The organism is Stenotrophomonas sp. YJH_SMC_16 (assembly GCF_059367875.1).
In genome coordinates this window covers 1-54,791 of record NZ_JCAFRH010000004.1, presented here as the reverse complement: position 1 = coordinate 54,791, position 54,791 = coordinate 1, and the positions used below count along the sequence as shown (strand labels likewise).

Sequence of the window (54,791 nt, the reverse complement as noted above, 5' to 3'; positions counted from 1 at the left end):
TCGGCGCGATATCGCAGCGCGTCGGGCTGCTGCTGCGGATCGTTGCCGTGATCGCGCAGCCAGGTTTCCAGCTCGCGGCGATAGTCCGCGCGGAAACCGGCATTGCCCGGGCTGAAGTGCAGCTTGCGTGCCGCCACCTCCACGCGCTCGCGCGCACTGGCACGGGCCTGGGCGATGCCGTGCGGGGATTCGTTGGTGAGGATGACGAAGTTGCGCGGGAAACCCGGCGTGTACTTCACCACGAATGGCTGGTCGGGCGCCGGGATGCGGATCGCGTTCTCCAGCGGCCACAGCGAGGCGGTGTTGGTGTGGAACACCACTTCCACATCGCGGCCTTCGGCAGTGCGCAGTACCGCTTCGTAGCGCCAGATGTACTGCTCGTTCATCGTCGAGCTGGTCCGCTCGGACTTCACGATCACCGCTTCACCGCGCTCGCCCACCACGTTGAGGAAGGCGGCGTTGAGAAAGTGGCCGAGGAAGATGTTGAGCATCGCCAGCGGGAACACCACGATGGCGTAGCCCGGAAAGCGCCGCCACCACGAGACCAGCCCGGCCAGCACCATCGCCGAAAAGAACGTCAGCAGCGGATGCTGCGAGATGAACCAGAGCAGGGCGGAAAGGGCGGTGATCATCGTAGGGTTCGTGCGGGCGCCTTCCCGGCGCCCGCGCAGGTCCTCAGGCCGACCAGGTGTCGCGCAGGGTCACGCTGCGGTTGAACACCGGCTTGGCCTCGGTGTGGTCGCGGCGGTCGGCCACGAAGTAGCCGGTACGCTCGAACTGGAACGACTGCTCCGGCGCGGCGCTGGCCGCGGCCGGCTCGACATAGCCGGTGACGGTGCGGCGCGATTCCGGGTTGAGGTAGTCGCGGTAGGTCTTGCCTTCCGATTCGTCGTCCGGATTGGCCACCGAGAACAGGCGGTCATACAGGCGGATCTCGGCCGGCACACCGTGCACGGCGCTGACCCAATGGATGGTGCCCTTGACCTTGCGGTTGGCGCCTTCCATGCCCGGACGCGATTCCGGATCCAGCCAGCCGCGCAGCTCGGTGATGGTGCCGTCGGCATCCTTGATCACTTCATCGCAGCGGATGATGCCGGCGCCGCGCAGGCGCACTTCGCCACCCGGGACCAGGCGCTTCCAGCCCTTCGGCGGTACTTCGGCGAAGTCCTCGCGGTCGATCCACACTTCGCGTGCGAACGGTACTTCGCGGCTGCCGAAGCTCTCGTCCTTCGGGTGGTTGCTGAAGGTCAGCTGTTCTTCGTGGCCTTCCGGCAGGTTGGTCAGCACCAGCTTGACCGGATCGATCACCGCCATGCGGCGCGGCGCGGCACTGTCCAGGTCTTCGCGCAGCGCGCCTTCCAGCACGCTGAAGTCGATCAGCGAGTTCTGCTTGCTGATGCCCACGCGTTCGGCGAACAGGCGCATCGCCGCCGGGGTATAGCCACGGCGACGCAGGCCCTGCAGGGTCGGCATGCGCGGGTCTTCCCAGCCGTCCACCAGCTGTTCGGTGACCAGCGCCATCAGCTTGCGCTTGCTCATCACCGTGTAGTTGATGTTCAGGCGCGAGAACTCGATCTGGCGCGGCTTGGCTGCTTCGCGCGGCAGGCCGGCGTCGACCAGCGGTTGGGTCAGTGCATCGTCATGGGCGAAATCGACGTTGTCCACGCACCAGTCGTACAGCGGGCGGTGGTCTTCGAATTCCAGCGTGCACAGCGAGTGGGTGATGCCCTCGATCGAATCACCCAGCGCATGGGCGAAGTCGTACATCGGGTAGATCGGCCAAGCGTTGCCGGTGTTCTGGTGCTCGACGTGCTTGATGCGGTACAGCGCCGGATCGCGCAGGTTGATGTTGCCGCTGGCCATGTCGATCTTGGCGCGCAGGGTACGCGCGCCATCCGGGAATTCACCGGCCCGCATGCGGCGGAACAGGTCGAGGTTTTCCTCGACGCTGCGGTCGCGCCACGGCGACGGGCGGCCCGGCTCAGTCAGGGTGCCGCGGTAAGCGCGCACTTCCTCGGCCGACAGGTCGCAGACATAGGCCTTGCCCTGTTCGATCAGCTTCTCGGCGGCCAGGTAATAAGTCTGGAAGTAGTCCGAGGCGTGGCGCAGCTCGTTCCAGCTGAAGCCCAGCCAGCGCACGTCGTCCTGGATCGCGGCCACGTATTCCGGATCTTCCTTGGCCGGGTTGGTGTCGTCGAAACGCAGGTTGCAGACGCCGCTGAATTCACCGGCGATGCCGAAGTTCAGGCAGATCGACTTGGCGTGGCCGATGTGCAGGTAGCCGTTCGGCTCCGGCGGGAAGCGGGTCTTGATCGCCTGGTGCTTTCCGCTGGCCAGGTCCTCGCGCACGATCTGGCGGATGAAATCGCGCTTTTCGTGGCTGTCGGCGGGGGTCTCGGGGCTGGCGGGGGTGTGCTCGGACATGAGTCGGCGAAAAGAAAGGCAGAAAGACCAACAGTCTAGCGCGTACGGGGCAGGGCTGCCCGGTAGGGCTGGCCGGCGGAATGGTCACGCGCCGTCACCACCACCATTCAGCCCCCGGGCGTATGCTGGACCCATGTCCCATGGAGCCGCCGCATGCACATCGTGTACAAGGCCGACAACCTGTTCGACGCCCACCTGGTCAAGCACGCGCTGGAAGATGCCGGCATCCCGGCCTTCGTGTTCGGCGAGTCGCTGCTGGGTGGCATGGGCGAGCTGCCGCTGTTCGGCGTGCTGCGGGTGGGCATCCCCGACGCGGCGCGGCCGCAGGCCGAGGACATCGTGGCGGCGCTGGACTTGGGCCACGCACCGGACGCCCCCATCTCAGATGCAGACGACATAGCCGGACTTCCGGCGTAGGAGCGCATCATGTTGGGAATTGGCCAGGGCATCCTCGGCATCGGCGCCTTCAAGCAGCGCCTGCCGCGCCCGGAAGAAGCACTACCGGGGCGTGACCAACCGCTGCCGCTGCACAGCAACCAGCACTTCGTGAACAGCCATCCGCTGAAGGACCGTTTCGCCGGCCTGCAGCAGATCCGTTTCGCGCTGGGCTGCTTCTGGGGCGCCGAGCGCAAGTTCTGGACCGAACCGGGCGTGTACAGCACCTCGGTCGGCTATGCCGGCGGCATTACCCCGAACCCGACCTATGAAGAGGTCTGCTCGGGCCTGACCGGCCACACCGAAGTGGTGCAGGTGGTGTTCGACCCGGCGGTGGTGAGCCTGGAGCGGCTGCTGCAGCTGTTCTGGGAGAGCCACGACCCGACCCAGGGCATGCGCCAGGGCAACGACACCGGCACCCAGTACCGCTCGGCGATCCACGCCACCGACGAGGCGCAGTACAAGGCAGCGCTGGCCAGCCGCGAGGCCTACCAGGCGCAGCTGGACGCCGCCGGTTATGGCCCGATCACCACCGAGATCGTGTATCCGGCGCCTGAGTATTACTACGCCGAGGATTACCACCAGCAGTACCTGGCGAAGAACCCGAACGGTTACTGCGGGATTGGTGGCACTGGCGTGAGCTGCCCGATCGGGTTGGATGTGGAGGCGCCGCGCTGACGCGCGGTGGTCCGCCTGCGGCGGGCAGAAGCTGAAAGCAACGGCCAAAGCCAAAGCCAAAGCCAAAGCCAAAGCCAAAGCCAAAGCCAAAGCCAAAGCCAAAGCCAAAGCCAAAGCCAAAGCCAAAGCGGCTCTGGGTTACTGTGGGTTTGGCGGGACGGGTACAGATGGCGGGACACGCCGTGAACCCATCCCTGGGGGCTCGGCCACGGCATCCATGCCGTGGACGGTCCCGCCATCTGCACCCGTCCCGCCTTCGACAGTTTCCCGGTGACGGTGGGCAACAGCATTGGGTTACTGACGAACTAATGGAAAACAAAAAGGACGCGGCCTTCGCCGCGTCCTTTTTGTTTGTGAGCACGCGTAGCGCGCGACCCGCTTTTGCTCTTCTTTTCTTTCTTCCGTGGCGGACCGCCGCAGGAAACTGTCGAAGGCAGGGCGGGTGGGTCGTGCAGGGGCGTGAGCCGCATGGATGCGGCGACCGAGCTTACATGGACGTACCTGCAGCGTCCCCTGCATGGCCCACCCGCCCTGCCAATCCCACGATCTGCCTTGCGCGACCCGCCACGAGGGGCTCAGCCGTTGGCCGGAACCCTCACAGTGCCTCGCGGATCCGCTGACGCAGCGCTTCCAGATCCTTGGCAAATGCCTCGATACCCGTCGCCAGCTTCTCGGTCGCCATCGGATCGGCCGCCAGATCCGCCGCGAACTTCGCCGCATCGATCGGGGTCACCGCCACGCCGTCGGCGGCACCGGCCACCAGCTTGCGCGGCAGCTCGCCGTGGTCGGCGTCCAGCTTCTCCAGCAGGTCCGGCGAAATCGTCAGGCGGTCGCAGCCGGCCAGTGCTTCGATCTGCGCGGTCGAACGGAACGAGGCACCCATCACCACCGTCGACGAACCGCGACGCTTGAATTCGGCATACACGCCACGCACGAACTTCACGCCCGGGTCTTCGTCGATGCTGGCCGGGGTCTGGCCGTTGGCCACGTACCAATCGAGGATGCGGCCGACGAACGGCGAGATCAGGAACGCGCCGGCTTCGCTGCAGGCCAGCGCCTGGGTCGGGTTGAAGATCAGGGTCAGGTTGCAGTCGATACCCTCGGCCTGCAGGATGCGCGCGGCTTCCACGCCTTCCCAGGTCGCGGCGATCTTGATCAGGATCTTCTCGCGCGGCACGCCTGCATCCGCGTACATCTGGATGAACTGGCGGGCCTTGGCCACGGTGGCGGCGGTGTCGTAAGCCTGGTCGGCATCCACTTCGGTGGACACGCGGCCCGGCACCAGCGTGCTCAGCAGCGCGCCGACGCCGATGGTCAGGCGGTCGGCCACGGCATGCACCACGGCTTCGCGGTCGCCACTCTGCTGGCGGCCCCAGGCCAGTTCGCGTTCGATCAGCTCGGCATAGACCGGCAGGTCCAGCGCCTTCTTCACCAGGGTCGGGTTGGTGGTGCAGTCCACCGGCTGCAGGCGCTTGATGGCCTCGTAGTCACCGGTATCGGCAACGACCACGGACAGTTCGCGCAGCTGGGACAGTTTGGACGGGGTACTCATTACGGCTCCTGGTGCAGGGGGATCGAATCGCGCGCGGTGCGCAGCGGTAATCAGGGGCGGTCGTTGTGGACCGCGGTCACGCGCAGGCGCAGCTTGCGGCCGCCGGGCGCGTTCCAGTCGATGCTCTGGCCGATCGAAAGGCCGAGCAGGGCACTGCCGACCGGGGCCAGCACGGAAACCTTGCCTTCATCGACGTTGGCTTCGCGGGGGAAGACCAGGGTCAGGACGTGCTTCTCGCCCGACACTTCATCTTCGCACTCCACGCGCGAATGCATCATGACGATGCCTTCGGGAATCTGGTCCGGTGCCAGCACGGTGGCACGGTTGAGTTCTTCAGCAAGCGCGAGCGCGGCAGGCGTCTGGCTCAGCGCAGGGGATTCGAGCATGGCGTCCAGGCGGTCCATGTCGAAGGTGGAAACGGTGATCGACGGCGGCAGGCCGCTGGCGGTACTCATGGTGAAGCTCCTTGGTTGAAAGCCATGCAAAAGGCGGCACCTGCTGGCGCCGCCTGTCTGTATTGTGGGGACAAATGCGGCCGGAATCGACTCCTGCCGATTCCAGGCCGGTACTGCGGGGGCTCAGCCGTTCAGCGCGGGGCCGGGCAGGGCGGCAGCGTCGCCGGCGGTGTTGACCGCCTCCAGGGTGAACAGCGCCTGCGGCAGGCGCTTGAACTGGTCGGCCAGCTCCATCAGGAAGTCGTTCATGGCCGAGCTGCGGCGCCAGATCATGGCGATGCGGCGGCTGGGACGGCCCTCGCCGGTGAAATCGAGCAGGCGGATGTTGTTCGAGCGCGGGACCGGCGGTTGCACCGACAGGCTCGGCAGCAGGGTGATGCCGACGTCGGCGGCGACCATCTGCCGCAGCGTCTCCAGGCTGGTGGCGCGGAACTCGGACTTCTCGTTGGCGCCGAACAGGCGGCAGACTTCCAGCGCCTGGTCGCGCAGGCAATGCCCGTCTTCCAGCAGCAGCAGCTTCTGCGTGGCCAGTTCCTGCACGTCCAGGTGTTCGCGACGGGCCAGCGGGTGGCGCCCGGAAACAGCCAGCAGGAACGGTTCTTCGAACAGGAACTCGGCGTGCAGCTGGTCGTCGATCACCGGCAGGGCCAGCAGCGCAGCATCGAGCTTGCCTTCGCGCAGGCGGTCCAGCAGCACATCGCTCTTTTCCTCGACCAGCAGCAGTTCCAGCTCCGGGAAGCGATCGCGGATGCGCGGGATCACATGCGGCAGCAGGTAGGGGCCCAGGGTCGGGAAGATCCCCAGGCGCACCGTACCGGCTTCCGGATCGCGGCTGCGCCGTGCCGCTTCCTTCAGCTGTTCCACTTCGGACACGATCACCCGTGCCCGCGCGGCTGCTTCCTGCCCGGCCGGGGTCAGCATCACCTTGCGCGGCGCGCGTTCCACCAGCGGCAGGCCCAGCTCTTCTTCCAGCTTGCGGATCTGCGTGGACAGCGTGGGCTGGCTGACGAAGCAGGAGGCGGCAGCCCGACCGAAATGCTTGTGGTCGGCCAGGGCTACCAGGTACTTCAGATCACGTAGGTTCATCCTTACACCCCAGGAGTAACGGACCGGCTGACGGCGTGGTTACCCGACAGGCAGACAAGGTTCCCGGTGATCTGGGAACGGTGGATCAGGCCGCTTCAGCAACGGCACCGCTGCTGTTGCTTACCGACGAGCGGATCAGGTGGTCGAACGCGCTCAGTGCGGCGGTCGAGCCGGCGCCCATGGCGATGATGATCTGCTTGTAGGGCACCGTCGTGCAATCGCCGGCGGCAAAAACGCCCGGCAGGCTGGTCTGGCCGCGGTCGTCGATGACGACCTCGCCACGCGGCGACAGCGCCACGGTGTCCTTCAGCCACTCGGTGTTGGGCAGCAGGCCGATCTGCACGAAGATGCCTTCCAGCTCGACGCGGTGGGCGTCGCCGCCGACGCGGTCCTTGTAGACCAGGCCGGTGACACGGCTGCCGTCGCCCAGCACCTCGGTGGTCTGCGCGCTGGTCAGCACGGTGACGTTGGCCAGGCTGCGCAGCTTCTTCTGCAGTACTTCATCGGCGCGCAGGCTGGAATCGAATTCCAGCAGGGTCACATGCGACACGATGCCGGCCAGGTCGATGGCCGCTTCCACACCGGAGTTGCCGCCGCCGATCACCGCCACGCGCTTGCCCTTGAACAGCGGACCATCGCAGTGCGGGCAGTAGGCCACGCCCTTGTTGCGGTACTGGTCCTCGCCCGGCACGTTCATCTGCCGCCAGCGTGCGCCGGTGGACAGGATCACCGAACGCGACTTCAGCACCGCGCCGTTCTCCAGCTGCACCTGCACCAGGCCGTCATCACCGGCCGGCACCAGCGCGCTGGCGCGCTGCAGGTTCATGATGTCCACCTCGTACTCGCGCACGTGCTGTTCCAGCGCCGTGGCCAGCTTCGGGCCTTCGGTCTCCTTCACCGAAATGAAGTTCTCGATCGCCATGGTGTCCAGCACCTGGCCACCGAAACGCTCGGCGGCGATGCCGGTGCGGATGCCCTTGCGTGCGGCGTAGATCGCTGCTGCCGCACCAGCCGGGCCACCGCCCACCACCAGCACGTCGAAGGCGTCCTTGGCGGCGATCTTCTCGGCATCGCGCTTGCTGGCGTTGGTGTCCAGCTTGGCCACGATCTGCTCGAGGGTCATGCGGCCCTGGTCGAACACTTCACCGTTGAGGTAAACGGTCGGCACCGACATGATCTCGCGCTTCTCGACTTCGTCCTGGAACAGGGCACCGTCGATGGCCACGTGCTGGATGCGCGGGTTGAGCACCGCCGCCAGGTTCAGCGCCTGCACCACGTCCGGGCAGTTCTGGCAGGACAGCGAGAAGTAGGTTTCGAACTTGTACTCGCCTTCCAGGTTCTGCACCTGCTCGATCAGCTCGGCAGTGGCCTTGGACGGGTGGCCGCCCACCTGCAGCAGCGCCAGCACCAGCGAGGTGAACTCGTGGCCCATCGGCAGGCCGGCGAAGGTCAGGTGGATGTCCTGGCCCGGGGTGCCCAGGTCGAAGGACGGCACGCGGCCCTGGCCGTCACGCAGCACCTGCAGCGAGATCTTGTCCGACAGGCTTTCCAGGGTCTGCAGCAGTTCCAGCATTTCCTGCGACTTGGCGCCGTCGTCGGCGTGCGCGGTGATCTGGATCGGGCGGGTCACGCGCTCCAGATAGGTCTTCAGCTGCGACTGCAGGTTGGCGTCCAACATCGGGTCATCTCCTGGCTTCAGGCAAACAGGGGGCGTGGCACCGCTGTAGAAGGTAGCGGACCAGCAGGGGGTAGGGGTGAACCCAAGACAGCGACCGTGGAAGGGGCTGGCTGGCCAAGGCTGGCGCGCGTTGGCTGTCTTGGGTTCACCCCCACGCCGGCGGGGGGACCGGCACGGGGATGAAAGGCGCGCCGTGGCGTGGGGCCACGGCAGGCCGGTACTGCGTTAGATCTTGCCGACCAGGTCCAGCGACGGGGTCAGGGTCTTCTCGCCTTCCTTCCACTTGGCCGGGCAGACCTGGTTCGGGTTGGCGGCGGTGAACTGAGCAGCCTTCAGCTTGCGCAGGGTCTCGGCGACGTCACGGGCGATCTCGTTGGAGTGGATCTCCAGGGTCTTGATCACGCCTTCCGGGTTGATGATGAAGGTGCCGCGCAGGGCCAGGCCTTCTTCTTCAATGTGCACACCGAAGGCACGGGTCAGCTTGTGGGTCGGGTCGCCGACCAGCGGGAACTGGGCCTTGCCGACGGCCGGCGAGGTTTCGTGCCACACCTTGTGCGAGAAGTGGGTGTCGGTGGTGACGATGTAGACCTCGGCGCCGGCCTTCTTGAACTCGGCGTAATGGTCAGCCGCGTCCTCGATCTCGGTCGGGCAGTTGAAGGTGAAGGCGGCCGGCATGAAGATCAGGACGGACCACTGGCCCTTCAGGCTGGCGTCGGAAACCTTGATGAACTCGCCATTGTGGTAAGCGTTGGCTTCGAACGGCTGGATCTGGGTGTTGATCAGGGACATCGTTTTTCCTCTGGTGAAGGGGAGTGGGTGAATCGACAGGAGCTAGGTTACCGACTCGCTGGCGATAAGAACAATCCATTGATTGCATCTATTTGATAGATGGAGTCTATCAAAAGGCCATGAGCCAGCACTGAACCATGCCGCTCCCATCCTGCAACTGCTTGTGTGACAAGGAAAATCGCCCGGGATGTGTGAAGAGGGCTGATAGCCCCTCCTTATACCCTCTGGCGAAACCTGAACGGATTCCAGCTTTTTGTAGCGTCGAGCCATGCTCGACGGTGGACCTGTAGAGCCGAGCCTACGCTCGACTGTTCCAGAAGTAGCCGAGCATCGGCTCGGCTCTACAATTAAGGCATGTCTTCCCAAACCGAACCCACCCTGCGCCAGATCGTGGCCGAGGCCAGCGCCCGCCTGGGCGGCATCGACGCCCGCCACGAGGCCGAACTGCTGCTGCTGCACGTACTGGAGCGCCCGCGCAGCTGGTTGTTCGCGCACGCCACCGACCCGCTGCCGTCCACCGATCAGGCCACCTTCGAAGCACTGCTGGCCCGCCGCGTGGCCGGTGAGCCGGTGGCCTACCTGACCGGCCGCCGCGGTTTCTGGACGCTGGACCTGGAGGTCGACCCGGCCACGCTGATTCCGCGCCCGGAAACCGAGCTGCTGGTGGAACTGGCGCTCGAGCGCCTGCCGGCCAATCGCGACCTGCAGGTGGCCGACCTCGGCACCGGCAGCGGTGCGATCGCCTTGGCGCTGGCCAGCGAGCGGCCGCAGGCGCAGGTGCTGGCCACCGATGCCAGCCCGGGCGCGTTGGCCGTGGCCAAGCGCAACGCCGCGCGCCATGAACTGCGCAACGTGCGCTTCGCCGAGGGCGGGCACGACTGGTATGCGCCGCTGCAGGGCGCGCGTTTCGACCTGATTGCCAGCAACCCACCGTACATCGCCAGCGACGACCCGCACCTGGAACAGGGTGACCTGCGCTTCGAACCGGCCACCGCGCTGGCCTCGGGTCCGGATGGCCTGGATGACATCCGCCGCATCGTCGACGGTGGCCAGGCCCACCTGCTGCCTGATGGTTGGCTGCTGATCGAGCACGGTTGGGACCAGGGCGAGGCGATCCGCGCGTTGTTCGACGCGGAGGGTTTTACCGAGGTGCAGACCGTGCAGGACCTGGAGCAGCGCGACCGCATCACCCTGGGCCGGCGTCCGGCCTAGAATGGAGGTTCTCCTGCCCCGGCAGGGCATCACCCTGGAGCTGCACGCATGCGTACGCTGTACCCCGCCATCACCCCCTACGACGTCGGCACCCTGAAGGTCGACGATCGCCACACCCTGTACTTCGAACAGTGCGGCAACCCGGACGGCAAGCCGGTGGTGATGCTGCACGGTGGCCCGGGCGGCGGCTGCAGCGACAAGATGCGCCAGTTCCACGACCCGTCCAAGTACCGCATCATCCTGTTTGACCAGCGCGGTGCCGGCCGTTCCACCCCGCACGCGGACCTGGTGGACAACACCACCTGGGACCTCGTTGCCGATATCGAGAAGCTGCGCGAACACCTCAAGGTCGATCGCTGGCAGGTGTTCGGTGGCAGCTGGGGTTCGACCCTGGCCCTGGCCTATGCCGAAACCCACCCGCAGCGCGTGACCGAACTGGTCCTGCGTGGCATCTTCATGCTGCGTCGCTGGGAGCTGGAATGGTTCTACCAGGAAGGCGCCAACCGCCTGTTCCCGGATGCGTGGGAGCACTACCTCAAGCCGATCCCGTCGGTGGAGCGTCATGACCTGATCTCGGCCTTCCACCGCCGCCTGACCAGCGACGACGAAACCACCCGCCTGGAAGCGGCCAAGGCGTGGGCGGTGTGGGAAGGCGCGACCAGCTTCCTGCATGTCGATGATGACTTCATCAACAGCCACGAAGACCCGCATTTCGCCCTGGCGTTTGCCCGCATCGAGAACCACTACTTCGTCAACGGCGGCTTCTTCGAAGTGGAAGACCAGCTGCTGCGCGACGCGCACCGCATCGCCGATATTCCGGGCGTGATCGTGCACGGCCGCTACGACGTGGTCTGCCCGCTGGCCAACGCCTGGGACCTGACCAAGGTGTGGCCGAAGGCGAAGCTGGAAATCACCCCGGCCTCGGGCCACTCGGCGTTCGAAGCCGAGAACGTGGACGCGCTGGTGCGCGCCACCGATAGCTTCGCGTAATGCCCCGGGGTCAGAGCCCTTTCCCACGGAAAGGGCTCTGACCCCAGTCAGGAACCCATCCACGCATGGCGTGGATCTACCAGTCGCCCGCCAACAACGCGTCGGCCAGTACCTGCAGCTTCGGCGAATGCTGGCGCGACGGCGGGTAGATCAACGACAGTTCGCGGCTGCGGCCCTCGAAGGGCTGCAGCACGCGCTGCAGGCGGCCGTCGGCCAACGCATCGGCCACCGCGAAATCCATCACCTGCACGATGCCGATACCGGCGATGGCCGCTTCCACCAGCGGATCGCCGCTGTCGAACACCATCCGCGTCGGTGGCGTGACCTCACGCAGTTGCCCGTCCTGCAGGAACTGCCAGTCCACCAGCCGGCCACTGCGCAGGTTGCGCACCGCCAGGCAGGCGTGATCCTGCAGCGAGGCTACATCGCCCGGTGCGCCACAGCGGGCCAGATAGGCGGGGCTGGCCACCGTCACCCAGCGCAGCGGCCGCAAGGGCCGCGCGACGATGCGCTGGTCGGCGATGACGCCGGTGCGCAGCGCGGCATCGAAACCTTCTTCAACCAGATCGACCAGGCGGTCGCTGAGCACGGCTTCCACCTGCAGCTGCGGATGCTGTTGCAGCAACGGCGCCAGCATCGGCACCAGCACCTTGCGCCCGAACATCGACGGCGCACTGATCTTCAACGTGCCCGAGGGCGTGCACGGGCGGTCGGCCAGTTGCCGCTCGGCATCGTCCAGGCCGGCCAGCAGGGGGGCCACCTGTTCCACGAACTGGCGGCCATCCGGGGTCAGCGCCACGTTGCGGGTATTCCGCTGCAGCAGCTTCACCCCCAGCGTGGCCTCCAGCCGGCCGATCGCGCGGGACAGGCCGGACTGGCTCAGGCCGAGCTGGCCGGCGGCCACCGTGAAGCTGCGTGCTTCGGCGACCTGCACCAGCATGCGCACCGCATTGAGGTCCATCGAGGCTCCATTCATGCTGAAAATCATGACAGATATGGGTGGCAGGGGGTTTATTGAGTTGTCCGCATCAATGAGACTGCGCTCCCCCCACCGCTCCAACCCGCCGATGCCTCCCCTCAAATACCCGCGCTGGGCGCTGACCCTGTTGGCCACCGCGCAGCTGATCATCGCCCTGGACGCCACCATCATCTTCGTCGCCCTGCACGACATGGGCCGCGCGTTGCAGATCAACGCGCAGCAGTTGCAATGGGTGGTCAGTGCCTACACCGTCGCCTTCGGCGGCAGCCTGCTGCTGGGTGGCCGCGCCGCCGACCTGATCGGCCGCCGCCGTTTCTACCGGCTGGGCATGCTGCTGTTCGCACTGGCGTCGTTGCTCGGTGCGCTGGCGCCGAATGCCACCCTGCTGATCATTGCGCGTGCCGCACAGGGCGTCGGTGCGGCGCTGCTGTTCCCGGCCACGCTGGCATTGATCAACACGCTGTACGCCGAAGGCCCGGTGCGCAACCGCGCGCTGGCGATCTGGAGCATGGCCAGCGCGGTGGGCCTGGCGTTGGGCACGCTGCTCGGTGGCGTGCTGACCCAGGCGTTCGGCTGGCCGGCGGTGCTGGCGGTAATCGTGCCGCTGGCCACCGCATGTGCGGTCGCTGCCGGTGCGTGGTTGCCGGCCGATGGCCCATGGGTGCAGGGGCGCTCCTTCGACTTGGCCGGCTGCCTCACCGTCACCGCTGGCGGCAGCCTGCTGGTCACCACCCTGGTGCAAGGGCCGGAGTGGGGCTGGACGGCGCCGGCCACGCTCATCTGCCTGCTGCTTTCAGCGGTACTGCTGACCGTGTTCGTGCGGATCGAGAAGCGCAGCCGTGATCCGCTGATGCAGTTTTCGCTGCTGCGCCTGCCCGGCCTGCGCGCGGCACTGGGCCTGACCTTTGCCTTCATGAGCAGCTACGGCGTGCAGTACTACTTCCTGGCGCTGTACTTCCAGGATGGCTATGGCTGGAGCCCGCTGCAGGCTGGCATGGCGTTCCTGCTGCCGACGCTGGTGTGCACCTTCGGCATCCGTATTGCCGAACGCATGCTGCGGCGCCGTTCGCCACGGCAGGTGCTGGCCCGGGGCTTCGCCGCCGGTGCCATCGGCATCGCCACGGTGGCGCTGGCAATGCCGCATGGCGCCGGCTACTGGCCGCTGCTGCCGGGCATCGTGGTGCTCAGCATCGGCCAGGGCATGAGCTGGACGGCGATGTGGATCGTGGCCGGGCAGGGTGTGCCGGGACCGCAGCAAGGTGTCGCGTCCGGCATGGCGGCCACCGCCCAGCAGATCGGCGGCGCCTTGGGATTGGCGGTACTGGTGATGATCGCCAACGCCGCGCGCGGCACGCAGGCAGCAACCAGTCCCGATGCCCTGCAGGGCATGGTCAATGCACAGTACGGCGCCGCGCTGTTCGCCGCGCTCGGCGTGGTGATCGCGCTGGGCCTGCGCCCGGCGCCGGTAGACTCGGCAGCGACCGCCTGCCTGAGCACCGACGCATGATCGAACTGCTGGACCTGCGACAGACCCTGCATGCCTTCGCCGCCTGCAACGATGATGATGAGGTGTACGGTTCCTTCGGTTGGGTGCACGCCACCGAGGGCGATCTGCTGCAGGCGCGCTTCTGGTTGCCACCCGATGAGGATGCCGCCTTCGATGAGGACAGCGAGGTCCCGGCTGAAGCGCGCGCGCTGGGCCTGGGCACGTTTCTGGAACCTGCGACGTTTGCGGATGTGCTCGACGTGCAGAAGCGGCAACGCCCGCTGTCGTCGCTGCGGGACTACGCACAGGCGCTGGCATACTACGCCGAGTACGACGCGTTCCAGCAGGTCGAGGGTATCGACGAGGCCCTGGGCGAAGCGGAAGCTGCGGAACAGGTGGCTGCGCGCGTGGCGGGTGTGGGCACAGGCATCTTCGCGTCCTTCGATATGGCATTGAACGCGTGCCCGGAGGCGCAGATCAAAGCGGCGGCGCAGCGCGTGGCGCGCCTTCTGGAGATTCCGGTGGGCGATGCATTGGCGCGTTGCCGCGCGTTGCCGCTACTGCTGGGTGAAGCGCTGGATCGGCGTCGTGCGCAGGCGATCAAGGATGACTTCGCCGACATCGGCGCGACGCTGCAGGTGCGTGGCTACAAGCCGTTCCCGTGGATGGACGCGCCTACGCTGCGGTAGCGCCGGGCCATGCCCGGCGGCATTCCGTTGCGCCGCCGCGATGCGGCTCGCCGGGCGTGGCCCGGCGCTACCGAGCTTCGGTCGGGTGGATGACGTTCAATCGAACGCCAGCAACTGCGGCTGCAACGCGTTGAAGATCCGCGCCAGCCGCTCCGCCCACGCCTGCTGCCCGGCCACATCGGCAATCAGGTCCTGGCGGATTTCCAGTTCCACGTGTACCAGCCCACGGCCTTCGCCATGCACCGGCACCGCGTAGTCGCTGGTACTGCTGACCGAATACGGTTCGTTGTCACCCACCACCAGGTCGCCTTCGTCGCGTAGTGCCTGCAGCAGGGAATGGGCAAAGCGCGTGTCCTGGTGGTACAGCACGCCAGCATGCCACGGCCGCTGCGCGCCGTTCATCGCCGGGGTGAAGCTGTGCATCATCACCAGCAGCGTGGGGCGGCCGGCATCACGGCGTGCATCAAGCTCGGCGTCGATGCGCGCATGGTAGGGCGCATGGATCGCATCGATGCGTTGTTGCCGCTGCGCCGCCGACAACCCGGCATTGCCCGGCACCACGGTGTGGTCGCTCACTTCCGGAATCAGCGTCGGCGAGGCCAGCGGACGGTTGCAGTCGATCAGCAGGCGCGAATAGGTCTGTTCGATCGCCCAGGCGTCCAGCCGTTCGGCCAGTGCGCGGGTGGTGCCGGCAATGCCGATGTCCCAGCCGATATGGCGGTCCAGCTCGGCCTGCGCCAGGCCAAGGCCTTCCAATGCTCGCGGCACCTGCTGGCCGGCGTGGTCGGCCAGCAGCAGGTACGGTGAGGCGCCCTGCGGCCGGTGGAGGGTGTAGATCGCCGGGTCGTCGGCGCCCAGCAGCGCCGGCAGCGCATGCAGGTCGGCGTCAGCCACGCGGGCGTCCGTCCAGGTGGTGCTCGATCATCCACAGCCCGGCCCAGAGCTTGGCATCCAGCTCGTAGCCTTCGCCCATCTTCTGTACCAGCCAGGCCGCAGCCTCACTGCGCGGAATCTCGTGCACGGTGATGTCCTCGCTGTCATCGCCGCCGCCTTCGCCGATCCGGCGCAGGCCGGTAGCGCGCACGAAGGCGATCTTCTCGCTGCTGGCGCCGGAAGATGTCGGGCCGATCATCAGCACTTCGGCGTGGTCGGCGGTCCAGCCGGTTTCTTCTTCCAGCTCGCGAACGGCCGAAACTTCGATTGATTCGCCCGCGTGGATGTCGCCGACCAGGCCGGCCGGCATCTCGATGGTGGGGGCCTGCAGCGGCACGCGGAACTGCTCGACGAACAGCACTTTGTCCTCGGGGGTGACGGCGATGATGATCGCGGCCAGGCCACCGGCGTGGGTGCGTTCGCTGTACTCCCAGGTGCCGCGCACCAGCATGCGCTGGTACTTGCCTTCATAGACGACACGCGGGGCTTCGGTGTTGCGCTGGCTCATGCGGGCTCGCTGTGGGTGGGAAGAATGTCGGGTACGCCGGCGGCATCGAACAGCCGACGGCGGGTCATCGGGCCGAAGCGCAGGGCCTGGCACAGGCCACCGAGCAGCTCCGGGTCGGCCGCCTGGCGCAGCAGGCCGGGCTGGCTGCCTTCCAGAGGTGCGTCCAGCGCGATGGTGGTCAGCTGGCGCCAGAGCAGGGCGTGCTCGCGCTGTTCGCGCAGGCGCACGGCCATCTGCGCGGCACCGCGCAGGCGCAGGAACGGCACTTCGTCCAGGCGTTCGTACAGCGCATCCATGCTGCCGAAATGGGCCAGCAGCACGGCGGCGGACTTGCTGCCGACACCACTGACGCCGGGAATGTTGTCCACCGCATCGCCGCACAGTGCCAGGTAGTCGGCAATCTGGTGGGCGTGCACGCCGTGCCGCGCCTTCACTCCGGCCACGTCCCAGCGCTGGTTGCGTGCGTAGTCCCACTGCTCGTCGTGATCCAGCAGCAGCTGCGAGAGGTCCTTGTCGGCGGAAATGATCACCCCGCGGTGGCTGCCACGGTGGACGTGCAGCGCGCTGCCGATCAGGTCATCGGCCTCGTATTCGTGGTGGGCCAGCACTGCAAGGCCCAACGCCGCGCACAGCGCCTTGCAGTGCACGAACTGGCGCTTGAGCGCCTCCGGCGCCGGGTCGCGGTTGGCCTTGTAGGCCGGATACAGGCGGTGGCGGAAGCCACTGTCCAGTGCTTCGTCGAAGGCGATGGCGATGTGCCGCGGGCGCTCGCGCTCGAGCAGGTCCAGCAGGAAGCGGGCGAAGCCGTGCACCGCGTTGGTCGGCCAGCCCTGCGCGTCCTGGAACTGGTCCGGCAGCGAGTGCCAGGCGCGGAACACGTAGATGCTGGCGTCGACCAGATACAGCGAGGGCGGCGCTGCCGGCAGGCTCATGCTGGCGGCGTCCAGTCACGCAGCAGGGCCGCCGGATCGGGGCGCTCGCGTTCGGGGACGGCGGCCTTCGGCGTGCCGATATGGATGAAACCGGCGATGCCTTCGCCCTCGGACAGCCCCAGATAGGCCTGCACGGCCGGGTCGAAGGCCATCCATGCGGTCAGCCACTGCGCACCGAAGCCCAGCGCCTGCGCGGCCTGCAGCAGGGCGAAGCAGACGCAGCCGGCGGTCATCAGCTGTTCCTGTTCGGGCACTTTCGGGTCCGGACGCGGACTGGCCACCACCACGATCACCAGCGGCGCATGGCTGAAACGCTGGCGGTCCTTTTCGAATACCGCCTCACCGGCATGCGGGTCGCGCTGGCGGCTGCGCTCGGCCAGGAAGTCGCCCAGAGTGTGACGTGCATCGCCGGCGATCTTCAGGAAGCGGAACGGTACGCGCTTGCCGTGGTCGGGCACGCGCACGGCCGAGGCCAGCATGCGCTGCAGGGTGGCCGGATCCGGTCCGGGCTCGCCCAGTTGCCGCGAGGGCACCGAGCGGCGGGCATCCAGGGCAAGCAGGGCAGCGGGGTCGGGCATGGAATCTGAACCGGTCATCACGGGTGTTTGATTATAGTCCGGGTGGTCAATGACGCCGTCTGTGTCGCGTCTCGCCCCTGAATATCAAACTGTGATGAACATCATGCCACTGGCGGGAATGGGACGACCGCTTCCTCTCGCCTCGTGGGCCTCGCACGGCTTACGATATCTATCTTGCCGGGCCGCCGGTCATGAGGTTTGAAGTGAGGACTGTTTCACTGTCCGTGACGGGCTGGCCGGCCTACCATCGACGTACCGGTACATGGGGTGTGCCGGTCGTCGCGATGTCCATGCTGTCTGTCGTATCAGAGAAGGTGGGGAGCCTTCCCGAATGATGAGCGCGCCCACACCGATGGGATCGCCGGGCCGTGACCCGGTCCAGCTTCAGCGTGCCCGGGACATGGTCCTGCCGGCGCTGTGCCAGGCTTTCGGGGCCGCACTGGCGCGTTTCGACGATGCACTGTTCGACCGGGCCGGCAATGCAGGCTCGTCGCAGCTGCTGTTCCTGGATGCGATGCGCGAGCTGCGCCGCCGCCGTGAGGACATCGCCGCCGCCTTTGCCGGCCACCTGCAGCGGGCCTGGGATGCACTGGCCAGTGGCGAGCCGCTGTCGGCCGAAGCCACCCTGTCCGGACCGGCCGAGGATGGCCTGAGCCTGCTGGCTGAACATGTACTGGAGTCGAGGCTGGCGGTGCGCAATTTCGCCACCGTGCTGCTGCGCGACTTCAAGCCGGTGCTGGCGCGGCTGGACCGGCGCCTGGGCCGCTTGATCGGCGGCGCCGAGCTGGATGCCGACCACAATCCGGTCAGCCCCGAGCACCTGGGTGTGGCCATCCATGAGGCCTTTGCCGGCTGCGAGCTGGCGCCGGAAGTGCACCTGGTGCTGATCAAGCTGTGCGAACGCGACCTGCGCGCGCCGGTGGGCCGCATCTACGAGAAGCTGGACGAGCAGCTGGCCGCCGCTGGCGTGATGTCGCAGATGGGGGCGCCGCGGCGTCCGCTGTCGGCCGCGCCCGACCCGCGCATGGCGCCGGGGACGGACGATCTGGTCGAGCCGCGCCACGCGGCGGGCTTCGAATCCGAATTCAGCGATGATGAACAGGCCGCGCCGGCCTGGGCGCAGCGGTTCGCCGCGCGCTGGTCCGAGCGCCGTGGCCACATGCAGCAGCACCTCGGGGGCGAGGATGCCGGCAGCGGCGAGGCGTATGCCGGCCAGCAGGGGATGTTGCTGGAGGCCCTGCATGAGCTGCTGCAGCAGACCCGCCATGTTCGCGAGGACGCCACCTCGGCCGCGCAGGTCGCGGTTGGCCAGCACCGCCCGTTGAGCCAGCGCGAGATGATGTCGGTGCTGTCGCTGCTGCAGGCCACGCCCAGTGCGACGCTGCGTGCGGCCATCGGCGAGGACGGCGAATCGTTGGCGCAGCGATTGAAGAGTGAAGTGCTGTCCAGCGCCACCCGGCTTGGCGTCGATCCCGGCCAGACCCGGCTGGACCCGCAGGACGAGGACGCGATTGATCTGGTCGGCATGCTGTTCGACGTGATGCTGGACGAACGCGAGCTGGAAGGCCGCTCACGCGAGTTGATCGGCCGCCTGGTGGTGCCCTTCGTCAAGGTGGCGATGCTCGACCGCCGCATGTTCGTGCAGAAGACCCACCCGGCACGCAAGCTGCTCAACTCGCTGGCCGAAGCCTGCGAAGGCAATACCGGCGAAAGCCAGGCCGAGCGCATGCTGATGGCCAAGGTCGAGGAGATCATCGAACGGCTGGTGGCCGAGTTCAACGAGAACCTGGCGATCTTCCTGACCCTGGAAGAAGAATTCCGCGAGTTCCTCGTGCAGCATCGCCGCCGCGTGGAAATCGCCGAGCGTCGCGCCGCCGAAACGCAGCGCGGGCAGGAAAAGCTGGAAATGGCCCGCAGCCGTGCCGGTGCCGAACTGGACCGCCGCATCGGCGATGCCACCCTGCCGCCGGCCATCGCCGAGTTCCTGCGCCAGCCGTGGCAGCACCACCTGACCCTGGCGCTGCTGCGCGAGGGCGAGGAGGGCGCGTCGGTGGCCGAGGCACTGAGCCTGGCTGACGGCCTGCTGGAGGAAGTGGCCGAGGCCCGCCGCCAGATCGTCGGCAAGCCGTGGCTGCAGGCCTGGCAGCCGGTGCTGGCCAAGGTATTTGCCAGTGTCGGCGTGCACGGCGATGCCGCCACCGGTGCCATCGACGCCTTGCATGACACCCTGCAGGGCATTGCTGAATCGCGCCCGGAACTGCAGCGCGCGCTGCCGGAACTGCCGCAGGTTGCCTTGCCGGCGCCGCCGGTGGCTGAATCGCCCGCGGTCGAGCTGGGCGGGCAGATCGACGCCGACGACTTCGACAACGCCGACGCCGACCGCTTCCGCCGCATGGAAATCGGCAACTGGCTGGACTTCGTCGACAAGGACGGCAAGGTGCAGGCCGGCAAGCTGTCCTGGGTCAGCCCGATCTCCTCGCGCCTGCTGTTCGTCAACCGCCGCGGCGTGCGCTTCTGCGTGGCCTCGCCGGAGGAACTGGCGGTGATGGTGCGGCTGGGCCGGCTGCGCGCCCACGTCGACGATGGCGCCTTCGACAGCGCGATGCAGGGTGTGATCGATCGGCTGGACCCGGGCAGCGCCACCCTGCACTGAGCGGTGGCTGCCTGCTAGGATCGGGAAAACTCACCGATCAGCGGGGACCTGCATGGCCGTGGCGTTGCTGGGGATCAAGGAGACCGCGCCGGGCGAACGGCGCGTGGCGTTGACGCCGGAAACCGCGCGCAAGCTCGGTGCCCTCGGCATTACCGTCTGGTACGAGGCTGGCGCCGGCTTGGCCGCAGGCTTCACCGATGCGGCCTATGACGATGCCGGCGCACGTGTGTTCGACGCGGGCCGTTGGGGCGAGATCGATATCCTGCTGTGCGTGCAGGCGCCGCCGGCGTTGGTCCTGGAGCAGCTCAAGCCCGCTGCCAGCGTGGTTGGCCTGCTGGCCCCGGCCAGTGATCCGGCGCTTGCGGCATTGGCCGCTGGCGACCGCCTGCAGCTGTTCCCGCTGCAGCAGCTGCCGCGCACCACCCGCGCGCAGGCGATGGACGTGCTCAGTTCGCAGGCCGGCATGGCCGGCTACAAGGCGGCGCTGATCGCGGCCGAACGCGCGCCCCGTTTCTTCCCGATGCTGACCACTGCTGCCGGCACCGTGCGACCGGCCAAGGTGCTGGTGATCGGTGCGGGCGTGGCGGGCCTGCAGGCCATTGCCACTGCCCGGCGTCTTGGTGCGCAGGTGGAAGGCTTCGACGTGCGCCCGGAAACCCGCGAGCAGATCCAGTCGCTGGGCGCGCGCTTTCTCGACCTCGGGGTGAGCGCGGCGGGCGAGGGCGGTTACGCGCGCGCGTTGACCGATGAAGAGCGTGCCGAGCAGCAGCGCCGCCTGGCCGACCACCTGCGTGGTGTGGATGTGGTGATCTGCACCGCTGCGGTTCCGGGGCGACCGGCGCCGACGATCGTGACTGCCGCAATGGTGGAAGGCATGGCCACCGGCAGCGTGATCGTGGATCTGGCGGCGGAGAGCGGCGGCAACTGCGCACTGACCCAGCCGGGGCAGTGCATCGAGCATCAGGGCGTGACCATCGATGGCCCGCTGGGCCTGGCCAGCCGCGGTGCAACGCAGGCCAGCGAGATGTATGCGCGCAACCTGCTCAACTTCGTCGCGCTGTTCGTGCGCGAAGGCCAGCTCGGTTTCGACTGGGACGACGAGCTGCTGGCGAAGACGCGCTGGCAGGCGTGAGTCGGTAGCGCCGGGCCATGCCCGGCGAGCGCAGCGGTATGCGGAAATCCGCCGGGCATGGCCCGGCGCTACCGAAGCGGAGGCGTTACCGCGGCTTCGCCGGCGGCGGGTTCTCGCGCACCCAGTCCTTGCGTTGTTCCGGCGTCATCAGCGACCAGCGCTCGCGCAGTGCGTCGCGCTGCGCGGGCGGCAGATCCCGCATCTGGCCGAACAGGGCCCGGGCCTGCTCACGCTGTTCCGGGCTCATGTGCTCGAAGCGGCGCAGGCCACGCCGGGCCTTGTCGCGTTCCTCAGGGCTCATCGACTGCCAGCGCTGGCCATGCGAGAGCATGCGCTGGCGCTGGCCGGCATCGGCGCTGTTCCAGCGGTCGCGCAGCGGTGCCAGCAGGGATTCCCGCTGTGCTTCACTCAACTGTTCCCAAACCGGCAGCGGCGCGGGGCGTGCGGCAGGGGCGGGCGCGGCGCTCTGCGCCAGTGCCGGGAGGGCCGGCAGCAGCGACAGGGTCAGCAGCAGCGGCAGGAGATTGAATCGGGGCATGGTTCACTCCATCGCCAGGTCGGTATCGCCCAGCCACAGGTACAGATCGGGATTTTCGTCGTAGAGCGCGCTGTTGTCTTCCACCGAGGCAAGCACAGGTGCCGGCGCAGAGCCCGTCAGCGTGCCATGGCCGCTGAACTGCAGGCCGATACCCAGTGCCACCACCAGCGAACAGGCACTGGCCAGCCACCAGCGCCAGCGCCCGCGATGGGCGGCCGTGGCGCCGTGGCGAGCCTGGCGCAGCCGGGCCAGCGTCGCCGGCGACAGCGCGTGCAGCGACTGTGCATGCAGGCTGCGCAGGGTGTCATCGGAAGGCAGGGAGCGGTTCACGGGTGGATCTCCAGGTAATCCTGCAGCGCCTGGCGGGCGCGTGCCAGATGGGTTTTTACCGCGCCTTCGCTGCAGCCCATGGCGCGGGCGGTGGTGGCCCCGTCCAGGTCCTGCAGCACGCGCAGGGTGAAGGCTTCGCGCTGGCGGGCGGGCAGGCGGCGCAACGCGTCCACCAGCTGCTGGTACTGCTGGCGCTGTTCATGCGCCTGTGCCGGGTCCGGGCCGGGATCGGCCCAATCGATCCCGCCGCCTTCCGCGTCCTGGTTGTCGCGCCAGAACGGCAGGCGGAAGCGGCGCCGGCGCTGCACGTCGATCACGCGCCGGCGCAGGATGCTCCAGAACAGCGGCGCCCATTCGGCCGCCGGCTTGTCGGCGTAGTCCAGCATGCGCAGCAGCGCGTCCTGCACCGCGTCCATGGCGTCTTCGCGCTGGCGCAGGCCGGCCTCGGCGAAGCGGAACGCACGCGGGCCGACGCTGGCCAGGAACGCTTCCAGCGACGCCGGCAGGGCATCGGTCTCGGCGCTCGGGGGGACGGGGCTGCTCACCAGCACAGGGTACGGTTCCTCGCTCGGGGTCACCATCGACAACGCGTGAGCGCGGCTTCGGTTGACGCCGGGCGCGCACCGGGTTCAGCCCATGGTTATGATGGGACGACGAAGACAGAGCAGGAGCGTTGCCAGTGAGTGACGGGTTCGTAGCGCTGTACATCTTCATGCTGGCAGCCATCGCCGGCCACGTGATCATTTCGCGGGTGCCGGTGATCCTGCATACCCCGCTGATGTCGGGCTCCAACTTCATCCACGGCATCGTGCTGATCGGTGCGATGGTGGTGCTGGGGCATGCGCAGACACCGCTGGAGAAAGCGCTGGGCTTCCTCGCCGTGGTGCTCGGTGCCGGCAACGCCGCCGGTGGCTACGTGGTCACCGCGCGCATGCTGGAAATGTTCAAGCCGAGCGCGCCCAAGGGCGGCAAGGACGAGTCGAAGGAGCCGCAGGCTTGAACATCAGCACCGTCGAACTGCTCGATTGGCTGGTCAAGGCCAGCTACCTCGTCGCCGCCACGCTGTTCCTGCTGGGCCTGCAGCGCATGGCCTCGCCGCTGACTGCGCGCAGCGGCATCCGCTGGGCCGGGCTGGGCATGCTGCTGGCCACGGTGGCGACGTTCTTCCTGCCCGAACTGCACAACGTGCCGCTGATCCTGGTGGCGCTGCTGCTCGGCGCCGGCCTGGCCTGGTGGTCGGCCGGCAAGGTTGCCATCACCGACATGCCGCAGATGGTGGCGCTGTACAACGGCATGGGCGGTGGCTCGGCGGCGGCGATCGGTGCAGTGGAACTGCTGCGCTACGCCTTCCTGGCCAACCGCGATACCAGCCACTGGAGCGCGCAGGCGCTGGCCGACCTGGCCGCACGGCAGCCGTCGGGCATGGTGCTGCTGCTGGCGGTGGTCGGCGCGGCCATCGGTGCGGTGTCGCTGTCCGGCTCGGTGATCGCCTGGGCCAAGCTGGATGGGCGCCTGGACAAGCGCGTGACCTGGCCCGGCCAGCAGGTGATGAACCTGCTGGTGGCACTGGCGGTGGTGGTGCTGGCGATCATCGCCGCGAGCACGCTCCACACCTGGGCGATCGTCGCCTTCTTCGTGCTGGCACTGGCGCTGGGCGTGCTGATGACGCTGCCGATCGGCGGCGCCGACATGCCGGTGGTGATCTCGCTGTACAACGCCTTCACCGGCCTGGCGGTGTCGTTCGAAGGCTACGTGCTGGGCAATGAGGCATTGATCATCGCCGGCATGATGGTCGGCGCGGCGGGCATCCTGCTGACCCGGCTGATGGCCAAGGCGATGAACCGGCCGATCCGCAACGTGTTGTTCTCCAACTTCGGCGGCGGTGCCGGCGGGGAAGCGCAGGCGATCACGGGTGCGCAGAAGCCGATTGAAGCGTCGGATGTCGCGGCGATGATGGCCTACGCCGAGCGCGTGGTGATCGTGCCCGGCTACGGCATGGCGGTAGCGCAGGCGCAGCACAAGATCTGGGAACTGGCGCAGCGGCTTGGCCAGCGTGGGGTCAAGGTGAAGTTCGCGATCCATCCGGTGGCGGGGCGCATGCCCGGGCACATGAACGTGCTGCTGGCCGAAGCGGGCGTGCCCTACGACCTGATCGCCGACATGGACGACATCAACCCGGAGTTCGCCAACACCGACCTGGTGCTGGTGATCGGTGCCAACGACGTGGTCAATCCGGTGGCGCGCACCGACCCGGCCAGCCCGATCTACGGCATGCCCGTGCTGGACGTGGTCAACGCGCGCAACGTGGTGGTGATCAAGCGTGGCAAGGGCACCGGCTTTGCCGGCATCGAGAATGCGCTGTTCTACGCCGACAACACCCGCATGCTGTACGGCGACGGTGCGGAAGCGGCAGCCTCGCTGGTGAGCGAACTGAAGGCGCTCGACGGCGGACATTGAGGCCGTACCGGTAGCGCCGGGCCATGCCCGGCGGCGTTTCGTGCGGACCGCTGCGCTCGCCGGGCATGGCCCGGCGCTACCCTCATCCACGCGTGGCGTGAATCTGCGCGGTCAGCGCGCCAGCCAGGCGCCCACGGCCACGCCCAGGGCCAGCCACAGCCATTCCATTGCGCCATTGGCGAGGGTGATCAGGGTCCAGGCCAGGTGCGGGCCCATCCGCATCGTGGCGTCCCACAGATCCAGCCCGATCGAGCCGCCCATCCAGGCGCTGGCGATGGCCCAGTTGGCCACGGCGGCCACCAGCAGCGTGCCCAGTACGACCAGCGCGATGCGCAACCGGCCCGGGCCCAGCGTACCCATGCGCAGCATGAACACCAGTTCCAGGGCGGTCAGTACCGCCATCCAGCCGACCTGCCGGCCGGTCATCAGCGCCAGCACCATCCAGGCAAGGGGAGCAACAACCAGACCCAGCAACAGCATGAGGGGCCAGAGCCAGGTCACGGTCCTGGCACGCGCGGCATTGGAGGACATCGAAGCTCCCTGAAGATCACCCACAGGATACTGTGGTTTGCCGCAGTGCACCGGCGGCCGCAGGGCGGCTGGGCTAGAATGCCGTCTTGCGTGGCCCCGGCCACGGCCCCATATCGGTCCCCATGTATTCCCGTAGCAGCGAACCTGTCCACTTCGAACGCGATTGCGAGGCCGTGATGGTCCCGCAGGGCGACACCGTGACCCTGCCTGCCGGCAGCTATGGGTACATCACCCAGGCGCTGGGCGGCAGTTATTCGGTGTTTGTCGAGGGCAACCTGTTCCGCATCGCCGGCAAGGACGGCGACGCCATCGGCAAGGAGGCGCCGGCACCGCTGGAACTGCCCGCCGATGCCACCGATGAACAGGTGGAACAGCTGGTATGGCAGCAGCTGCGCACCTGCTTCGACCCGGAAATTCCGGTGAACATCGTCGAACTGGGCCTGGTCTACGAGGTCGAAATCAAGCACCTGGACGAAGGCAAGCGGGAGATCGACGTGAAGATGACCCTGACCGCACCGGGCTGCGGCATGGGCGAGATCCTGGTCGACGACGTGCGCAGCAAGCTCGAAATGATCCCGACGGTGGCCGAGGCCGACGTCGACCTGGTGTTCGACCCGCCGTGGAACCAGCACATGATGTCCGAGGCGGCCCGGCTCGAGACCGGCATGCTTTGACCCACGGCCCGCAGTGACGCGGGCCCGGCATTACCCGCAACCAGAACAGGAAATCTCCGGTGTCCCAGTCCATTCCCAGCTTCGCCGTCACCCGTTCGGACCACCCGCGCAGCGCTGAAGAGCGCGCCAAGATCCTGGAGAAGCCGGGCTTCGGCCTGCACTTCACCGATCACATGGTGGAAGTGCGCTGGGACAAGGATGCCGGCTGGCACAACGCCAACGTGCGTGCCTACGGCCCGCTGCAGCTGGACCCGGCCGCGGCCGTGCTGCACTACGGCCAGGAGATCTTCGAAGGCATCAAGGCCTACCGCCATGCCGACGGCTCGATCTGGACCTTCCGCCCGGATGCCAACGGCCGTCGCCTGCAGCGTTCGGCGCAGCGCCTGGCGCTGCCGGAACTGCCGGTGGAGATCTTCGTCGAATCGCTGAAGCAGCTGATCGCGGTCGACAGTGACTGGGTGCCGTCGGCCGATGAGTCGAGCCTGTACTTCCGCCCGTTCATGATCGGCGACGAAGCGTTCCTCGGCGTGCGCGGCGCGCACAAGGCCGGCTACTACGTCATCGCCAGCCCGGCCGGTCCGTACTTCGCCAAGGGCGTCGCTCCGGTGTCGATCTGGCTGTCGACCGAGTACGCACGTGCGGCCAAGGGGGGCACCGGTGCCGCCAAGTGCGGCGGCAACTACGCCGCCTCGCTGCTGCCGCAGCAGAAGGCGCAGGCACAGGGCTGCTCGCAGGTGCTGTTCCTCGACCCGGTCGAAGGCAAGTACCTGGAAGAACTGGGTGGCATGAACGTGTTCCTGGTCTACAAGGACGGCACGCTGGTCACCCCGCAGCTCTCGGGCAGCATCCTCGAGGGCATCACCCGCGAGAGCATCCTGCAGCTGGCCCGCGACCGCGGCATGAAGGTCGAAGAGCGCAAGGTCAGCATCGACGAGTGGAAGGATGGCGTTGCCTCCGGCGAGATCGCCGAAGTGTTCGCCTGCGGCACCGCGGCGGTGGTCACCCCGATCGGCCAGCTGAAGGGCGAGGGCTTCTCGGTGGGGGACATCAATGCCCCGGCCGGCGAAGTGACCATGTCGCTGCGCAAGGAACTGACCGACATCCAGTACGGCCGCCTGCCGGACCGCCACAACTGGCTGGTCAAGCTGGGCTGATCACCCACGCCGAACCGTAGCGTCGAGCCATGCTCGACTGCGCCTCTGGAAAGCCCGTCCCTGTGACGGGCTTTCTGCGTTGTGGGCGCGCCCGCCAGACCGCAGTAGGTGATTAGTTGACGCAAATATGTTTGCAATGCAAACTAAATTCAAGCGACCCCGATGGAGCGTGTCATGCAGCAGCCATCCGTCATTGATCCTTCCTCGCGCCTGCAGGCGCTGACCCGTGAATACTCGCGGTATTCGCGAAGTGCCGGGGGCCTGTCGGCGATGGCAGGCGGCATCGCCTGCCTGGCCTCGTTTCTTGCCGGCGCTCTGTTGCCGACCACCCTGGCGCTGCGCATCGTGCTGATTGCCGTGCCGGTGCTGTGGATCGTCGGCAAGCAATGGATGGTACGCCGCTACTACCAGCGGCTGGGCCAGGTCGAAGAGCAGGTCACGCCGGTCGAACGCAATTTCCAGCGCTTCTTCATCGCCTTCACCGCGCTGGTAAGCGTGCTGGTGATCGGCAGCGTGCTGACCCGGCTGGTACCGATGGGCGAACGCGCCTGGGACCTGCGCGCCATTGGCTACCTGGTCGTGGTGGCATTGTTGCCCTGGGTGGTGTGGCGCTGGCTGCGGACACCGCTGGAGTTCATCGTGGGCGTGTTCCTGCTGTGCCAGGCCGCGCTGGCCTTCACCGGGCAGGCGTACGGCTTCGGCCCGAGCACCGCGGTGTTCCCCTTGGCATCCATCGCACTGATCGTGGTCGGCTGGCGTGACCACCAGCGCTTCCAGCGGCTGCAGGTGGAGATGCGCGCGTTCATGGCGGCGCGGACGAACGTCGAATGACCCAGCTGCCTGATTCCAGAGCGCTGCTCCAGCTCGACCGCTTGATCCACGAGCCGGCGCGCCTGCTGATCCTGTCGATCCTGGCAGGTGCCGAATCCGCCGAGTTCGGATTTGTCGAGCATCTCAGCGGGTTGAGCAAGGGCAACCTCTCCAGCCATCTGAGCAAGCTTGAAGCGGCAGGTCTGGTCGCCATCGACAAGTCGTTCCGCGGCAAGCGCCCACTGACCACTTTGCAGTTGACGCCGAGGGGCCGCACTGCCCTGGCCGAGTACCGCACGCAGCTGGCGGCCATCGTTGCCGGCCTTCCCGATCCGGATCGAAAGGACCCCTGACATGACATTGCTTCCGCGCCTGTTTGCAGTTCTGGTTGTTTCCTTCTCTGCTCTCACCAGTGCGGCTGCGGCCACAGATGCGCGCCAACAAGGCGCCACGCTGACCACGCAGTTCTACGAAGGGCACGTCGACGCACTGTGGGAACGGATGACGCCGCAGATGCAGGCGGGGCTGCAGTCCTCGCAGAGCCTGGTGGCGCTGCGCGAGCAGGTGCTGGCGGGCTGGGGCGCAGAAACCGAGCTGGTCAGTGAGAAGGTCGAGAAGGTTGATGGATTCGACACCTATCTGCGGCAGGCGCGCTTCGCCAGAAGCCCGGCCATCATCCAGGTGCTGTGGGCCATCGATGCCGAAGGGCGGATCGGCGGCTTCTACATCCGCCCGCTACAGACCGCACCGCCGCAGGCAGCGGCGAGCGGGTTCCTCGACTACCAGACCCGCACACGGCTGCAACTGCCGTTCGACGATGAGTACTTCGTGTTCTGGGGCGGGCGTACTGTCGAACAGAACTACCATGCGGCCCATGCCGGCCAGCGCTTCGCGCTGGATCTGCTGGTGCTCCGCGATGGCCGCTCGCACCGTGGCGATGGGCTGCGCAACGATGACTACTACTGCTTCGGTCGCCCGATCCTCGCGCCAGCCGATGGCACGGTGGTGGAAGTGATCGAGGGTGTGGCCGACAACGTGCCGGGCCAGATGAATGCCGCCCAGCTCACCGGCAACCGCGTCATCCTCGACCACGGCAATGAGGAGTACTCGGTGCTGGCGCACCTGCGCCAGGGCAGTGTGCGCGTTGCGCAGGGACAGGTTGTCCGCAGCGGCGCGCACCTCGGTGACTGTGGCAACAGCGGCAACTCCTCCGAGCCGCACCTGCACTACCAGCTGCAGGCCGGGCCCGTGTTCGGTGTCGGCGAAGCGTTGCCGGCACAGTTCTCCGGCTACGTGGCCGATGGCCAGCCGGTTGCACGCGGCGAGCCGGTCAAAGGGCAGCACATCCGGCCGGCGCGCGTTCCGCAGGCAAAGTAGTCAGCGCGTCCGACGCGGCGGGCAGGCGCTCCGCGGTCGTTGGTGACAGCAGTGGACGCCGATGTCGGCAAAGTCATCGCAGGACATGTGATGACCCAGTCAGGTGCGTGCAGGGCACGAGAAAGTTCCTTCACCTTCACAAACCCTCGACCCGGGAAGTCTCAGAACGAACATTTCATCTTGCTGAAAAGACGCTGAAAATCTTGTGGTGTCCGGTTTTGGTCATTAGCGTCATCTGCACGGCGGATCGGAAGGGGGATCCGCTGGCTCGCCGGACTTCGAACCTCGCCAATGCAAGCCAGCCCAGGGTTCGGGCCGGTGCTTCTGCCGATTCCGGCATTCACACCACAAGAAAGGGAAATACGATGTCCCAGGTAACGCAACCGCGTGTGCGTCGAGTGTGGGTGGTCCTTGGTGCGTCCGTTCTGTCATCGCTGCTGCTGGCCACGCCTGCGCTGGCCGGTGATGTCCAGCTCAGCGGCCTGCAGTCCGCGCCGACCCACCAGCGCTTCATCGTGAAGTACCGCGACGGCAGCGCGCCGGTGGCCAACACCACCGCACTGGCCTCTTCACTGAAAAGTGCCGCCGCCGGCCTGGCCAGCAGCCAGGGCCGCGCGCTGGGCCTGCAGCAGGTCCGCAAGCTGGCCGTCGGCCCGACCCTGGTCAAGACCGATCGTCCGCTCGACCAGGCCGAATCCGAGCAGCTGATGCGCAAGCTGGCCGCCGACCCGAACGTGGAATACGTTGAAGTCGACCAGATCATGCGTGCCACGCTGACCCCGAACGACACCCGCTTCAGCGAGCAATGGGGCTTTGGCACCTCCAATGCCGGCATCAACATCCGGCCGGCCTGGGACAAGGCCACCGGCACCGGTGTGGTCGTGGCGGTGATCGACACCGGCATCACCAACCATGCCGACCTCAATGCCAACATCCTGCCGGGCTACGACTTCATCAGCGATGCGGCGATGGCGCGCGACGGCAACGGCCGCGACAACAACCCGAACGATGAGGGCGACTGGTACGGCGACAACGAGTGCCAGGCGGGCTACCCGGGTTCGAACTCCAGCTGGCACGGTACCCACGTCGCCGGTACGGTGGCGGCGGTGACCAACAACAGCACCGGCGTGGCAGGTACCGCATTCAACGCCAAGGTCGTGCCGGTGCGCGTACTCGGCAAGTGCGGCGGTTACACCTCTGACATCGCCGACGCGATTGTGTGGGCCTCCGGCGGCAGCGTCAGCGGCGTGCCGGCCAATGCCAACCCGGCCGAGGTCATCAACCTCTCGCTGGGCGGCGGTGGCAGCTGCTCGACCACCTACCAGAACGCGATCAATGGCGCTGTCGGCCGTGGCACCACCGTGGTGGTCGCCGCCGGCAACAGCAACACCAACGTGTCCTCGTCGGTGCCGGCCAACTGCCCGAACGTGATCGCGGTGGCGGCCACCACCTCGGCCGGTGCGCGTGCCAGCTTCTCCAACTATGGCAACGGCATCGATATCTCGGCACCGGGCCAGGGCATCCTGTCCACCCTCAACAGCGGCACCACCACCCCGGGCAGTGCCAGCTACGCTTCGTACAACGGCACCTCGATGGCAGCACCGCATGTGGCCGGCGTGGTCGCGCTGATGCAATCCGTAGCCCCGAGCCCGCTGAGCCCGGCGCAGGTGGAGAGCATCATCAAGAGCACCGCACGCCCGCTGCCGGGCGCCTGCTCGGGTGGCTGCGGCGCCGGCATCATCGACGCCGACGCGGCGGTCGCTGCAGCGATCAACGGCGGCGGCCCGAACCCGGGTGGCAACGTGCTGCAGAACAACGTTCCGGTGACCGGCCTGGGCGCTGCCAGCGGCGCTTCGCTGAGTTACACCGTGAACGTTCCGGCCGGCAGCACCCAGCTGCGCGTGGCGATCAGTGGCGGCAGCGGTGACGCCGACCTGTATCTGCGCCAGGGCAGTGCCCCGACCGACACGGTGTACACCTGCCGTCCGTACCTGAGCGGCAATGCTGAAACCTGCACCGTCAACAGCCCCGCCGCCGGCACCTGGTATGTGCGGGTGAAGGCGTACAGCACCTTCTCGGGCCTGACCCTCAACGCCCAGTACTGAGCCCAAGCCCCTCTCCATGGGCACGCCCCGGCTTAGGCCGGGGCGTTTTTGCATGGGGCCGCGCGGTGTGCGTGCCGCCGCGTCGTGGTGGGTGCCGACCCTGGTCGGCACGCCGTTCCTCAAACCGATTCGAAGCGGTTCGCGGCCACGTTCTTGCGCACGTGCTGCGGGTCGAAAATCCGCCCGTTCATCGCGATGTACACGCCGCTCGGCAACGACTGCACCGCACCGATCGCGCAGCCGATGTTGAACTCCGCATCCGAACCGCGGAAACGCGCCGGGCTCAGCGCGCCGGTCATCACGATGGTCTTGTCCGGGATCGTCGCCAGCACCTTGCCGGTCTGCACCATCGAATCGGTGCCGTGGGTCACCAGCACGTGCCGGGTCGGCTGCGCGGCGATGGTGGCGCGGATCAGTTCGCGGTCTTCATCGTTGATGTGCAGCGAATCCTTGCGCAGGATCGGAATCACGTTGAAGCGGAACGTCACGCCCAGCTCGCGCAGGATCATGCCGATCTGGGGGTCGCCGATCTGGTAGTCCGACTTGTCGTCGAAGTAGATCTTGTCGATCGTGCCACCGGTGGTGACGACCAGGAGCTCTTCCATCATGTGCATGCGCGAAACCAGGACAGGTACAGCGGCGCGGGGCCAGGAACACAGATGATACGGCCCGGCGGGCGCAGCGTCAGCGTCGCTTGCCGAAGCGGGCGCGCAGCCCTGGCAGGCTGGTGCTGAAGACCACCAGCAGGGCCAGCGCGATCTCGATCAGCGCCAGCCAGCGCGTCTCCGGGTGGCTCCAGGCGCTCATCACGCCGTGGCTGAACCAGCCCAGGGCCAGCACCGAGGCCCAGAAACCGGCCTTGCGCCAGCCCAGGCGCAGTGCGATGGCCAGTGCCAGTGGCGGCGCGGTGAACACCAGCTGGGTGGCCAGCCAGTGCTTGTCATTGATGAACCAGCCGGCGAACAGCGCGGCCAGCCCCATCAGGGCCAGCAGCAGGACCGTGCGCGGCGCGGCGCTCATCGGGCCAGCCGCTGCGCGATGTCGGCCACCCGGTGGCCCAGCGCGCGCGCCAACACCGCCTCGTCGTCGGTCGGCTGCGGGTCGTCGGCGGCACCGGCGACGTGGCTGGCGCCATAGGGCGTGCCGCCACTGGTGGTGTGGCTCAGCGCCGGCTCGGTGAACGGGATGCCGACGATCACGCAGCCATGGTGCAGCAGCGGCACCTGCATCGACAGCAGGGTCGATTCCTGCCCGCCGTGCATCGAGGCGGTGGAGGTGAACACGCCGGCCGGCTTGCCGGAAAGGGTGCCGTTGACCCATTCGGCGCCCAGCCCATCCAGGAAATGCTTGACCGGGGCGGCCATGTTGCCGAAGCGGGTCGGGCTGCCGAGCAGCAGGCCCTGGCACTCGACCAGGTCCTGCACGCTCACGTAGGGGGCGCCATCGTCGGGTACCGGCGGCTGCGCGGTCTGGGTCACCGCAGCCACCGGCGGCACCGTGCGCAGGCGCGCGGTCATGCCCGGCACTTCGCCGATGCCCCGCGCGATCTGGCGCGCCAGCCGTGCCACCGAACCGCCCCGGCTGTAGTACAGCACCAGAATCTCGCCCATCGTGCCCGCTTCTCCTCGTCGTGTGGCCACCAGTATGGCTATCCTGCGAGCATTCCGCATCGGGTACCCTTTCGCCGATGGAACCTTTGGATACGCTCAACCTGTGGATGGAGCGCGCGCGGGATCGCGCACGGGCCATCAGTTTCGGCCGCTTCCTGTGGCATCGCTTCCTCGACGACCGCCTGTTCCAGGCAGCGGCGGCGCTGGCGTACACCACGGTGTTCGCGCTGGTGCCGCTGGCCATCGTGGTGTTCGGCGTGCTCTCGGCCTTCCCCGTCTTCGACCGCTGGAGCGACCAGCTCAGCGATTACGTCTTCTCCAACTTCGTGCCCAACGCCGCGCGTGCGGCGGAGGGCTACCTGCGGCAGTTCTCGGCCAGTGCCGGCCAGCTCACCGCCGCCGGCTTCATCGCGCTGGTGGTCTCGCTGCTGATCACCCTCAACAGCGTTGAAGAGACCTTCAACCAGATCTGGCGGGTCGGTTCGACCCGGCCCAAGCTGACCCGCTTCCTGGTCTACTGGACCGTGCTGACGTTGGGCGCGATGCTCGCTGCCGCTTCGCTGGCGGTGTCGGCGCGTGTGTTCGCGATGCCATTGTTCGGGACCCAGGAAGGTCGTTGGCTGGCCGAGTTCGCGCTGCGGCTGGCGCCGATCCTGATCGAGTTCGTCTGCATCACGCTGATGTTCCGGGTGGTGCCGCACCACACCGTGAAATGGCGGCACGCGGTGCCCGGCGCGATTCTCGCGGCGGTGATCCTGGAACTGGTGAAGTGGGGCATCGGCGCCTATCTGGGCAGTTTCCAGTCCTACCAGAAGCTCTACGGCACGGTGGCGTTCGTGCCGATCCTGCTGCTGTGGATCTACCTGTGCTGGGTGGCGGTGCTGCTGGGCGCGTCGCTGTCCTCGTCGATGGCGGCCTTCCGCTACCAGCCGGTGGAACTGCGCCTGCCGCAGGGCTACGAGTTCTATGGCCTGCTGCGCCTGCTCGGCCGCTTCCACCATGCACGTGCCAAGGGCAAGGGCCTGGCCGACGATGAAATCCTGCGTCTGGAGCCGATGCTGACCGACTCGCTGCTGCAGGACCTGGCCTGCAACCTGCAGGAAATCGGCCTGTTGCGCCGCGATGAACGCGGCGAATGGCTGCTCTCGCGCGACCTGGACCAGGTGAGCCTGGCCGATCTGTACGAATGCACCCAGCTGCGCATCCCGGTAGCCGAGCAGCATCTGCCCTACCGCGACGACAGCCTGGGCCGTGCTGCGCTGGCGGCACTGGACGATCTGCGGCTGCCCCTGCGCGAACGCCTCAAGCGCAAGGTCAGCGATATCTACACCGATTCCGGAGACATGCCATGACCCGCAAGACCCCGTTGCTGCTCCCGCTGGCCCTGCTGCTGGCGCTGTCGGCCTGCAAGCCGGCCCAGGAGCCGACCCCCGCCAGCAGCCAGCCACCGGCACAGGCGCCGACGCCGACCACTCCGGCACCGGTCGATGAAACCCCGGCCGAGCGCACCACCGCCGAGTTCCCGACGCTGAAGATGAAGGCAGTGGATGGCAGCGACTACGACCTGGCCGCGCATCGCGGCAAGTGGGTGGTGGTGAATTTCTGGGCGACCTGGTGTGCACCGTGCCGCAAGGAAATGCCGGAGCTGTCGGCGCTGCACGCGATGCGCAGCAACATCGAGGTGGTCGGCCTGGCCTATGAAGACATCGAGGTGCCGGAGATGCAGTCGTTCCTGACCAAGCATCCGGTGACCTATCCGATCGTGATCGTGGACCCGTTCGACCCGCCGGCGGATTTCGCCACGCCGCGTGGTTTGCCGTTGACGCACCTGCTGGACCCGCAGGGCAAGCTGGCGCACAGCTTCCTCGGCCCGGTGACGGCCGCCGACATCGAAAAGCAGATCGCTGCTGCCAAGTAGGTTGGGTATCGGCAGGGCTGCGCCCTGCACCCGCCGAAACTTTCAAGCAACGGCAACGGCAACAGCAACAGCAACTGCCAAAGTGCGATTTCCGTGTTGTGGCGGGGCGGTGTCGGAGTGCGGGGACGCCGCAAGTACGTCCATGTAGGCTTGGCAGCCGCATCCATGCGGCTGACACCCCGCACTCCGACACCGCCCCGCCTCTGACAGATTTCTGCGGCTGTTGGTGGGTGTCGACCTTGGTCGACACGTTAGATCCACGCCGTGCGTGGATGAATCTCCATTGAAATCGAATATTTCGACAATCGAATGAAGAGCATCCACGCATGTCGTCGATCTGCTGCAGGTCGCGAGAATCTGTCGAAGGCGGGGTGGGTCCGGTTGCGGGGGCGTGAGCCGCATGGATGCGGCGACCGAGCTTACATGGACGTACTTGCAGCGTCCCCCGCAACCGGACCCACCCCGCCTACCCACAGGTAACCCGCTTCTGCTTCGGCTGTTGCTGTTGCCTTGGTTCGTAGCAGGTGCAGGGCCGCAGGCCCTGCCGACCCACCCTATTCCTCGACCGGGAAATCCTCGATCGGCTTCAGCACATCGTAGTGCTCGCGATGCAGCTTGCCCTTCAGCTTCGGCAGCTCCGGCAACGGCGCATCCACCCGCGTATCCGGCAGCCGGTCCAGCAGGTTGCGCACCAGGGTCAGCCGGCCCAGCCGCTGGTCGTTGAAATCCACCAGCGTCCACGGCGCCGCCTCACGATGCGTCGCGCGCAGCATTGCCTCGCGGGCCTCGGTGTAAGCGCTGTACTTGCTGCGTGATTTAAGGTCCACCGGAGAGAGCTTCCAGCCCTTCAGCGGATCGAGGTGGCGCTCGGCGAAGCGCTTTTCCTGCTGCTCCTGGTCCACGCACAGCCAGTACTTGAACAGCAGGATGCCGTCGTCCACCAGCAGCTGTTCGAACACCGGCGCCTGGTGCAGGAACTGCTGGTACTCGGTTTCGCTGCAATAGCCCATCACCCGCTCGACGCCTGCGCGGTTGTACCAGCTGCGGTCCATCAGCACGATCTCGCCGGCGGCCGGCAGGTGCGAGGCGTAGCGCTGGAAGTACCACTGCGTGGCTTCGCGGTCGGTGGGCTTGGGCAGCGCCACCACCCGGCATTGGCGCGGGTTGAGGTGCTGGCTGATGGCCTGGATCGCGCCGCCTTTGCCTGCGGTATCACGTCCCTCGAACAGCACCAGCAGGCGTTGCCCGCTGTGCTGCACCCAGCGCGCCATGGCGGTCAGTTCCAGCTGCAAAGGCAGCAGCAGTTCGTCGTAGTCCTTGCGCTTGAGCTTGGCCATCGTCACACCACGCGGGGAGGAATCCCGAGCGTAGCGCAGGGATCGCTCAGGCGATGTCGAGGCCCTGCCAGCCCTGTTCGCCCGCCAGATGCTGCAGCAGCGCCGAAAGGTCGTGGGCAAATCCGGCCATGTCGAACAGGCCGCTGTCTTCGCGTGCCTGTGCCAGTTCAGCGCGCAACGCCGCCAGTGCTGCCGGATCGTTGCCCAGCGCGCTGGCGGTGGCGATGAACCCGGCATCGTCGGCGACATTCATCCGTGCCAGCCCCAGATGGTGGTTGAGGCTGCCGGCCACGCGCGCGGCGAAGGTGTCGCCGGGGCAGGTCAGCACCGGGCAGCCGGCCCACAGCGCATCGGAGGCGGTGGTGTGGGCGTTGTAAGGATGTGTGTCCAGGAACAGGTCGGCCAGCGGATATCGGGCCAGGTACTGCGGATGCGGCAGCTTGGCCATGAACACCAGGCGCGCCGGGTCCAGGCCTGCGGTCTGTGCGGCGGCACGCAGGCGCGCATCGGCCTGGCCGGGGCCGGACATCAGCCACAGCACGCTGCCGGGCACTGCCTGCAGAATGGCGAAGGCGCGGCCCATGCTGCGCGGGTTGAGCTTGTAGCTGTTGTTGAAGCAGCAGAACACCACGCCCTGTTCGGGCAGGCCGCAGTCGGCGCGGCTCGGCGCAGGCGCCAGCACGCGGGTGTTGTCCGACGGCTGGAAGGCGCGCGGCAGGCGCAGCACGCGTTCGCTGTAGTGCGGCTCCAGTGCGGGTGTCAGGGCGAAGGCATCGCCGATCACCGCATCCATCCACGGCGCGCCCGAGGTGCCCGGATAAGCCAGCCAGTTCAACTGCAGCGGGGCAGGGCGCATCGCCAGCACTTCCGGCGTGCCGCCGCCGCCCCAGCCGCGCAGGTCGAACAACAGGTCGATGCCCTGTGCGCGGATGCGCGCGGCAGTGTCTGCATGGCGCAGGCCAGCCACATCATGCAGCTGTGTGGCCGTCTGCAGGCGCTGGCGGATGCGGCTGCCGTCGTCGCGGTTCAACGCGAACAGATGCAGCTGCAACGCCGGGTCATGACGCAGCTGCTCGAACAGGGCCACGGTCAGCAGCCCGGTGGGATGGGCGCCAAAACCATTGGAAAGGAAACCGACGCGCAGGGGGCCGTGCGCGCGCACCTTCACGGCAGGAAGGGGACGTACCCCCGAAGCAACCACTGCGGCGCGTGCACGCGCGCAGGCCAGCTGTTCGGCCGCGCTGGCATCCTCGCTGAGGAACGCGAACGGTTCGACCACGCCTTGCCCGGTGGCCAGGGCGCCACGCACCTGTGTGGCCAGCGCATCCACGTCCTGCCAGTCGCAGAGGCGACGCTGCCAGGCCAGGCGCTGCGCGGCGATATAGGGTTCGTCCGGCATCAGCGCATGTGCACGGCGATAGGCCGCCGCCGCGCCTTCTGCATCATCGGCATCTTCCAGCGCATGGCCCAGCCACAACGCGATGCCGGGGTGCTGCGGGGCCAGCGCCGAGGCCTGGCCGAGCAGCTTCGCCGCGTCGGCATGCGCGCCGGCCATCCAGGCCACGCGACCCAACCGTGCCAGTGCTTCAGGGTGATTCGGGCGCAGCTGCAGGGCACGTCGCGCGGCCTGTTCGCCGGCAGCGATGTCGCCGGCTTCCAGTTCCACATCGGCCAGCATGACCCAGGCGACGAAGTCGCCGGGCTGGCGTGCAATCGCCTGTTGCAGGTGCTGCCGCTGCTGCCAGGCCGTCATCGTGCTCAGCCCGCCGACAGCTGGGCCAGGGCGTCGACCTGGTGCTCGTGGCTGAGCCGCTGCAGCAGCGGATCGAGGTCGCCGGCCAGTACGTTGGGCAGGTCGTACAGCGTCAGGCCTTCCACACGGTGGTCGGTGATCCGGCCCTGCGGGAAGTTGTAGGTGCGGATGCGCTGGCTGCGGTCGCCGCTGCCGACCTGCAGGCGCCGCGATTCGGCCTGCGCCGCGTCCTGGCGCTGGCGCTCGGCGTCCAGTAGTTGTGCTTTCAGGCGTTTCATCGCCTTGTCGCGGTTGGCGTGCTGGCTGCGCTCGGTCTGGCATTCCACCACCACGCCGGTCGGCACGTGGGTGATGCGGATGGCCGATTCGGTCTTGTTCACGTGCTGGCCGCCGGCACCGGACGAGCGGAACGTATCCACCTTCAGGTCGGCCGGGTTGATGACGATGTCATCGACCTCATCGGCCTCGGGAATGATCGCTACGGTGGCCGCCGAGGTGTGGATGCGGCCCTGCGATTCGGTGGCCGGCACGCGCTGCACGCGATGCGTACCCGATTCGAACTTCAGGCGCGAGAACGCTCCACGGCCGACCACGCGCGCCACCACTTCCTTGTAGCCGCCGTGCTCGCCCGGACTGTCCGATTCGATCTCGACCTTCCAGCCCTGGCGTTCGGCGTAGCGGGCGTACATGCGGAACAGGTCGCCGGCAAAGATCGCTGCCTCGTCGCCGCCGGTACCCGCGCGCACTTCCAGGAACAGGTTGCCTTCGTCGCGCGGGTCGCGCGGCACCAGCAGCAGCGCCAGCTCCTGCTCCAGTTCCTGCAGGCGCGCCTGTGCAGCAGCGATTTCCTCGTCGGCCAGCTCGCGCAGGTCGGGGTCGGCGCGCATGCCTTCGGCGGCTGCCAGATCGGCCTTGGCACGGGCTTCATCAGCCAGGGCGATGGCGATCGGTTCAAGTTGGGCGAATTCGCGCGAAAGGTCGCGGAAACGAGTGTTGTCGGCGACCACATCGGGTTCGGCGAGCAGGCGTTCCAGTTCTTCGCGGCGCTCGGCCAGCGCTTCCAGCTTACGGCGCAGGGTCGGCGTCATCGGGTCTCACGGGTGGGTGGCGGTAACCCGGCGTGGCCGGGAACAGGCGCTCGGCGGCGCGGGTCAGGTCGGCATCGCCACTCAGCGCGGCCGCACGCAGGGCGGCGGTCGGCGGATGCAGCAGGCGGTTGGTCAGGCCGTGGGCAAGCAGCTCCAGCACTTCATCGGCCGGCTTGCCGTTGGCCAGTTGCTGGCGTGCGCGCTCCAGCAGCTCGGCGCGGGTGGCTTCGCCGAACGCGCGCAGCTGCCGCAGCGGCGCCTGGTGGGCGCTGGCCTGCTGGGTCTCGACGAAGCGCGACACCTGCAGGTCGATGATCGCCTCGGCTTCGGCGGCGGCCTCACGGCGGCCACGGCGGTTGTCTTCCACCGCACGCTCGAGATCGTCCACGGTGTAGAGGAAGGCATCGTTGAGCGTGCCGACCTCGGCCTCGATGTCGCGCGGTACGGCCAGGTCGAACAGCAGCATCGGCTTGTGCCGGCGCGCGCGCAGGGCCTTGGCCACCATCTCGCGATGGATCACCGGTTCGCGCGCAGCGGTGGCCGAGAACACCACGTCGGCCTCGCCCAGGTGGCGGTCCAGTTCGGTCAGCGGCAGGGCCACGCCGCCATGGCGGCTGGCAAGTTCCTGCGCGTGGGCGAGGGTGCGGTTGGCGATCAGCAGCCGGCGTACCTTGCCTTCGCTCAGGTGCCGTGCAGCCAGTTCGATGGTCTCGCCGGCACCGACCAGCAGCACGGTGGAATCGTCCAGCCGGGCGAACGCGTTCTGCGCCAGGCGCACTGCGGCCGACGCCACCGATACCGGATTGGCGCCGACCTGGGTATCGGTGCGCGCACGCTTGGCCACCGAGAAGGTCTGCTGGAACAGGCGGTCCAGGCGCTGGCCGAGCAGGCCGTGGTCGCGCGCGGTCGACCAGGCATCCTTCACCTGGCCGAGGATCTGCGGTTCACCCAGCACCATCGAATCCAGGCCGGTGGCGACCCGGAACAGGTGGCGCACGGCTTCCGCATCGGCGTGCTGGTACAGGTAGCCCTGCAGGTCGCCGGCCTGGGTGTGCAGCCACTGGTCCAGCGCCTGTGCCGAATCGGCCACGGCATACAGCTCGGTGCGGTTGCAGGTGGACAGCAGCACCGCCTCGGCGATCTGCGGGGTATCGCGCAGCGAACCGAGCGCGCGCGGCAACGCCTCACCGGCGAAGGCCGCGCGCTCGCGCAGCTCCACCGGTGCGGTCTGGTGATTCAGTCCGAGCACCCACAGGGTCATTGTTCAGTTGCTTGCGATAAGCTGCTGGCCATTGGACGACATTTTAAGGCCCCGATGCCGACGATGCCCGCATTGATTCGCATCCCCAGTGTTCTGCTGCTGTCCCTGGCCTGCAGCCAGGCCCTGGCGGCGGTGCCGGCCAAGGCCCCTGTAAGGGCCCCGGCCACTGAGGAACTGGCGCTGGAGCCGGTGATGGCTGGTGAGTTCGCCCTGCAGGCCGGCAAGCTGGCTGAGGCCGCGCGCTGGTACCTGCAGGCGGCCCAGCAGACCGACGGCGACGCCGGCCTGGCCGAGCGTGCGACCCGCATTTCCATGCTCGCCAACGATGATGCCAGCGCCGCCAAGGGCCTGGCCCTGTGGCAACAGCGGGCCCCGCGCTCATTGACCATGCGCAGTGCGGCCGGTGCGCTGGCCATGCGCCAGGGCGATGTGAAGGCTGCCCGCACCGAACTGCAGGGCCTGCTGGCCGACTCCGATGAGCGCGGTTGGAAGTTTGCCCTGGCCGCCCTGATCGGTGGGGGGCGCGATCCGGCGGTGCCCGCGCAGGTGCTGGGTGAGCTGGTCGACGCCAACGCCATTCCACCGAAGATCGAAGCCTGGCAGGAGTTCGGCCGCCTCGCCCTGCGCATGGACAAGCCCGAACTGGCGCGGCGCATGATCGATGAAGTGGTCAAGCGCTTCCCTGAAGAACCGCGTGTGGCGTTGCTGCGTGCCAGCCAGCTGCAGCAGGCCGGGGAGACCGGCAAGGCGCTGTCGCTGCTGCACGATGTGGAGCCTAAGACCCGCCAGGACCCGGAACTGCGCAATGCGGTGGCCATTGCCTACGACAGCCTCGGCCAGCCGTCCGCGGCCGAGCGCGTGCTGGCCTTCGGCCCGCAGGACGTGCAGACCTGGGGCATGCGCGCTTCGCTGCTGGCCAAGCAGGGCGACAAGGCGGCGCTGTCCAACCTCTACAACGAACTGTCGCGGCAGGCGGCCAAGCCGGACCCGGCGCAGCGCCTGCTGCTGGGCAAGATCGCCGAGTACCTGAAGCGTTATCCCGAGGCGGTGCAGTGGTATCACAGCGTGCCCGGCGGCGATGAGCTGAGCGAAGCGCGCCTGCGTGCGGCCAACGCCCAGGCCCTGGCCGGGCGCCTGCCGCTGGCACTGGATGAGGTGCACGCGATCCAGTCCGATGCGGTGGTTGACGACGACGTGCGCCGCGACGCCTACCTGCTGGAAGCGGAACTGCGCCAGCGCGCCGACGACAGCGCCGGTGAACTGGATGCGCTGGCCCGCGGCCTGGCCGCTTACCCGGATGACAACGGCCTGCTGTACGCCCGTGCGCTCACCTGGGAACGCCGCGATGACATTCCGCGCGCCGAGGCTGACCTGCGCAAGATCCTGGTGACCGACCCGGAGAACGTGCCGGCTTTGAACGCGCTGGGCTACACCCTGGCCGATCGCACCGGCCGCCTGCAGGAAGCACTGGAGCTGATCGACCGCGCCCGTGTGGCCGAACCGGACAACGCCGCCATCGTCGACAGCTATGGCTGGGTGTTGTATCGCCTGGGCCGCAAGGAAGAAGCACTGGTGCAGCTGCGCCGGGCCTGGACCCTGGCCAAGGACCCGGAGATCGCTTCCCACGTTGGCGAAGTGCTGTGGGTGCTGGGCAAGCATGACGAGGCCCGCCACTTCTTCGAAGAAGCGGCCAAGCTCGATCCTGAAAACCGCGCGCTGCTGCGCGCCCGCGAGAAATTCAATCCATGAGTGTTTCCCTGATCCGGCCGATGCTGTTGGTGGCCGTGACCCTGGCGGTGACCGCCTGTACCAGCGTGGGTACGCAGAAGACCGCGCCACCGGCGGTGGTCGAGACGGTTTCGGCCGAAGCGGCGCGGGCCGAGGCGGCGCGCGTGGCCGCGCTGCAGGCACAGTCGGACTGGGCCTTCCAGGGCCGGGTCGCGGTCAGCAAGGGCAAGGACGGCGGCAGCGGTCGCATCGACTGGAAGCAGGAGGGGCGCCGCTATGTGGTCGAGCTGAGCGCGCCGGTGACCCGGCAGAGCTGGAAGCTGACCGGCGATACCCATTCCGAAGCCGGTCGCCTTGAGGGACTGGCCGGCGGGCCGCGTGACGGCGAGGACGCCCAGCAGCTGCTGCTGGAGGCCACTGGCTGGGACATCCCGGTCAACCAGCTGCCGCAGTGGATCCGTGGCCTGGTGGCTGGCGATGCTGCCGGTCCGGAGAAGGTCGAGCGCGACGGTGAAGGCCGGCCGCGTCGTATGCAGCAGATGGGCTGGCAGGTGCAGTACCTGGACTGGTACCCGGCCGAGGCCGGGCGTCCGGCGCTGCCACGCCGGATAGAAGCCAGCCATGGTGACGCCAAGGTGCGCCTGCTGGTGGATCAGTGGGGGCAGGGCGCCCCATGAGTGCCGGGTGCGATGACGCGGGCTGGTCCTGGTGGCCGGCCCCGGCCAAGCTGAACCTGTTCCTGCATATCACCGGTCGCCGCGCCGACGGCTACCACGAGCTGCAGACCGTGTTCCGGCTGCTGGACTGGGGCGACCGCATTGGTCTGCGCCTGCGTGCAGACGGGCAGGTGCGTCGTGAGGGCGAGGGGCTGGCCGGCGTTGCCGAGGCGGATGATCTGGCGGTACGCGCCGCCCGGATTCTGAAAGGCGCGGCCAATATCGCGCAAGGCGCCGACATCATCGTCGAAAAGCGCGTTTCTGCCGGCGGTGGCTTTGGCGGCGGTTCCTCCGATGCCGCCACCGTGCTGGTGGTGCTGAACCGGCTCTGGCGGGCCGGTCTGGATGAGGACGCGCTTGCTGCGTTGGGCCTGCGCCTGGGCGCGGACGTGCCGGTGTTCGTGCGCGGGCGCAATGCCTGGGCCGAAGGGGTGGGCGAACGCCTGCAGCCCATCGTGTTGGAACCGGCCTGGTATGTGGTGGTTGAACCGGGCGTTCATGTTCCCACCCCGGCCCTGTTCGCAGACCCGGATTTGACGCGCGACAGCCCAGTGGCGAAAATAGAGGACTTCGCTTCCGGGACCTTGGTCGGGAACGCGTTCGAACCGGTGCTGCGCCGCCGTGAGCCTGCCGTCGAGGCAGCGTTCGCCGCGTTGAGCGATATCGGCACGGCGCGGCTGACCGGTTCGGGAAGTGGTTGTTTCGTCGAGTTCGCATCGCAGTCTGCCGCAGAGCAGGGACGGTCGAAGTTGCCGAAGGAGTTGCGGGCAAGGGTGGCAGCGGGCGTTGCGCGTTCGCCACTGCTGGATGCACTCGAGCAACACTGATTTATCACTGCAGGGGCGTCGCCAAGAGGCCCAAGGCACCAGGTTTTGATCCTGGCATTCGTAGGTTCGAATCCTACCGCCCCTGCCAATAGCGGCTGTGTCCGCGCCTTCCAGCGCATCGCCCGCGCGGGACGTGGAAACAACCGCGGTGTTGTCAGCAGCAAGGGTCCATCGGGTCCTTGCCGACCCCGGATCCCCGCCACTCGTCCCCGCCCGAGACAATCATGATGCAAGAGTCCCCGAACCTGCTGGTCTTTTCCGGCAACGCCAACAAACGTCTGGCGCAGAATATCTGCAAGGAACTGGGGGTTCGCCCGGGCAAGGCGCTGGTCTCGCACTTCTCTGATGGCGAAGTGCAGGTGGAGATCGAAGAGAACGTCCGCAAGCAGGACGTGTTCGTGATCCAGCCGACCTGCGCACCGAGCGCGGAAAACCTGATGGAACTGCTGGTGCTGATCGACGCGCTCAAGCGCGCATCGGTGGCCAGCGTGACCGCCGTGGTGCCGTACTTCGGCTACTCGCGCCAGGATCGCCGCATGCGTTCCTCGCGCGTGCCGATCACCGCCAAGCTGGCGGCGAAGATGTTCAGCACCGCTGGCGCTGATCGCGTGCTGACCGTCGATCTGCACGCTGACCAGATCCAGGGCTTCTTCGATATTCCGGTGGACAACGTGTATGCGTCCCCGCTGCTGCTGGCCGACATCTGGCGCGCCTACGGCACCGAGAACCTGATCGTTGTGTCGCCGGACGTGGGCGGCGTGGTCCGCGCCCGTGCGGTGGCCAAGCGCCTGGATGACGCCGACCTGGCGATCATCGACAAGCGCCGCCCGCGCGCCAACGTCTCCACCGTGATGAACATCATCGGTGACGTCGAAGGCAAGACCTGCGTGATGGTCGATGACATCGTCGATACCGCCGGCACCCTGTGCGCCGCTGCCGCTGCCCTGAAGGCGCGCGGTGCGCTCAAGGTCGCCGCCTACTGCACCCACGCGGTGCTGTCGGGCCCGGCGGTGGACAACATCACCAATTCCCAGCTCGACGAGCTGGTGGTGACCGACACCATCCCGCTGAAGGACGCCGCGCGGGTGTGCAGCAAGATCCGCCAGCTGAGCGTGGCGGAAATGCTGGCCGAAACGATGCGCCGCATCGCCTTCGGTGAGTCGGTCAGCTCGCTGTACGTCGACTGAGTTTTTCGTCCCTGCCGGCAACGGTGGGGACATACCCCGGGTGCTTCTGGTCGCGGAAGCATCTTCAACCGCCAGGCCGCAAGGCAGGGCAACAACCTGAGTAGTCGAAAATGTCGAAGACCCATGAAATCAAGGTCACCAAGCGTGAACTGCAGCGTAAGGGTGCGAGCCGCCGCCTGCGTCACGCTGGTGTGATCCCGGCCATCGTGTACGGCGGCAACGCCGAGCCGGTCGCCATCAGCCTGGACCACAACGAAATCTGGCTGGCCCAGCAGAACGAGTGGTTCTATGCCTCGATCCTGGACCTGAACCTGGACGGCCAGGTGCAGAAGGTCCTGCTGCGTGACATGCAGCGCCACCCGTACAAGCAGCTGATCATGCACCTGGACTTCCAGCGCGTGAACGAGAACGAAGCCCTGACCGCTTCGGTCCCGCTGCACTTCATCAACGAAGACACCTCGCCGGCTGGCAAGGCTGCCGACGTCGTGGTCACCCACGAACTGAAGGAAGTGACCATCACCTGCCTGCCGAAGGACCTGCCGGAGTCGATCGAAGTCGACCTGGGCGAGCTGAAGGCCGGTGACGTGGTGTACCTGTCCAACATCAAGCTGCCGAAGGGCGTGGAAATCCCGGCCCTGGCGCTGGGCAAGGACCACGACGACGCCATCGTCACCGCCAAGGCCGGCAAGGCCGACGAGGCTGACGAAGAAGCGGCTGCCGCCGAGTAATACCGTTACGGTGCCTGCCTCCGGGCAGGCACCGTACTGGAAGGAACCATGGCAGGACTGCGACTGATCGTCGGTCTGGGCAACCCCGGATCGGAACACGCCCGGACCCGGCACAATGCCGGGTTTCATTTCGTTGAGGCCCTGGCGGAAAAAGCCGGTGCGCGATGGAATGTGGACAGCAAGCTGTTCGGTGAGACCGCCAAGGTCGAGATCGCCGGTCAGACGGTGTGGCTGCTCAAGCCCGCCACCTTCATGAACCTCAGTGGCAAGTCGGTCACCGCCGCGCAGCGGTTCTGGAAGATCGAACCGGAAGAGACCCTGCTGGCCCACGACGAACTGGACCTGGCGCCCGGCGTGGCGCGGCTGAAGTTCGACGGCGGCCACGGCGGCCAGAACGGCCTGCGTGACACCATCCGCCTGCTCGGTCACGGCAAGTTCCATCGCCTGCGCGTGGGCATCGGCCATCCCGGCCACAAGGATCGCGTGGTGGGCTGGGTGCTGGGACGCCCCTCCAAGGACGATGAAGTGCTGATTTCGCGCGCCATCGACGATGCGATCGACGTGCTGCCGTTGGCGGTGCAGGGCGATTTCAGCGAAGCGATGAAGCGGCTGCACACCCCGCGCTGATCATGACCGACCCGCGTACTCCCTGCACTGCGTGTGGCGCCATGATCCTGCTGGCGACGGCGGCCCGGAACGACGGGCTCTGCATGCCGTGCCGGAATGGCACGCGGCAAAGCATGGAAATGGCGAAGACGCGAGATCGGGAAATTCGTGAAGAGCGCAAGCGGTTCGAGGAATCTGCAGAGGGGCGGCATTGGCATTGGTTGGTCGAACAGGTCCACGGGAGCGGTTGTGGATTTGCTGGATTGTCAGTGCACGATCAGCGTTTCTTTGCGATCAACGCGCTCATCAATGATGTCTACCGTGGAGGGCTTGATGCCTATTTCCATAATTCTGCTGGCGGCTACATTGCTGAAGCGCTTGCAGGGCTTGAGGAGATACAGCAGCTTGACGTGCGCGACATCGTGCTGGCGGCCCAGCAGCTACTGTTTGGCAATGAGGCCATGGCAGATCATCATGCGCAGAGGCGCCTGCAGATCTATCGTGCTGACGGGTGGCTCGACGATGAAGTCGAAACAGCACTTGATGCGCTGGATGGGCGATTCTATGCGCTGGTCGATGACGGCAAGCTGGAAGAACTGCTGAAAGCGTACGCAGAACATCACAGGTTGTACGCCGCGTTCTAGCGCGGGCTACTGGAAGGACGATTGGGGATTGAGGGCATGCCCGCAGGCGAGTCTTGAATCCCGAATCATCCACTTACACTCAAACCCGGATTCAACCCATGGGTATCAAATGCGGCATCGTCGGCCTGCCCAACGTCGGCAAGTCGACCCTGTTCAATGCGCTGACCAAGGCGGGTATCGCCGCGGCGAACTTCCCGTTCTGCACCATCGAGCCGAACGTCGGCATCGTGCCGGTGCCGGATCCGCGCCTGGGCGAACTGGCAGGCATCATCAACCCGCAGAAGGTCATCCCGACCGCCGTCGAGTTCGTCGACATCGCCGGCCTGGTGGCCGGTGCCGCCAGCGGTGAAGGCCTGGGCAACAAGTTCCTGGCGCACATCCGCGAAGTCGATGCGATCACCCACGTGGTGCGCTGCTTCGAGCACGGCGACATCGTGCACGTGGCCGGCAAGGTCGACCCGATCTCGGACATCGAAACCATCGACACCGAACTGGCGCTGGCCGACCTGGACAGCGTCGAGAAGGCGCTGAACCGTGCCGAGCGCGCAGCCAAGGGCGGCGACAAGGACGCAGCGGCGCGCAAGCCGGTGCTGGCCAAGCTGCAGGCCGCGCTGTCGGACGGCAAGGCCGGTCGCTCGGTCGGCCTGGATGATGAAGAAAAGGCGCTGGTACGCGACCTGTTCCTGCTCACCCTGAAGCCGGTGATGTATATCGCCAACGTGCTGGAAGACGGTTTCGAGAACAACCCGCACCTGGAAGCCGTGCGCGCGCATGCCGCCGCCGAAGGCGCGCAGGTGGTGCCGGTGTCGGCCGCGATCGAAGAAGAGCTGTCCCAGCTCGACGACGAAGACCGCGATACCTTCCTGGCCGATCTGGGCCTGAGCGAGCCGGGCCTGAACCGCGTGATCAACGCGGCCTACAGCCTGCTGGGCCTGCAGACCTACTTCACCGCCGGCGTGAAGGAAGTCCGTGCGTGGACCGTGCGCAAGGGCGCTACCGCCCCGCAGGCCGCCGCGGTCATCCACACCGACTTCGAGAAGGGCTTCATCCGCGCCGAAACCATCGCGTACGACGACTTCATCAAGTACAAGGGCGAAGCCGGTGCCAAGGAAGCCGGTCGCCTGCGCCTGGAAGGCAAGGAATACCGCGTGCAGGAAGGCGACATCCTGCACTTCCGCTTCAACGTCTGATCCAGCGGTAGCGGATCGACCCTGGACGCCCCGCCTTGTGCGGGGCGTTCGCGTTTCTGGAACCGCGCCGGTGGCTGGCGAAAAAATGACCGTGCTTTGAAACGCTTGCGCGGCAAGTCTCGCGCTCACTTGTCCACACCAAACCCCCACCACTTTCCACGCGCGGTGTGGAAAACCCGGTGTGCCGCTGTAGAGCCGAGCATGGGCTCGGCTCTGCAGGGCTTGTTCGCGGAGCGTGGACAAATATTCGCCACACGTCCAAACGCCTGCGCGGCAATGCTCGCGCCCACTTGTCCACACCAAGTTCCCATCGCTCTCCACGTCTGGTGTGGAAAACAATCAAAGGGAATGGATAAAAAATCACCACGCCCGGAAATGCCTGTGAGACAAGGATCGCGCCCACTTGTCCACACCAAGTTCCCATCGCTTTCCACGTGCGGTGTGGAAAACCCGCGTGGCCCGCTCTGGTAGTCGCCCGCCTTGGTGGGCGCGTGGCATATCAGTGTCCACCAAGGTGGGCATCTACCAGAGCCAGGTTCCCAAACAACAAGGCCCGCCAATGGCGGGCCCCGTCGTCCACGTCCTGCGTAACCGCGCTTACAATGCGCTGCCACCGAACTTGTGGGTGTACTGCAGGTTGATGGTGCGGCCGACGCTGTCGAACCAGGACACGTCGTAATACGGATACGCGGTGTAGGTGGCGTCCTTCGGCGGCATCTTGTTGAAGACGTTCACCACCGACAGCGACAGGCGCGCGTGGTCGTCGAAGCGGTACTGCAGCGACGCGTTGTAGCGGTAGGTCGCCTTGATGTACGGGCTGTCACCGCTGTCCCACTTGAATACCTGGTCGTAGCTGTCCGAGGTCGGCAGCTTGCCCAGGCGCGAACCATAGACCGTGGCCGACCACGCCTCCTTCTCCCAGGTCACGCTCAGGCTGGTCTTGGTACGCGGGATGTCGAAGTTGCTGTTGACCGCGAACTGGTCCTGGATCGGATCACCGGGGTAGCGCTGGAAATCGTGCTTCTTCACCCAGGTGTGGGTGCCGTTGAGGATGAAATCACCAATGCCGGTCTGCAGGCGGTAGCGCAGTCCGACGTCGATGCCGGAGGTCGACTCGCGGGCGACGTTGATCGGGGCGACGCGTACGCCGTACAGGCGGCCATCACTGGTGCGGGTGATGCGGTCGAGCGCATCCACGCAGGTCGGCGAGTTGATGTCGGCAGTACCCAGGCGGCAGTTCGCTTCACTGGCCAGTATCGTGCGCACGTCCATGTCCTGCACCTGCTTGCGCATGTCGATGTCGAACCAGTCCACCGACAGGTCCAGGCCGATCGCCGGCGACCAGACGAAGCCGGCGCTCCACGAGGTGCTGGTTTCCGGGTCGAGCTGACGGTTGCCGGTGCGGCTGCGGATCAGGTTGTGCTCGTAGTCGGAACAGTCGGCGGCATCGTCGGCGCGGCAGCTGTACAGGTCCACGGCGCTGGTCTCGTCGTTGCCCGGGCCGGCGAACACGTAGTGCAGATCCGGCGCGCGGAACGCGGTGCCATACGAACCACGTACCAGCAGGGTGTCGATCGGGCGCCATTCCAGGCCGCCGCTCCACGTAGCCTTGCCGATGGTGTGGCCCGAATAGCGGTACTGGTCGTAGCGGCCGGCCACGCTCAGGTTGACCGTCTCGTGCAGCGGCATGCGCAGCTCGGCCGCCGTGGCCCAGCGGTTGCGCGAACCGTTGCCGTCCGAATCCTTCCAGCTGTAGTAGTAGTACTGGGTCGCCAGCGGATCGGGATTCAGTGAATACGCCTGCTGGCCCACTTCCACGGTCGCGGCGAAGCCGGCGTCACCGCCCGGCAGGCCGAACAGCGCGGAATTGGTCAGCGTGAACGCGGCCGTCTCGGTCCGCGACTTCGGGGTGTAAGTGGTACGCGCCGCGATCGAGTCGTACTCGGCGCGGGTCAGTGGCCGGTACAGGCGTGACGGATCGGCGTTGTAGATCGGGAAACCGTCGTCGTCCACGCCCAGCTGCGGGCCCAGGAACAGGTCATTGGCCTTGGCGGCGATGATCTGTGCCCAGCTGATCCGCGACTGGTACTGCGAATGGCTCAATGCTGCCTCGTAGTCCCAGTTGCCGGCCAGATTGCCTTTGAAGCCGGTAGTCACGCTGAAGGTCTTCTGCGTGCTGCGCACCATCGCATTGCGCAGGCCCCCCATTTCCTCGGGGGAGAACTGGCGCTGCCAGAACTCGATCTCGCCGGTGGCTTGGTTGTTGAAGTAGCCCGACTCATCGCCATTGGCGTCCATGCGGCCCCACTTGGTGACGTCGCGCATCAGCGACATCGTGTGGTAGCCCAGCTGCACATCGGCGAACCATTGCTGGCCGTTGTCGAAGTCGTAGCTCAGCGAGGCGTAGCCATTGGCGCCGCGGCGCTTGCTGAGGATGGTGCCGTAGCCGATCGAGCTGTCGCTGCCGCAGTAGTAACCGTAGCGCGGGCGGTAGGCGCGGTAGGTGCTGCCCTGGTTCTGCCCGGCCAGCGCTTCGCAGGTGGCCGCGCCCGGATCCAGGTAGTCGTCGTTGTAGTCCGTACGCAGGTAAGCGCGGCGGGCGATGCGCGAGCCCTCGGTGGGGCCGTCCTGGGTCGAATCCTGGATGTCGCGCTCATAGGCCCACAGCGGGGTCTGCGACTGCAGCTCGACGCTGTACACGGCGTTGAAGTTGCCGCGGCTGAAGCCGCTGGCCAGGCTCATGTCGAACGACTCGCCACCGCCTTCGCTGGTGGTGCCCATGCGCATGTCGATCGTGGTGCCGTCGGCCTTTTTCTTCAGGATGAAGTTGACCACGCCGGCGATCGCGTCCGAGCCGTAGATGGCCGAGGCGCTGCCGGTCAGCACTTCGATGCGCTCGATCATCCCCAACGGGATGTTGGAGACATCGGTGAAGTTGCTGCGGCCCTTGAACGGCATCGGGAAGTCGGCGATGCGGCGGCCATTGACCAGCACCAGCGTGTGGTTCGGGCCCAGGCCGCGCAGGTCCACCTGCTGGGCGCCCGGCGAGAAGTCAGCGCCACTGGAGGACTGCTGGCTCTGCGTCTCACCGCCGTTCTGGGTCATCGCGCGCAGCACGTCCGGCACGGTGGTAAAGCCGCTGGAGCGGATCTGCTCGGCGCTGATCACCGTGATCGGGGCGGGGCCTTCGACCTGGGCGCGCGGAATGCGCGAACCGGTGACCTGCACCGCGTCCAGTTGTTGCACCGAAGAGGAAGCCGGTGCCTGGGCCGCCGCGGAAGCAGCCACGCCCATCAACGCCAGCTGGATCGACCACGCCATCGCCTTTCTACGCATGAGGAATTCTCGGAAATGAAGCCGGCCCGCAGAGGAGGGGCCCTGTCCCCCATTCAGATTTCCGGAATGGGCGCGCGCATTTAACGCCTTTTTCATGCCCTTGACTACTGGATCCCTATCTGGCAAAGAGTGAAAACGCTTGCAAGTCGATTTTGTTCAGGGAGATCAAGATGCGACGCCTCCATCGGACCCTGCGTGCCCCCTTCGCCTGGCTGGCGCTGGTGGTGTTGGCCGTGCCGTTGGCCGCCCTTGCGCAGGACCTGCAGGGCCCGGGCTTCGCCTACTACGAAGCCGGGGATCTCGACGCACCCCGGCCCGGTCCGCGCGCGCCGGCCATGATGCTGATGGGCGGTGGCGAATGGGTGCCGGAAGCCTTCCATTGGTGGCTGAAGCAGGCTGGCAATGGCCGCGTGCTGATCCTGCGCGCTTCTGGCAGTGACGAACTGCAGGACCGCCTGTATCGCGAGATCGGCGGGGCCACCGCAGTGCAGACGCTGGTGTTCGACAATCGCCGTGGTGCCGATGATCCCGCGGTGCTGCGCGTGGTGGCTGCAGCCGATGCCATCTTCATCGCCGGCGGCGACCAGTCCCGCTACATCCGCTTCTGGAAGGGCACCGCGCTCAACCGCGCGCTCAACGCCCATGTGCGCGCCGGCAAGCCGATTGCCGGTACCAGCGCTGGGCTCGCCATCCTCGGTGGCTATGCCTACGGCGCGATGGACGGCGGCAGCATCACCTCCGCCGATGCGCTGGCCGACCCGATGGGCAGTGCGGTGACCATGGACAGTGGCTTCCTGCAGATGCCCTACCTGCAGCGCGTGGTCACCGACACCCACTTCGACAAGCGCGATCGGCTCGGCCGCCTGATCGTGTTCGTGGCGCGCGCTGCCCAGGACAGTGGCAACCCCGACATCGTCGGCATCGGCGTCGACGAAGACACTGCCCTGTGCGTGGAACCCGATGGCCAGGCACAGGTCTACAGTGCTGACGGCGAGGGCAAGGTCTGGGTGGTCAGCCCCGGCCGCGATGCCGACCGCCTGGTCGAAGGTGAGCCGCTGCGCTTCCACGCGGTGCCGGTAACGGTGGTCGCCAGCGGCGGCCGCATGCGCCTGGATGACTTCCAGGCCGAGGCCGACTACCAGGCCGTGGCCGACGTCAGCGACGGCGAGATCGAAGTCATCCGCCAGTGACCCGGCGATCCTGTGGCCACGCATGGGATGCTGTAGAGCCGAGCCCGCGCTCGGCTGCCTTTCAACCGAGGCATCAGCCGAGCATGGGCTCGGCTCTACGATGATGCCTCCCTTGCCCACCTGCTGGAGACGTACCCGATGAAACTGCGCCTGGCGCTGTCCGCGCTGCTGTCCCTGCCGTTGCTCGCCCAGGCCGCACCGGCCGCTTCACCGCTGCTGGTCATCCACGGCGGCGCCGGCGTCGAGCGCAAGGACCTGTCGCCGGCCGAGGAAAAGGCCGCACGTGACGCGCTGCGGGCGGCCCTGTTGAAGGGGCATGCGGAGCTGGCAGCGGGTCGCCCCGCGCTGGCCGCTGTCACCGCCGCGATCACCGTGCTGGAGGACGATCCCACCTTCAACGCCGGCAAGGGCGCGGTGTTCACCCACGACGGCCACAACGAGCTGGATGCGGCCGTCATGGACGGCGCGAGCCAGGCGGCGGGCGCGGTGGCGGGCGTGCAGCGGGTGCGCAACCCGATCCTGCTGGCGCAGACCGTGATGCAGAAGTCCAGGCATGTGATGATGGTCGGGCAGGGCGCCGAAGCCTTCGCGGTCGAGCAGGGCATTTCTCTGGTCGATCCCTCCTATTTCCGTACGGAAAAGCGCTGGCAGCAGCTGCAGCGTGCACTGAAGGAAGAGGCCGGCGGCCAGGCGCATGCCGATCTGGAGACCGCAAAGCACTTCGGGACCGTCGGTGCAGTCGCATTGGATGCACAGGGGCGCCTGGCCGCTGGTACCTCCACCGGTGGCATGACCAACAAGCGCTATGGGCGCGTGGGTGATTCGCCGATCATCGGCGCCGGTACCTGGGCTGACGCGCGATGTGCGGTGTCTGGCACCGGCTGGGGCGAGTACTACATCCGCACTGCCGCCGCGCACGAGATCTGCGCGCGTATGCGTTACCAGGGGCAGAGCCCGGAGCAGGCCGGCAAGGGCGTGATCAACGAGACGATTCCGCAGATGGGCGGCGATGGCGGTGCGATCGTGCTCGGCGCAGATGGAAAAATGGCCACGCCGTTCAACACCCAGGGTATGTATCGGGGCTGGATTGGCGGCGACGGTGTCCCTCATGTCGCAATTTTCGCCAGCGAGACCCTACCGGTCCCCGGGCAATAACCTTGCGTATCAATGGGTTTGCGACAGCGCGTGAAAAAAGTGGAAAAAAAGCGTTGACAGCTCCCCGTCCCATCAGCAGAATAAGCGGCTCACCACCACACACCGCAACGCTTCGGCGGCAACGGAATGGGGTGGTAAGGAGGGATACCCAAGCGGCCAACGGGGGCAGACTGTAAATCTGCTGGCTTACGCCTTCGGTGGTTCGAATCCACCTCCCTCCACCAGTTTCACGTTGTGACATTCCCGGCGCGGGAGTAGTTCAATGGTAGAACCTCAGCCTTCCAAGCTGATGGTGCGGGTTCGATTCCCGTCTCCCGCTCCATTGAATGAACTTTGAATATTATCGAGTTCATGTCATAATGCAAAACTCGGCTCACGTAGCTCAGTCGGTAGAGCACTTCCTTGGTAAGGAAGAGGTCGAAGGTTCGATTCCTTTCGTGAGCACCATCTTAAGCATCACCTCTCAGACGAATTCGAGATAAGCAGCCATGGCCAAGGGTAAGTTCGAGCGCACCAAGCCGCACGTCAATGTCGGCACCATCGGTCACGTCGACCACGGCAAGACCACGCTGACCGCCGCACTGACCAAGATCGGTGCCGAGCGCTTCGGTGGCGAGTTCAAGGACTACTCCTCGATCGACGCCGCGCCGGAAGAAAAGGCTCGTGGTATCACGATCTCGACCGCGCACGTCGAATACGAATCCCCGATCCGTCACTACGCCCACGTTGACTGCCCGGGCCACGCTGACTACGTCAAGAACATGATCACCGGTGCCGCCCAGATGGATGGCGCGATCCTGGTGTGCTCGGCCGCTGACGGTCCGATGCCGCAGACCCGCGAGCACATCCTGCTGTCGCGTCAGGTCGGCGTGCCGTACATCGTCGTGTTCCTGAACAAGGCCGACATGGTTGACGACGCCGAGCTGCTCGAGCTGGTCGAGATGGAAGTGCGTGAACTGCTGAGCAAGTACGAGTTCCCGGGCGACGATACCCCGATCATCGCCGGTTCGGCCCGCCTGGCGCTGGAAGGTGACCAGAGCGACATCGGCGTGCCGGCCATCCTGAAGCTGGTCGATGCCCTGGACAGCTGGATTCCGGAGCCGGAGCGTGCGATCGACAAGCCGTTCCTGATGCCGGTGGAGGACGTGTTCTCGATCTCGGGCCGCGGCACCGTGGTGACCGGCCGTATCGAGCGCGGCGTGATCAAGGTCGGCGACGAAATCGAAATCGTCGGCATCCGTCCGGTGCAGAAGACCACCGTGACCGGCGTTGAAATGTTCCGCAAGCTGCTGGACCAGGGTCAGGCAGGCGACAACGCTGGCCTGCTGCTGCGCGGCACCAAGCGTGACGAC

Annotated in this window: 53 protein-coding genes and 4 tRNA genes (1 of these 57 running past the window's edge); 33 read left to right on the top strand and 24 right to left on the bottom strand. The window is 67.0% G+C overall.

Translation table 11 applies throughout. The annotated features are described in order from the left end of the window. Together AC5P6E_RS10130 and AC5P6E_RS10125 are read right to left on the bottom strand one after the other, a co-directional pair. Positions 1-632 carry the 5' portion of a membrane protein gene (locus tag AC5P6E_RS10130; protein ID WP_019337031.1) on the bottom strand. Its footprint begins 16 nt before the window's first position, so only the first 632 of its 648 coding nucleotides appear in the window; its start codon is at positions 630-632; its stop codon lies off the left edge, out of view. Positions 633-675: 43 nt separating this feature from the next. Further along, positions 676-2,424 (bottom strand): glutamine--tRNA ligase/YqeY domain fusion protein, encoded by a 1,749-nt coding sequence (locus tag AC5P6E_RS10125; RefSeq protein WP_019337032.1) that lies wholly within the window; start codon positions 2,422-2,424, stop codon positions 676-678. Positions 2,425-2,577: 153 nt separating this feature from the next. Between AC5P6E_RS10125 and AC5P6E_RS10120 the strand changes: the two genes are divergently transcribed. Together AC5P6E_RS10120 and msrA are read left to right on the top strand one after the other, a co-directional pair. Further along, positions 2,578-2,841 carry a putative signal transducing protein gene (locus AC5P6E_RS10120; protein WP_010481810.1) on the top strand — a complete coding sequence of 88 codons (264 nt, stop codon included), beginning with the start codon at positions 2,578-2,580 and terminating at the stop codon, positions 2,839-2,841. A gap of 30 nt (positions 2,842-2,871) precedes the next feature. Further along, complete coding sequence (gene msrA, locus AC5P6E_RS10115) at positions 2,872-3,537, top strand: peptide-methionine (S)-S-oxide reductase MsrA (protein ID WP_029550714.1); 666 nt, start codon at positions 2,872-2,874, stop codon at positions 3,535-3,537. Positions 3,538-4,132: 595 nt separating this feature from the next. Here the strand turns inward: msrA and AC5P6E_RS10110 are convergent. From AC5P6E_RS10110 to ahpC, 5 genes are all read right to left on the bottom strand, one after another. Next, positions 4,133-5,089, bottom strand: coding sequence for a transaldolase family protein (locus tag AC5P6E_RS10110; protein WP_019337034.1), 957 nt, complete (start codon positions 5,087-5,089; stop codon positions 4,133-4,135). Positions 5,090-5,139: 50 nt separating this feature from the next. Further along, a complete protein-coding gene (rnk, locus tag AC5P6E_RS10105; protein WP_005408156.1) occupies positions 5,140-5,544 on the bottom strand; it encodes a nucleoside diphosphate kinase regulator in 405 nt (134 codons plus the stop codon). A 123-nt stretch (positions 5,545-5,667) separates the two neighbouring features. Continuing rightward, positions 5,668-6,630, bottom strand: a complete 963-nt coding sequence (locus AC5P6E_RS10100; RefSeq protein ID WP_019337035.1) for a LysR substrate-binding domain-containing protein — start codon at positions 6,628-6,630, stop codon at positions 5,668-5,670. 85 nt (positions 6,631-6,715) lie between these two features. After that, positions 6,716-8,308 (bottom strand): alkyl hydroperoxide reductase subunit F, encoded by a 1,593-nt coding sequence (gene ahpF, locus AC5P6E_RS10095; protein ID WP_019337036.1) that lies wholly within the window; start codon positions 8,306-8,308, stop codon positions 6,716-6,718. 225 nt (positions 8,309-8,533) lie between these two features. Then, positions 8,534-9,097, bottom strand: a complete 564-nt coding sequence (gene ahpC, locus AC5P6E_RS10090; RefSeq protein ID WP_019337037.1) for an alkyl hydroperoxide reductase subunit C — start codon at positions 9,095-9,097, stop codon at positions 8,534-8,536. Positions 9,098-9,451: 354 nt separating this feature from the next. On the opposite strand from ahpC, the gene prmC reads away from it, so the two are divergent. Then, positions 9,452-10,309 (top strand): peptide chain release factor N(5)-glutamine methyltransferase, encoded by an 858-nt coding sequence (gene prmC, locus AC5P6E_RS10085; RefSeq protein ID WP_019337038.1) that lies wholly within the window; start codon positions 9,452-9,454, stop codon positions 10,307-10,309. A gap of 48 nt (positions 10,310-10,357) precedes the next feature. Then, the gene (gene pip / locus AC5P6E_RS10080; protein WP_014646006.1) at positions 10,358-11,299 is read left to right on the top strand and encodes a prolyl aminopeptidase; all 942 of its coding nucleotides are present in this window, start codon (positions 10,358-10,360) and stop codon (positions 11,297-11,299) included. Positions 11,300-11,375: 76 nt separating this feature from the next. On the opposite strand, the gene AC5P6E_RS10075 is transcribed toward pip, so the two are convergent. Continuing rightward, positions 11,376-12,260 (bottom strand): LysR family transcriptional regulator, encoded by an 885-nt coding sequence (locus tag AC5P6E_RS10075; RefSeq protein ID WP_019337039.1) that lies wholly within the window; start codon positions 12,258-12,260, stop codon positions 11,376-11,378. A 106-nt stretch (positions 12,261-12,366) separates the two neighbouring features. On the opposite strand from AC5P6E_RS10075, the gene AC5P6E_RS10070 reads away from it, so the two are divergent. Both AC5P6E_RS10070 and AC5P6E_RS10065 read left to right on the top strand, forming a co-directional pair. Further along, a complete protein-coding gene (locus tag AC5P6E_RS10070; RefSeq protein ID WP_019337040.1) occupies positions 12,367-13,785 on the top strand; it encodes an MFS transporter in 1,419 nt (472 codons plus the stop codon). Next, positions 13,782-14,453, top strand: coding sequence for a DUF7716 domain-containing protein (locus AC5P6E_RS10065; RefSeq protein ID WP_495230926.1), 672 nt, complete (start codon positions 13,782-13,784; stop codon positions 14,451-14,453). Before AC5P6E_RS10070 ends, AC5P6E_RS10065 begins: the two co-directional genes overlap by 4 nt. A 96-nt stretch (positions 14,454-14,549) precedes the next feature. Here AC5P6E_RS10065 and AC5P6E_RS10060 read toward each other — a convergent pair whose 3' ends face one another. From AC5P6E_RS10060 to AC5P6E_RS10045, 4 genes are read right to left on the bottom strand one after another with little or no spacing between them, the layout of a single operon-like run. Further along, complete coding sequence (locus tag AC5P6E_RS10060) at positions 14,550-15,347, bottom strand: N-formylglutamate amidohydrolase (protein ID WP_019338108.1); 798 nt, start codon at positions 15,345-15,347, stop codon at positions 14,550-14,552. After that, on the bottom strand, positions 15,340-15,894 hold the full coding sequence (locus AC5P6E_RS10055; protein ID WP_010481791.1) for an NUDIX hydrolase: 555 nt from the start codon (positions 15,892-15,894) through the stop codon (positions 15,340-15,342). The genes AC5P6E_RS10060 and AC5P6E_RS10055 overlap by 8 nt, the downstream gene beginning before the upstream one ends. Continuing rightward, a complete protein-coding gene (locus tag AC5P6E_RS10050) occupies positions 15,891-16,826 on the bottom strand; it encodes a 5'-3' exonuclease (RefSeq protein WP_019338109.1) in 936 nt (311 codons plus the stop codon). Before AC5P6E_RS10050 ends, AC5P6E_RS10055 begins: the two co-directional genes overlap by 4 nt. Continuing rightward, the gene (locus tag AC5P6E_RS10045; protein WP_010481787.1) at positions 16,823-17,404 is read right to left on the bottom strand and encodes a nitroreductase family protein; all 582 of its coding nucleotides are present in this window, start codon (positions 17,402-17,404) and stop codon (positions 16,823-16,825) included. The genes AC5P6E_RS10050 and AC5P6E_RS10045 overlap by 4 nt, the downstream gene beginning before the upstream one ends. Before the next feature lie 331 nt (positions 17,405-17,735). Between AC5P6E_RS10045 and pacR the strand changes: the two genes are divergently transcribed. After that, on the top strand, positions 17,736-20,057 hold the full coding sequence (gene pacR, locus AC5P6E_RS10040) for a PacR family protein (protein ID WP_019338111.1): 2,322 nt from the start codon (positions 17,736-17,738) through the stop codon (positions 20,055-20,057). Positions 20,058-20,109: 52 nt separating this feature from the next. Then, a complete protein-coding gene (locus AC5P6E_RS10035; protein WP_019338112.1) occupies positions 20,110-21,189 on the top strand; it encodes an NAD(P) transhydrogenase subunit alpha in 1,080 nt (359 codons plus the stop codon). Positions 21,190-21,274: 85 nt separating this feature from the next. Here AC5P6E_RS10035 and AC5P6E_RS10030 read toward each other — a convergent pair whose 3' ends face one another. Genes AC5P6E_RS10030 through AC5P6E_RS10020 form a run of 3 tightly spaced genes read right to left on the bottom strand, consistent with a single transcriptional unit; the run spans position 21,275 to position 22,638 of the window. After that, positions 21,275-21,727, bottom strand: a complete 453-nt coding sequence (locus AC5P6E_RS10030; RefSeq protein WP_019338113.1) for a DUF3106 domain-containing protein — start codon at positions 21,725-21,727, stop codon at positions 21,275-21,277. A 3-nt stretch (positions 21,728-21,730) separates the two neighbouring features. After that, positions 21,731-22,057 carry a hypothetical protein gene (locus AC5P6E_RS10025; protein ID WP_049408964.1) on the bottom strand — a complete coding sequence of 109 codons (327 nt, stop codon included), beginning with the start codon at positions 22,055-22,057 and terminating at the stop codon, positions 21,731-21,733. Beyond that, complete coding sequence (locus AC5P6E_RS10020) at positions 22,054-22,638, bottom strand: RNA polymerase sigma factor (protein WP_019338115.1); 585 nt, start codon at positions 22,636-22,638, stop codon at positions 22,054-22,056. The genes AC5P6E_RS10025 and AC5P6E_RS10020 overlap by 4 nt, the downstream gene beginning before the upstream one ends. 98 nt (positions 22,639-22,736) lie before the next feature. Here AC5P6E_RS10020 and AC5P6E_RS10015 point away from each other — a divergent pair, with 98 nt between their 5' ends. Continuing rightward, complete coding sequence (locus AC5P6E_RS10015) at positions 22,737-23,057, top strand: NAD(P) transhydrogenase subunit alpha part 2 (RefSeq protein WP_019338116.1); 321 nt, start codon at positions 22,737-22,739, stop codon at positions 23,055-23,057. Further along, complete coding sequence (locus tag AC5P6E_RS10010; RefSeq protein ID WP_329835195.1) at positions 23,054-24,514, top strand: NAD(P)(+) transhydrogenase (Re/Si-specific) subunit beta; 1,461 nt, start codon at positions 23,054-23,056, stop codon at positions 24,512-24,514. The genes AC5P6E_RS10015 and AC5P6E_RS10010 overlap by 4 nt, the downstream gene beginning before the upstream one ends. A 111-nt stretch (positions 24,515-24,625) precedes the next feature. Here the strand turns inward: AC5P6E_RS10010 and AC5P6E_RS10005 are convergent, their stop codons facing one another. After that, on the bottom strand, positions 24,626-25,045 hold the full coding sequence (locus AC5P6E_RS10005) for a hypothetical protein (protein WP_019338129.1): 420 nt from the start codon (positions 25,043-25,045) through the stop codon (positions 24,626-24,628). Positions 25,046-25,167: 122 nt separating this feature from the next. Here AC5P6E_RS10005 and sufT point away from each other — a divergent pair, with 122 nt between their 5' ends. The 6 genes from sufT (at position 25,168) to AC5P6E_RS09975 (ending at position 31,165) form a co-directional block, all read left to right on the top strand. Then, positions 25,168-25,719: a putative Fe-S cluster assembly protein SufT gene (gene sufT / locus AC5P6E_RS10000; RefSeq protein ID WP_005415385.1), complete on the top strand. Its 552-nt coding sequence runs from the start codon at positions 25,168-25,170 to the stop codon at positions 25,717-25,719. A gap of 59 nt (positions 25,720-25,778) precedes the next feature. Beyond that, positions 25,779-26,873, top strand: a complete 1,095-nt coding sequence (locus AC5P6E_RS09995; RefSeq protein WP_019338130.1) for a branched-chain amino acid aminotransferase — start codon at positions 25,779-25,781, stop codon at positions 26,871-26,873. Between the two features lie 174 nt (positions 26,874-27,047). Next, the gene (locus AC5P6E_RS09990) at positions 27,048-27,704 is read left to right on the top strand and encodes a hypothetical protein (protein WP_019338131.1); all 657 of its coding nucleotides are present in this window, start codon (positions 27,048-27,050) and stop codon (positions 27,702-27,704) included. Further along, the gene (locus AC5P6E_RS09985; protein WP_010481771.1) at positions 27,701-28,036 is read left to right on the top strand and encodes a transcriptional regulator; all 336 of its coding nucleotides are present in this window, start codon (positions 27,701-27,703) and stop codon (positions 28,034-28,036) included. Before AC5P6E_RS09990 ends, AC5P6E_RS09985 begins: the two co-directional genes overlap by 4 nt. A gap of 1 nt (position 28,037) precedes the next feature. Further along, the gene (locus AC5P6E_RS09980) at positions 28,038-29,060 is read left to right on the top strand and encodes a peptidoglycan DD-metalloendopeptidase family protein (protein ID WP_019338132.1); all 1,023 of its coding nucleotides are present in this window, start codon (positions 28,038-28,040) and stop codon (positions 29,058-29,060) included. Positions 29,061-29,425: 365 nt separating this feature from the next. Beyond that, the gene (locus AC5P6E_RS09975; RefSeq protein ID WP_019338133.1) at positions 29,426-31,165 is read left to right on the top strand and encodes a S8 family peptidase; all 1,740 of its coding nucleotides are present in this window, start codon (positions 29,426-29,428) and stop codon (positions 31,163-31,165) included. A gap of 119 nt (positions 31,166-31,284) precedes the next feature. On the opposite strand, the gene AC5P6E_RS09970 is transcribed toward AC5P6E_RS09975, so the two are convergent. From AC5P6E_RS09970 to wrbA, 3 genes are all read right to left on the bottom strand, one after another. Further along, complete coding sequence (locus AC5P6E_RS09970; RefSeq protein ID WP_010481766.1) at positions 31,285-31,770, bottom strand: asparaginase domain-containing protein; 486 nt, start codon at positions 31,768-31,770, stop codon at positions 31,285-31,287. 79 nt (positions 31,771-31,849) lie between these two features. Beyond that, entirely contained in the window at positions 31,850-32,185 is a 336-nt protein-coding gene (locus AC5P6E_RS09965) for a DUF2069 domain-containing protein (RefSeq protein ID WP_019338134.1), read from the bottom strand. Then, positions 32,182-32,775 carry an NAD(P)H:quinone oxidoreductase gene (gene wrbA / locus AC5P6E_RS09960; RefSeq protein WP_010481764.1) on the bottom strand — a complete coding sequence of 198 codons (594 nt, stop codon included), beginning with the start codon at positions 32,773-32,775 and terminating at the stop codon, positions 32,182-32,184. The genes AC5P6E_RS09965 and wrbA overlap by 4 nt, the downstream gene beginning before the upstream one ends. 77 nt (positions 32,776-32,852) lie before the next feature. Between wrbA and AC5P6E_RS09955 the strand changes: the two genes are divergently transcribed. Then, positions 32,853-34,127: a YihY family inner membrane protein gene (locus AC5P6E_RS09955; RefSeq protein WP_019338135.1), complete on the top strand. Its 1,275-nt coding sequence runs from the start codon at positions 32,853-32,855 to the stop codon at positions 34,125-34,127. Next, positions 34,124-34,693: a TlpA family protein disulfide reductase gene (locus AC5P6E_RS09950; RefSeq protein ID WP_019338136.1), complete on the top strand. Its 570-nt coding sequence runs from the start codon at positions 34,124-34,126 to the stop codon at positions 34,691-34,693. The genes AC5P6E_RS09955 and AC5P6E_RS09950 overlap by 4 nt, the downstream gene beginning before the upstream one ends. 554 nt (positions 34,694-35,247) lie before the next feature. Here AC5P6E_RS09950 and ppk2 read toward each other — a convergent pair. The 4 genes from ppk2 to hemA are packed head-to-tail and all read right to left on the bottom strand — an operon-like array spanning position 35,248 to position 40,132. Continuing rightward, complete coding sequence (gene ppk2 / locus AC5P6E_RS09945) at positions 35,248-36,030, bottom strand: polyphosphate kinase 2 (protein ID WP_019338137.1); 783 nt, start codon at positions 36,028-36,030, stop codon at positions 35,248-35,250. A gap of 46 nt (positions 36,031-36,076) precedes the next feature. Next, positions 36,077-37,783: an O-linked N-acetylglucosamine transferase, SPINDLY family protein gene (locus AC5P6E_RS09940; protein WP_019338138.1), complete on the bottom strand. Its 1,707-nt coding sequence runs from the start codon at positions 37,781-37,783 to the stop codon at positions 36,077-36,079. A gap of 5 nt (positions 37,784-37,788) precedes the next feature. Further along, a complete protein-coding gene (gene prfA / locus AC5P6E_RS09935) occupies positions 37,789-38,871 on the bottom strand; it encodes a peptide chain release factor 1 (RefSeq protein WP_010481754.1) in 1,083 nt (360 codons plus the stop codon). After that, positions 38,849-40,132: a glutamyl-tRNA reductase gene (hemA, locus tag AC5P6E_RS09930; protein ID WP_010481752.1), complete on the bottom strand. Its 1,284-nt coding sequence runs from the start codon at positions 40,130-40,132 to the stop codon at positions 38,849-38,851. The genes prfA and hemA overlap by 23 nt, the downstream gene beginning before the upstream one ends. 63 nt (positions 40,133-40,195) lie before the next feature. Here hemA and AC5P6E_RS09925 point away from each other — a divergent pair, with 63 nt between their 5' ends. From AC5P6E_RS09925 to ychF, 9 genes are all read left to right on the top strand, one after another. Then, the gene (locus tag AC5P6E_RS09925) at positions 40,196-41,881 is read left to right on the top strand and encodes a tetratricopeptide repeat protein (protein WP_029550819.1); all 1,686 of its coding nucleotides are present in this window, start codon (positions 40,196-40,198) and stop codon (positions 41,879-41,881) included. Then, complete coding sequence (lolB, locus tag AC5P6E_RS09920; RefSeq protein WP_019338140.1) at positions 41,878-42,537, top strand: lipoprotein insertase outer membrane protein LolB; 660 nt, start codon at positions 41,878-41,880, stop codon at positions 42,535-42,537. The genes AC5P6E_RS09925 and lolB overlap by 4 nt, the downstream gene beginning before the upstream one ends. Continuing rightward, positions 42,534-43,403, top strand: a complete 870-nt coding sequence (gene ispE / locus AC5P6E_RS09915) for a 4-(cytidine 5'-diphospho)-2-C-methyl-D-erythritol kinase (RefSeq protein ID WP_019338141.1) — start codon at positions 42,534-42,536, stop codon at positions 43,401-43,403. The genes lolB and ispE overlap by 4 nt, the downstream gene beginning before the upstream one ends. 11 nt (positions 43,404-43,414) lie before the next feature. After that, positions 43,415-43,491, top strand: a tRNA-Gln gene (locus AC5P6E_RS09910). A 139-nt stretch (positions 43,492-43,630) separates the two neighbouring features. Continuing rightward, positions 43,631-44,590 (top strand): ribose-phosphate diphosphokinase, encoded by a 960-nt coding sequence (locus AC5P6E_RS09905; RefSeq protein ID WP_005415400.1) that lies wholly within the window; start codon positions 43,631-43,633, stop codon positions 44,588-44,590. 110 nt (positions 44,591-44,700) lie between these two features. Next, entirely contained in the window at positions 44,701-45,318 is a 618-nt protein-coding gene (locus AC5P6E_RS09900; protein ID WP_019338142.1) for a 50S ribosomal protein L25/general stress protein Ctc, read from the top strand. Between the two features lie 48 nt (positions 45,319-45,366). Further along, positions 45,367-45,945, top strand: a complete 579-nt coding sequence (pth, locus tag AC5P6E_RS09895; RefSeq protein WP_019338143.1) for an aminoacyl-tRNA hydrolase — start codon at positions 45,367-45,369, stop codon at positions 45,943-45,945. A 41-nt stretch (positions 45,946-45,986) separates the two neighbouring features. Beyond that, a complete protein-coding gene (locus tag AC5P6E_RS09890; RefSeq protein WP_237707035.1) occupies positions 45,987-46,568 on the top strand; it encodes a DMP19 family protein in 582 nt (193 codons plus the stop codon). Between the two features lie 98 nt (positions 46,569-46,666). Next, positions 46,667-47,758, top strand: a complete 1,092-nt coding sequence (ychF, locus tag AC5P6E_RS09885; RefSeq protein WP_019338145.1) for a redox-regulated ATPase YchF — start codon at positions 46,667-46,669, stop codon at positions 47,756-47,758. Positions 47,759-48,355: 597 nt separating this feature from the next. Here the strand turns inward: ychF and AC5P6E_RS09880 are convergent. Beyond that, on the bottom strand, positions 48,356-51,094 hold the full coding sequence (locus tag AC5P6E_RS09880) for a TonB-dependent receptor domain-containing protein (RefSeq protein WP_019338146.1): 2,739 nt from the start codon (positions 51,092-51,094) through the stop codon (positions 48,356-48,358). A 170-nt stretch (positions 51,095-51,264) separates the two neighbouring features. On the opposite strand from AC5P6E_RS09880, the gene AC5P6E_RS09875 reads away from it, so the two are divergent. From AC5P6E_RS09875 to tuf, 6 genes are all read left to right on the top strand, one after another. After that, entirely contained in the window at positions 51,265-52,284 is a 1,020-nt protein-coding gene (locus AC5P6E_RS09875; RefSeq protein WP_019338147.1) for a Type 1 glutamine amidotransferase-like domain-containing protein, read from the top strand. A 138-nt stretch (positions 52,285-52,422) separates the two neighbouring features. Further along, positions 52,423-53,439 carry an isoaspartyl peptidase/L-asparaginase family protein gene (locus AC5P6E_RS09870; protein ID WP_019338148.1) on the top strand — a complete coding sequence of 339 codons (1,017 nt, stop codon included), beginning with the start codon at positions 52,423-52,425 and terminating at the stop codon, positions 53,437-53,439. Positions 53,440-53,577: 138 nt separating this feature from the next. Beyond that, positions 53,578-53,663: transfer RNA gene (locus tag AC5P6E_RS09865), tRNA-Tyr, on the top strand. Between the two features lie 24 nt (positions 53,664-53,687). Beyond that, positions 53,688-53,761, top strand: a tRNA-Gly gene (locus tag AC5P6E_RS09860). A gap of 49 nt (positions 53,762-53,810) precedes the next feature. After that, positions 53,811-53,886, top strand: a tRNA-Thr gene (locus AC5P6E_RS09855). Between the two features lie 41 nt (positions 53,887-53,927). Further along, positions 53,928-54,791: elongation factor Tu (tuf, locus tag AC5P6E_RS09850; RefSeq protein WP_495230925.1), on the top strand; the 864-nt coding region annotated here is incomplete at its 3' end.

Excerpts from the sequence above, each read along its gene's own strand:
- AC5P6E_RS10125 (WP_019337032.1), bottom strand. The coding sequence starts at position 2,424 with ATGTCCGAGCACACCCCCGCCAGCCCCGAGACCCCCGCCGACAGCCAC.
- AC5P6E_RS10120 (WP_010481810.1), top strand. The coding sequence starts at position 2,578 with ATGCACATCGTGTACAAGGCCGACAACCTGTTCGACGCCCACCTGGTC.
- AC5P6E_RS10110 (WP_019337034.1), bottom strand. The coding sequence starts at position 5,089 with ATGAGTACCCCGTCCAAACTGTCCCAGCTGCGCGAACTGTCCGTGGTC.
- rnk (WP_005408156.1), bottom strand. The coding sequence starts at position 5,544 with ATGAGTACCGCCAGCGGCCTGCCGCCGTCGATCACCGTTTCCACCTTC.
- AC5P6E_RS10100 (WP_019337035.1), bottom strand. The coding sequence starts at position 6,630 with ATGAACCTACGTGATCTGAAGTACCTGGTAGCCCTGGCCGACCACAAG.
- ahpF (WP_019337036.1), bottom strand. The coding sequence starts at position 8,308 with ATGTTGGACGCCAACCTGCAGTCGCAGCTGAAGACCTATCTGGAGCGC.
- ahpC (WP_019337037.1), bottom strand. The coding sequence starts at position 9,097 with ATGTCCCTGATCAACACCCAGATCCAGCCGTTCGAAGCCAACGCTTAC.
- prmC (WP_019337038.1), top strand. The coding sequence starts at position 9,452 with ATGTCTTCCCAAACCGAACCCACCCTGCGCCAGATCGTGGCCGAGGCC.
- pip (WP_014646006.1), top strand. The coding sequence starts at position 10,358 with ATGCGTACGCTGTACCCCGCCATCACCCCCTACGACGTCGGCACCCTG.
- AC5P6E_RS10075 (WP_019337039.1), bottom strand. The coding sequence starts at position 12,260 with ATGGACCTCAATGCGGTGCGCATGCTGGTGCAGGTCGCCGAAGCACGC.
- AC5P6E_RS10070 (WP_019337040.1), top strand. The coding sequence starts at position 12,367 with ATGCCTCCCCTCAAATACCCGCGCTGGGCGCTGACCCTGTTGGCCACC.
- AC5P6E_RS10065 (WP_495230926.1), top strand. The coding sequence starts at position 13,782 with ATGATCGAACTGCTGGACCTGCGACAGACCCTGCATGCCTTCGCCGCC.
- AC5P6E_RS10055 (WP_010481791.1), bottom strand. The coding sequence starts at position 15,894 with ATGAGCCAGCGCAACACCGAAGCCCCGCGTGTCGTCTATGAAGGCAAG.
- AC5P6E_RS10050 (WP_019338109.1), bottom strand. The coding sequence starts at position 16,826 with ATGAGCCTGCCGGCAGCGCCGCCCTCGCTGTATCTGGTCGACGCCAGC.
- AC5P6E_RS10045 (WP_010481787.1), bottom strand. The coding sequence starts at position 17,404 with ATGCCCGACCCCGCTGCCCTGCTTGCCCTGGATGCCCGCCGCTCGGTG.
- pacR (WP_019338111.1), top strand. The coding sequence starts at position 17,736 with ATGATGAGCGCGCCCACACCGATGGGATCGCCGGGCCGTGACCCGGTC.
- AC5P6E_RS10035 (WP_019338112.1), top strand. The coding sequence starts at position 20,110 with ATGGCCGTGGCGTTGCTGGGGATCAAGGAGACCGCGCCGGGCGAACGG.
- AC5P6E_RS10030 (WP_019338113.1), bottom strand. The coding sequence starts at position 21,727 with ATGCCCCGATTCAATCTCCTGCCGCTGCTGCTGACCCTGTCGCTGCTG.
- AC5P6E_RS10020 (WP_019338115.1), bottom strand. The coding sequence starts at position 22,638 with ATGGTGACCCCGAGCGAGGAACCGTACCCTGTGCTGGTGAGCAGCCCC.
- AC5P6E_RS10005 (WP_019338129.1), bottom strand. The coding sequence starts at position 25,045 with ATGTCCTCCAATGCCGCGCGTGCCAGGACCGTGACCTGGCTCTGGCCC.
- sufT (WP_005415385.1), top strand. The coding sequence starts at position 25,168 with ATGTATTCCCGTAGCAGCGAACCTGTCCACTTCGAACGCGATTGCGAG.
- AC5P6E_RS09990 (WP_019338131.1), top strand. The coding sequence starts at position 27,048 with ATGCAGCAGCCATCCGTCATTGATCCTTCCTCGCGCCTGCAGGCGCTG.
- AC5P6E_RS09985 (WP_010481771.1), top strand. The coding sequence starts at position 27,701 with ATGACCCAGCTGCCTGATTCCAGAGCGCTGCTCCAGCTCGACCGCTTG.
- AC5P6E_RS09980 (WP_019338132.1), top strand. The coding sequence starts at position 28,038 with ATGACATTGCTTCCGCGCCTGTTTGCAGTTCTGGTTGTTTCCTTCTCT.
- AC5P6E_RS09975 (WP_019338133.1), top strand. The coding sequence starts at position 29,426 with ATGTCCCAGGTAACGCAACCGCGTGTGCGTCGAGTGTGGGTGGTCCTT.
- AC5P6E_RS09970 (WP_010481766.1), bottom strand. The coding sequence starts at position 31,770 with ATGGAAGAGCTCCTGGTCGTCACCACCGGTGGCACGATCGACAAGATC.
- AC5P6E_RS09965 (WP_019338134.1), bottom strand. The coding sequence starts at position 32,185 with ATGAGCGCCGCGCCGCGCACGGTCCTGCTGCTGGCCCTGATGGGGCTG.
- wrbA (WP_010481764.1), bottom strand. The coding sequence starts at position 32,775 with ATGGGCGAGATTCTGGTGCTGTACTACAGCCGGGGCGGTTCGGTGGCA.
- AC5P6E_RS09955 (WP_019338135.1), top strand. The coding sequence starts at position 32,853 with ATGGAACCTTTGGATACGCTCAACCTGTGGATGGAGCGCGCGCGGGAT.
- AC5P6E_RS09950 (WP_019338136.1), top strand. The coding sequence starts at position 34,124 with ATGACCCGCAAGACCCCGTTGCTGCTCCCGCTGGCCCTGCTGCTGGCG.
- ppk2 (WP_019338137.1), bottom strand. The coding sequence starts at position 36,030 with ATGGCCAAGCTCAAGCGCAAGGACTACGACGAACTGCTGCTGCCTTTG.
- AC5P6E_RS09940 (WP_019338138.1), bottom strand. The coding sequence starts at position 37,783 with ATGACGGCCTGGCAGCAGCGGCAGCACCTGCAACAGGCGATTGCACGC.
- prfA (WP_010481754.1), bottom strand. The coding sequence starts at position 38,871 with ATGACGCCGACCCTGCGCCGTAAGCTGGAAGCGCTGGCCGAGCGCCGC.
- hemA (WP_010481752.1), bottom strand. The coding sequence starts at position 40,132 with ATGACCCTGTGGGTGCTCGGACTGAATCACCAGACCGCACCGGTGGAG.
- AC5P6E_RS09925 (WP_029550819.1), top strand. The coding sequence starts at position 40,196 with ATGCCCGCATTGATTCGCATCCCCAGTGTTCTGCTGCTGTCCCTGGCC.
- lolB (WP_019338140.1), top strand. The coding sequence starts at position 41,878 with ATGAGTGTTTCCCTGATCCGGCCGATGCTGTTGGTGGCCGTGACCCTG.
- ispE (WP_019338141.1), top strand. The coding sequence starts at position 42,534 with ATGAGTGCCGGGTGCGATGACGCGGGCTGGTCCTGGTGGCCGGCCCCG.
- AC5P6E_RS09905 (WP_005415400.1), top strand. The coding sequence starts at position 43,631 with ATGCAAGAGTCCCCGAACCTGCTGGTCTTTTCCGGCAACGCCAACAAA.
- AC5P6E_RS09900 (WP_019338142.1), top strand. The coding sequence starts at position 44,701 with ATGTCGAAGACCCATGAAATCAAGGTCACCAAGCGTGAACTGCAGCGT.
- pth (WP_019338143.1), top strand. The coding sequence starts at position 45,367 with ATGGCAGGACTGCGACTGATCGTCGGTCTGGGCAACCCCGGATCGGAA.
- AC5P6E_RS09890 (WP_237707035.1), top strand. The coding sequence starts at position 45,987 with ATGATCCTGCTGGCGACGGCGGCCCGGAACGACGGGCTCTGCATGCCG.
- ychF (WP_019338145.1), top strand. The coding sequence starts at position 46,667 with ATGGGTATCAAATGCGGCATCGTCGGCCTGCCCAACGTCGGCAAGTCG.
- AC5P6E_RS09880 (WP_019338146.1), bottom strand. The coding sequence starts at position 51,094 with ATGCGTAGAAAGGCGATGGCGTGGTCGATCCAGCTGGCGTTGATGGGC.
- AC5P6E_RS09875 (WP_019338147.1), top strand. The coding sequence starts at position 51,265 with ATGCGACGCCTCCATCGGACCCTGCGTGCCCCCTTCGCCTGGCTGGCG.
- AC5P6E_RS09870 (WP_019338148.1), top strand. The coding sequence starts at position 52,423 with ATGAAACTGCGCCTGGCGCTGTCCGCGCTGCTGTCCCTGCCGTTGCTC.